Raw genomic sequence first — 55834 nt, forward strand, 5'->3', positions numbered from 1 at the left:
GCCACCCGCTACGACAAAACAGCCCAGTCCTTCGAAGCGGCCGTCACCCTCGCATCACTCCTGATGTGGGCGTGATATTTGACGACAGAACCTAGGGGGACGGCGACGGCGAGCGTGGGTCGGCGCGCAGCGCTGAGTCCACCAGGCGGAGGGCCGCCCGCGCCTGCGCCTCGTGCGTCTCGGCGCTGTCGAGGCGCAGGGTGAAGGCCGCGCTGGTCACGGCCGTGGCGCCGTCCGGGGTCACGCCGCACTCGCTGACGCAGTCGAGGCTGGTCCCACCGTGGAACCAGACGCCGTCCGTGCGGCCGGCGACGGGTCGCCAGGCGATGCCGAGGCCGTAGCGGACCCCGTCGGCCGAGATCCAGTCCTGCACGGGCACGGTCCTCTTCATCGCGGCGAGCTGCGCCGGGCGCAGCAGCCGCCCGCCGAGCAGGGCGCGCAGGAAGACGCCGTGGTCGTGGGTCGTGGAGATGAGGCAGCCGTCCGCTCCTCCGCCGAAGCCGAGGGTCGTTTCGGTGGGGCGGGTCTCGTCGGGGAAGTACGTGTAGCCGGTGGCCGTCGGCCGGGGAACGTACGACGAGGTGCCGGGCGTGAAGGTGGCGCGCAGGCCGAGCGGTTCGATGATCCGCTCGTGGACCTCCTGGGCCCAGGGGTGTCCGGTGACCGCCTCGACGAGCATCCCGGCGACGACGTAGTTGGTGTTGGAGTACGACCAGCGCCGCTCCCCGGCCGGGTCGTCGGCGTCGGGCAGCCACTGCGGGGGCTTGGACAGGGCCACCGCCAGCTGTTCCTCCGGCGACTGCGAGCGGAAGCGGTTGCGCCGGTACGCGTCGGGGGTGAAGTCGCCGCTGTCCGCGGTGATGTATTCGTTGAGGCCGCTGGTCTGCCGCAGCAGGTTGGCGACGGTGATGCGGCGGCCGTCGTTGCCGTGGCCGCGGATCGCGCCGGGCAGCCGCCTCTCGACGGTGTCGGTGAGCTTCAGCCGCCCCTCGCCGACGAGTTGGAGGACGACGGTCGCCGTGTACGTCTTGGTGTCGCTGCCGAGGCGGTAATACGCGTCCCAGGGCACCGGGCCCTTCGCGGGGGCGTCGAGGTCGGCGACTCCGGCGCGTGCGGTGGTGCGGCCGCGCGCGTCCTGCACCTCGGCGAGGACGCCGCTCGTGCCGGTGGCACGGATGGCGTCGACCCCGCGCTGGAGGGCCCGCCCACGCGGGCCGTGCGGGGTACGCGGAGCGGCCGAGGCCGAGGCCGGGACCGCGGCCGTCCCCACGAGCAGTGCCGATGCGGCCGCTGTGAGGCCAGTGCGCCTGCTGATCTCTTTCACTGGGTCTTCTCCGTCTTCAGGTCCGGCTTCGCACAGGTGACGTCCGCCGCGGGCAGCTCGCCGTCGCGCAGGTAGGTGTTCACGGCGTCGTCGGCGCACGGCACCGGGGTGAGGCCGTCGTTGCCGCGCCCGTAGACGCCGTGCGAGCGGATGTCGGCCGTGACGAGGCGGGAGGCGGTGAGCTTCTCGTGCAGGGCGAGGGCGCCTTCGTACGGGACGTTGTTGTCGTACTTGGCCTGGAGCAGCAGGACGGGCACGTCGTTGCGGATCTTCGTGCCGGGTTCGCGGGGCTCGCTCCCCCAGAACGCGCACGGGGCGATCATTCCGTTGACGTACGGCCCGAAGACCGGTTGCGTGGCGCGGCTGCGCTGCATGTTCTTCCAGTACGTCTCAGGGTTCTTCGGCCAGCCGCCCGCGGGCCAGCCCCCGTCGCCGCACATGAAGATCGCGCCGCCCACCATGCTGTCCGCCAGCTCGGGTGAGGAGAGGAGTTCCAGGAGTCCGCTGAGCGCGGGGCCCGGCTCGACCTCCTCACCCGCGGCTGCCTTCTTCAAGTCGGCTACGACTGAGGCGAGTTGGGGGTCGTTCTCCTCGTGCTGGACGAGCTGCTTGAAGATCATCCGCAGTAGTGGAGCGTTGAGGCGCAGCCCTTGGACGGGGATGGGGCGCCGTTCGGCCCGAGCGAGCAACTCCCGTACGTCAGCGCGCAGTTGCCCGGTCAGTGCGGCCTCCGCGGGCGCCCCCGACCGCTGGAACAGTTCGTACTGCGTCGCCGCCGGATCGGTCGACGAGTCCAGGACGATCCGGTCGGCCCGGCGCGGGAACAGCTGGGTGTAGACGGCGCCCAGGTCGGCGCCGTACGAGATGCCGTAGTACGACAGCTTGCGCTCGCCGAGCGCCGCCCGGACGGCGTCCATGTCGCGGGCGACGTTCCTGGTCGACGCGTGCGGCAGCAACTCGGCGTTGTCGCCGTGCTCCTGGCACCGGCGCGCCGTGTCGCGCGCGGACCGCACCGAGTCCTCGAAGTCGCGGCGCGGGGTGGTGGTCTCGGCGGGCGGGGTGGGCGGCGGGGCCTCGCCGCAGGTGGTGGGGGTGCTCTCGCCGAGGAAGCGGGGGTCGAAGCCGATGAGGTCGTAGCGGTCCGCCGCGTCCTTCAGTGCGGGCCGCAGCGCCAGGGTGTTGGCGAGCCCCGTGCCGCCCGGCCCGCCCGGGTTGGAGAGGAGGATGCCGCGTCGCTCGCCCGGCGACTTCGCCCTGATGCGGGATATCGCGATGTCGATCGTGCGACCGCCGGGGTCGGCGTAGTCGAGCGGCACGGTCACCTTCGCGCACTGCGCGCCCGCCTCGTTCAGCTCCTTCTGGTCCGCTGGGCAAGGGCGCCAACTGAGGGCGTGGCGCGGCCCCTTCGGGTTCTCGGGCGGGGCCGCGGCGGACACTCCGCTCGCGAGTATCCCGACGAGGCCCAGACTCGCGGTGACTGCTGACGCGACGCGCATCGTGCTCCTAGATCCGGTGGTGAGGGAACGGCGGGAAGACGATCACCACGCTAGGAACGCGCGTCGCCCCGGACCATCGGGCTACCGGGCCGAACCTCCCTGAGGACAACCCCCGTACGCGCACTCCGGCCCCCGGCGGCCTCGCCTTGACCTGGAGTCCGCTCCAGCTCCTAGGGTCGGAGCCGATCACCGGACACCACCCAGGAGGCACCACCATGACCAGCCTTCCCACGCGCCGGCTCGGCGCGCTGACCGTCTCCGCACAGGGCCTCGGCTGCATGGGGATGAGCCACGGCTACGGCACCTCGGACGACGCGCGGTCCATCGCGACGATCCACCGCGCCCTCGACCTCGGCGTCACCCTGTTCGACACCTCCGACTTCTACGGCGGCGGCCACAACGAACAGCTCATCGGCCGCGCCCTGGCGGGCCCGCGCCGCGAACAGGCCGTCGTCGCCACCAAGTTCGGCTTCGCCAACCGGCTCGGCGAGCCCACCCTCATCCGGGGCGACGCGGCGTACGTACGCGAAGCCTGCGACGCCTCGCTGCGCCGCCTCGGCGTCGACCACATCGACCTGTACTACCTGCACCGGGTGGACCCCGGCGTGCCGATCGAGGAGACCGTCGGCGCCATGGCCGAGCTGGTCGCGGCGGGCAAGGTGCGGCACCTCGGGCTCTCCGAAGCCAGTGCGCGCACCGTCCGGCGGGCGCACTCCGTGCACCCCATCGCCGCGCTGCAGAGCGAGTGGTCGCTGTGGACCAGGGATCTGGAGGCGGAGATCACGCCGGTCTGCCGCGAGCTCGGCATCGGCCTGGTGCCGTTCTCACCGCTCGGGCGCGGCTTCCTCACCGGCCGCTACACCTCGCTCGACGGGCTCCCGCAGGACGACCTGCGCCGCACCCAGCCCCGCTTCGCCGACGGCAACCTGGAGCGGAACCTGTCCATCGTGGAGACCCTGGACGCGCTCGCCGCGGAGAAGGGCGTCACCGCGGGGCAGCTCGCGCTCGCCTGGGTGCAGCACCGCGGCGACGACGTGGTGCCGATCCCGGGCACGCGCCGCGAGAAGTACCTGGCGGAGAACCTCGGAGCCGTCGCCGTCGAGCTGTCGGCCGACGAGCTCGCCGCGATCGACGCGGCGGCGCCCGCGGGCCGGGTCGCGGGCACGCGGTACGACGAGCGCAGCCTGGCGGCCGTGGACAAGTAAGGGCACGTAACCTGCGGGTATGCCCATTCCCGAGGAGAACGCACCCGCCATTCCGGAGGAGGGCGCGCCCGTACGGACCGCCCCCGTACCGGACGTCCTGACCCACCTCGCGGGCGCGTGGCGCGTCGAGCGTACGGTCCGCGACCTGGCGGACGGCTCCGAGGGCCGCTTCACCGGTACGACGCTCTTCTCGCCGCTGCCCGCCCCGGACACCGGTGGCCTCCTCCACCACGAGTCCGGCACCTTCACCTGGCACGGCGTCGCACGCCCCGCCGAGCGCACACTGCGCTTCCTGCCCGGCGAGGAGCCCGGCACGGCCCGCGTGGAGTTCGCCGACGGCCGCTTCTTCCACGGTCTCGACCTGCGCACGGGCCGCTGGACGACGGACCACCCCTGCGCGCGCGACCTCTACCGCGGCGAGTTCGAGGTGCTCGACGCGGACCGCTGGCGCGCCCGGTGGCGGGTCGGCGGCCCGGCGAAGGACCTGCTGCTCGTCACGGAGTACCGGCGGACGCGGTGACTCACTGGGTGCCGCGCGCCATCCAGTTCTCCGGGGCATCGAGCGCCTTGAAGCCGAGCTTCTCGTAGACGCCGTGCGCGTCCGCCGTGGCGAGCAGGGTCCGGCGCACGCCGTACGGCTCCAGGTGCGTACAGACCGCGTCGACCAGCGCGACGCCGAGCCCGCGGCCGCGCACGTCCGGAGAGACGTACACGTCGCAGAGCCAGGCGAAGGTGGCCCGGTCGGTCACCACGCGGGCGTACGCGACCTGCTCCCCTGAGCCCGCCTCGTACACCCCGAAGTTGACGGACCCGGCGATCGCCGCGTCCTGCTTCTCGCGCGTGCGCCCGAGGGCCCAGTACGCGTCGGTGGAGAGCCAGTGGTGGACCCGGGCGGCGTCGATGCGGGCGGGGTCGGCGGAGATCTCGTAACCGTCTGGCACGGTGGCACTGTCGTTCATGGGCCGAGCCTCGCAGCCGTCACGGGGTGGAGTCGAGCGTATTCCGCCTCGTGGGACAGGTCGTCCGTGGTTATCCCAGCACCTCGTCGCACGCCACCCGCAGCCTGCGCACCCCCTCCGTGATCTCCCCCACCCCGGCGACCGCCGCGAAGCTCAACCGGACGTGACCGGCGGGCGGTTCGGCCGCGAAGTACGGGCGTCCGGGGGCCACGGCCACGCCCGCGCGAAGGGCCGCGGAGGCGAACGCCGACTCGTCCGCGCCGTCGGGCAGCCGCAGCCACAGGTTGTAGCCGCCCGCCGGGATGTGCGGCACCGTGAACTCGGGCAGGCGCAGCCGCAGCGCCGCCGCCATCGCGTCCCTGCGCTCCTTCAACTCCCCCGAAACTGCCCGCAGATGGCGTGGCCAGGCCGGGGAACCCACCAGTTCGAGGGCCGCCTCTTGAAGCGGTCGGGGCACGAAGAAGTGGTCGACGACCTGGATGGCGCGCAGCCGTTCCAGGACCGGGCCGCGGGCGGCGAGCGCGCTGACGCGGAAGCTCGGCGAGGTCGCCTTGGTGAGCGAGCAGACGTGAACGACGACACCGTCGTGGTCGTCGGACGAGAGCGGGGGCGGCAGCGGGCCGGCGTCCTCGTGGACGAGGCGGCGCACGAAGTCGTCCTCGATGACGAACGCCCCGGCCTCGCGGGCGATCCGCAGGACCTCGGGGCGGCGCTCTGCGGAGAGCACGGCCCCGGTCGGATTCTGGAACAGCGGCTGGCAGACGAACACCCGGGCGCCCGTCGCGCGGAACGCGGCTTCGAGGAGCTGGGGGCGCACCCCGTCGGTGTCGACCGGCACCGGCACGGGCCGCAGCCCCGCCGCCCGCGCGATCGCCAGCATGCCGGGATACGTCGGGGACTCGACGAGGACCGGCGCGCCGGGCGGGGCGAGCGCCCGCAGTGCCGTCGTCAGCGCGCTCTGGCCGCCCGCCGTGATCAGCACTTCGGCGGCCGTGATCGCGCCGCCGATGCCCCGGGCGAACCACTCGCGCAGCTCGGGCAGGCCGTCGACCGGTGGCCGCCCCCACGCACCGGGCCGCCTCCCCGCCCGCGCGAGGGCCGCCGCCATCGCGCGCTCGGGCTGCAGCGCGGGGTTGAGGTAGCCGCCGTTGAACTCGATGATGCCCGGCGCCGGCGCGGCGAGCGTGGCAAGGACCCCGGACGCGTCGACCGAGCGCGGCACGAGCTCCGCCGCGGCGTCGGCGCTCAGCGTCACCTCCTGCCACGAGGTGTCCCCGGCGGGTGCGGTGGGCGCCGACGGTTCGGCGCGGAAGACGCCCGCGCCGGGCCTGGTGACGACGAGCCCTTCGGCGGCGAGCTGTCCCAGGGCCCGCGACACGGTCACCGGGCTCACCCTGAACCGCTCGACCAGCGACCGGCTCGACGGCAGCTTTCCACCTGGGGAGTAGCGGTTCAGCTCACTCCGCAGACTTTTCGCCAGTTCAGCCACACTGCTACTGTCATGCATGACAGCACAGGATAGCGCTACTCGCCCGACCCGGATAGCGGTCCCGGCCCCGGTCCCTGCCCCCGCGGAGACCCCCCGGCCGCCCCGCCCCTCCGGCACCCGCCGCACCGGCACCGTCATGGCCGCACTCGGCGTCACCGCCTTCTCCCTCACCTTCCCCTCCACCGCCTGGGGTCTCGAAGGCATCGGACCCTGGAGCTTCGTCACCCTGCGCGGCGTGCTCAGCGCGCTCATCGCGGGCGGCTGTCTGCTCGCCCTGCGCGTCGCGGTCCCGCACCGGCGCCACTGGGCGGGGCTCGCGGTGGTCGGCGCGGGCGTCGTCGTCGGCTTCCCGCTGCTCACCACGCTCGCCCTGCAGACCTCCACCACCGCGCACGCCGCCGTGGTCGTCGGCCTGCTCCCCCTGACGACCGCCGTCTTCTCGGCGGTGCGCACCGGGGCGCGGCCGTCGCGCGCGTTCTGGACGGCGGCGCTCGCCGGGGCCGCCGCCGTCATCGCGTTCACCGTGCAGCAGAGCGGCGGCGCCCTGACCGCCGCCGACCTCTACCTCTTCGGCGCGCTGCTGATCTGCGCGGCCGGCTACACCGAGGGCGGCCGGCTGGCCCGCGAGATGCCCGGCTGGCATGTCATCGGCTGGGCGCTGATCCTGTGCCTGCCGCTGAACGTGGTGGGCGCGCTCGTGGCCCTGCCGCACGAGTCCTTCCAGCTCACCGGGCACAGCACGGCGGGGCTGCTGTACGCCGCGATCGGCTCGCAGTTCCTCGGCCTGGTCGTCTGGTACCGGGGCATGGCGGCGATCGGCGTCCCCAAGGCCAGCCAGCTGCAGCTCGCCCAGCCGCTGCTCACCCTGGTCTGGTCCGTGTTCCTGCTCGGCGAGCACCTCACCGTCGCCGCACCGCTCACGGCGGCCGCCGTCCTCGTCTGCATCGCGGTCACCCAACGGGCCCGCGGCTGACCGGGCGGGTGGCCGGTTGCCCGTCCGACGGGGCCCCAACTCCCGCCACTCGTCGTACACTTGCGGCCACAGATCGCTACCGCAGAGCGGGACGAGGGGGCACTCCAGATGCGTGCAACCGTAGACGACGAGCTGGTGGTGCACGGCAGGGTCGTCGGGCAGCGCGACCGGATCGCGCGGATCGTCGAGGTGCTGGGCGCGAACGGCGGCCCGCCGTACCGCGTGCGCTTCGAGGACGGCCACGAGACCGTGGTGTCACCGGGCCCCGACACCGTCGTACGGCACCGGGACCCGGCCTCCTAGGTCACGCGGCCCGGCAGGTCACGCGGTCAGGCGCGGCGGTTTCGCCGGCTCCTGATAGTGGTCGGCGACCACCCGCGCCATCGCGCCGATCTTGTCGACCCCGACCTCCTTCGCCGAGAAGTAGATGTGCCCGCGCACCTCGTCGTACCCCTTGGCGTACGTGAGGTGCCGGGACAGCTCGGCCGGGTCCTGCCAGGCGGCGGGCTGCGCCGGGTCGCCGGCCTTGTAGAGGGCCTCGCCGATGTAGAGGTTCACACCGGTGCCGCGCACGACCTCGTTCCACCACGGGATGAGCTTGGCGTAGTCCGCCGCGGGGAAGCCGATGTTCCAGTACACCTGCGGGACGATGTAGTCGATCCAGCCCTTCTTCACCCAGCCGCGCGTGTCCGCGTACAGGTCGTCGTAGGTCTGCACCCCGGCCCGGGTGTCCGATCCCGTCGGGTCGGTCGCGATGTTGCGCCAGACCGCGAAGGGGCTGATCCCGAACTGGGTCTGGCGCCGCGCCTTCTTCACCCGGCCCGACATCTCGCGCACCAGCCGGTCGATGTTGTCCCGCCGCCAGGAGGCCCGGTCCGGGAAGCCGCCGCCGTACTCCTCGAAGGCCGCGTCGTCGTCGAAGACCTGGCCCGCGACGGGGTACGGGTAGAAGTAGTCGTCCCAGTGCACCGCGTCGATCGGATACTTCCGGACCGCGTCGAGCATCGCGTCCTGGACGAAGCGCCGCACCGCGGGCAGGCCCGGGTTGTAGTAGAGCTTCCCGCCGTACGGCACGACCCAGTCGGGGTGCACCCGCGCGGGGTGCGTGGCCACCAGGCGCGACGGGTCCGTGTGGTTGGCGATCCTGAACGGGTTGAACCACGCGTGCAGCTCAAGGCCCCTGCGGTGCGCCTCCTGCACGGCGGTGCCCAGCGGGTCCCAGCCCGGGTCCTTGCCCTGCGTCCCTGTGAGGTACTCCGACCACGGCTCGTACGGCGACGGCCACAGCGCGTCGGCGGTGGGCCGCACCTGGAAGACCACCGCGTTGAGTCTGCGGCTCACGGCCGAGTCCAGGAAGGCAAGCAGCTCGCTGCGCTGCTGGGCCGCCGGGAGGCCCGGCTTGGAGGGCCAGTCGCGGTTGACGACGCTCGCCAGCCACATGCCCCGCAGTTCGCGCTTCTTCTTCCGCCGCCGGTCGGGAGCGGCGGCCGCGTCACCCGCCGTCGCCAGACCGGCCACCGCCGCGGCGGCCACCACCGAGAAACCCCGACGTGACATACGCCTCATCTGCATGCCCCCTGAGCTCGCTGTGCACCGACACCCCTTGCCGGTTGCGCACAGCATGCCCGACCCGGCCCGTCATGGACCCCTCATTGCGGAGTAACGTTCACGGCCGAGGCAGGCACCATCCATACGGGGGACCTGCCGGCCCCGTTGATCAGCGAAAGGCACGAGGTGACCGACTCCATGACCGATATCGCACGCGTCGGAGTGGTGGGCTGTGGCCAGATGGGCGCCGGAATCGCAGAGGTCTGCGCCCGCTCCGGACTGGACGTGAAGGTCGCGGAGACCACCGGCGAGGCCCTGGAAATCGGGCGTACGCGGCTCTACAACTCGCTCTCCAAGGCGGCCGAGCGCGGCAAGATCTCCGACGAGGAGCGCGACGCGACGCTCGACCGCCTCAGCTTCACCACCGACCTCGGCGAGTTCGCCGACCGTGACCTGGTCATCGAGGCCGTGGTGGAGAACGAGCAGGTGAAGACGGAGATCTTCCAGGTCCTCGACCAGGTGGTGACCCGGCAGGACGCGATCCTCGCCTCCAACACCTCCTCCATCCCGCTGGTGAAGCTGGCCGTCGCGACCTCGCGCCCCGACCAGGTCATCGGCATCCACTTCTTCAACCCGGCGCCGGTGCAGCAGCTCGTCGAGCTGATCCCCGCGCTGACCACGTCCGAGGGCACCATCAGCCGGGCCCAGGCCGTGGTCGAGAAGATCCTCGGCAAGCACGCGATCCGCGCCCAGGACCGCTCGGGCTTCGTGGTCAACGCGCTGCTCATCCCGTACCTCCTCTCCGCGATCCGGATGTTCGAGTCGGGCATCGCGAGCCGCGAGGACATCGACAACGGCATGGAGATGGGCTGCGCCCACCCGATGGGCCCGCTCAAGCTCTCCGACCTGATCGGCCTGGACACGGTCGCCTCGGTCGCCGACTCCATGTACGCCGAGTACAAGGAGCCGCTGTACGCCGCTCCCCCGCTGCTGCAGCGGATGGTGGACGCCGGACGCCTCGGCCGGAAGACCGGCTCGGGCTTCTACACGTACGCCTGAGGGACCGCACTTCCCGTACGAACACTCCCCGTACGAACACTCTCCGTACCGACGGGCCCGGCACTCCTGCGAGTGCCGGGCCCGCGGCGTTCACACACCGTGTGCGCGATGGGCTCGCATATGCCCATCGCACACGCTCCCGCCCTGCCCGCCGCGCTAGTTGACTCTCTGTGCGGATGGAGGGGGGATGCGCCATTACAGAGAGGAGTGGTCTCGTGACCACCGACGGCGAGAGTGCCGTGGTCCCGGAAGAACTCGCTGAGTTGCGACGCAGCCTGGACGTGGGTCTTGCCCGCGTCGACGGACGGCTGGCGTTGCTCACTCAGCACGACGAACAGACCGCCAAGAACGTGGAGACCATGGAGGCCAGGGTCGCCGCACTGGAGAACACCCGCTGGCCACTGCCGACGATCGTCGCGCTCGCGGCGGTCCTGTCGATCGCCGTGGCGGTCTGGCAGGCCATCGGTCGCTGACTAACGCGCGTCCTGACCGAGGCGCAGATGGTGGAGGAGGAGAAGGGCCGCGGCCATGTTGGCAGCTGGCACCTCCCCGCGGGACACCATGTCGGGGACCAGCTTGAGCGGGATCCACTCGCGTCGGTCCGACTCGAAGTCGTCTTCGGGATGGCCGATGTACGTCCCTTCGTCGGACCAGTAGATGTGGTGCCGGGCGTCGGTGAGTCCGTTGGACGGTTCGACGCTCATGAGGTGCTTCAGCGGGCCCGGCCGCCAGCCGGTCTCCTCCTCCATCTCGCGTGCCGCCGCGTACGCGATGTCCTCACCGTCCTCGACGACGCCTGCCGCGAGTTCCCAGCCCCAGCTGTCGGTGATGAAGCGGTGCCGCCACAGCAGGAGCACTTCGTTGGCGGCGTTGACGACGGTGGCCACGGCGACGGGCCGCAGCCGTATCAGGAAGTGGTCCAGATGCCGGCCGTCGGGCAGTTCGACATCGGCGAGATTGACCGTGAACCACCGGTTTCCATACACAGTTTGTTCGCTCTGTTTCGTCCACTGCACGGTTCTGCCACCTTCCGACTGGTAGATGGCAATATCGCAGCAGACGAATCTTTGCAGCAGCGTGTGTGCGCCTCGGGACTGTGCGTCACAGGGGTACGCGCAGCGCCCCCGCGATCAGTTCGGCCGCCTCCGCCGTGCCCGCGCAGTCGCTGCGGACCAGGTGTTCACGGACCGCGCGCAGCCGGTCGCGCAGCCGCTGGGACTCCATTCCCCGGGCCTGTTCCGCCATTTCCACCGCCGTGGCCACCGCCTCGTCGGTGTTGCCCTGGCGCAGTTCGATCTGGCTCAGCATGGCGAGCCGGTGCACCCGCCCGCGGTCGTGCGCGGGCGTGTCCACGGCCGCCGCGGCGTGCTCCCGCGCGCTGACCAGATCGCCGAGGCTGAGCAGCGCCTCCGCCACTTGCACGTTCACCAGACCGGGCTGGACATAGCCCGTCTCGTCCGGCTCGCGGCCGCGCAGGATCCGGTCGGCCGCGGCCTCCGCACGCCGGATGCAGGACAGCGCGCTCCTGCCGTCGCCCAGGTGCGCGTACGCCTTGGCCTGCATCGCGTACAGGTCGGAGGCGAGCGCGGGAGTGAGGTCACGGCCCGCCGCCCGCAGCGCCGCCTCGGCGAACGCGACGGCCTGCCGGTACTCGCGCATGAACAGCGACTGGTTGACGAGGAGCGCGATCACATACGCGCCGAGCCCCGTGTCGCCGCTGGCCTTGGCCAGGCGCAGCGCCTGGTGGAAGTAGCGCTGGGCGAGGCCGTGCGCGTCGGAGTCGTAGGCGCAGATCCCCGCGATGGCCACCAACCCGCCCGTGGAGCGGTGCAGTTGGCGGCCCATCTCGTCGGTGTAGCTGCCGCGCAGCAGGGGCGCGGCCTCGGCGTTGAGGAAGCCGACGATGCGGGTGCGGGTCGCGATGCCACCGGTCTTGCGGTACATCTGCTCGTAGTGGGCGCGGGCGGCGCGCATCATCTCGATGTCGGCCGTGCTGACGGGGTGCCGTCCGCCGCGGGACACGTCGACGTCGTCGGGCGGGTTCTCCCACTCCCAGACGGGCATCACGGCGGGCGTTCCGGTGACGGCGGGCGCGCCGAGCAGGTGCGGGCGCTGCTGTTCGTCCGAGCGCCACAGCGCGGTGGCCCGTTCCACGAAGCCGGAGAGCGTGGAGGCGGCCGAGCCGACGCGGGCGGCGGGGACACCGGGCAGGCCGAGGCCGATGTCGTCCAGGGTGACGGGCCGCTGCAGCCGGGCGGCGAGCACCTCGCAGATCAGGTCGGGGACCTGGCCGCGCGGGCGCTGGCCCTTCAACCAGCGGGAGACGGCGGTGTGTTCGTACCGCAGCGCGAGACCTCTGGCTCTGCCGGCCTGGTTCACATGCGCGGCGAGTCCCGCGTGGGAGACGCCCGCTTCGTCGAGGATCGCGTCGAGCAGGGTGTTGGGCTGCATGGATGCCCTCCGGTGGCTCGGTGCCCCTCAGATTAGTGGAGGTGCCTTCACACGGGGTGTGAACTGAGTGCCCGGATCCGGGGGGTGTGCGCTCTGCCGCACGGTGTGTGGGATCGCTTGACTGAGATGCCTCATCAGTTAAGGAGGCCGGCCGGGCCGCCGGCTCCCCCCTCGAACAGTGCGGCGGCCCTCATTCGCGTCGTCCGTCCCGCCGTCTGCCCGACAACTCCATGGCGGGGCGGATGGCGCATGCCGGTCAGGGAGCGGGCTGCCGCTCCGGCTCGTGTTCCGGCTCCGCCCCGCACTGCTGCACCGGGGCCCTCCTGCGGTCGTTGCGCAGCACGAGCAGCGCCGCGTCGTCGGGGGGCAACCCGCCCGAATGGCGCAGGAGTTCGGCGTAGACCACGCGGATGAGGCGTTGTGGGGAGACCGGTGGGACGCGGGCCGCCTCGGCGAGGACGGTCCGCAGCGGGAAGAACGTGCCCGCGGCGTCGCGCGCGTCCTCCATGCCGTCCGTGTGCAGGACGAGCACCTCACCGGGCAGCAGCCGTCCGCAGCCGAGCACCGGCAGGTCGGCGGGGAGCGGGAAGGGGCCGAGCGGCGGCAGCGGCTCACTGTCCGTCAGGTGCCGCGCGGTGCCGCTGAGCAGATGCGGCCAGGGGTGACCGCAGTTGAGCGCGGAGACCTCGCCGTCCTTGCCGATCTCCAGGAGCAGTACGGTGACGAACTCCTCGACCAGTGGGCTTTCCGGCGCGGCGGCGCCGCTCGCGGGGTGCTCGGCCCGTGAGCGCTCGCGCAGGTGCCGGGCGAGCGCCCGCTCCAGCCGGCGCAGCACCAGGGGCAGTTCGGGTTCGTCGTGCGCGGCCTCCCGGAAGCTGCCGAGGACGGCGGCGACGGTACCGATGGCGGCGAGCCCGTGGCCCCGCACGTCGCCCATCACGACGCGGACGCCGTGGTCGGTGGCGACCACCTCGTACAGGTCGCCACCGACGGAGGCGCCGCGGGACGCGGAGAGCCGCCCGGCGGCGAGCGTGAGCCCTTCGACGCGGGGCGGCAGGGGCCGCAGGAGCACGTTCTGCGCGGCGCCCGCGACCTCGCGCATCTGCCGCAACTCCCGCAGCAGCGCCCGCCGGACGTGGAGTATGAGCCCGGTCCCGACGGCGAAGAAGACGACGCTGCTGACGATCCGCGCGCCCATGCTGTCCTGGGTGGCGAGCGGACAGGCCAGTTTGTACGTGATGGCGACGGCGCCCCACACCGTCGGAAGCCCCAGCGTGAGCACGCGGCGGGCGCCCTGCCGCTCCATGCGGGCGCCCTGCTGCTCCACGCGGGCGAGCGGCCGCCGGGAAGCGGCCGACCGGGGCCATCTGCGACGGACGTGGGAGCACCCGCCGCGCACCCTCGTTCGAAGCGCCGACCCGCAGGGGGCCCTGGTCTTGATACGGATCATGCCGATGGCCCCCCTTGGCCCTGTCCAGTGGACCGGCCCTTACGACCGGATCGATTCTGTCTACCGGGTGAACCGATCGAGCCAAGTGACGCCACTTATCACCCAAATGAGTGAGGGGCTTACCCGGTGATCCGGGTAAGCCCCTCTGTGCGCCTGTGGTGCGCCTCTGGTGCGCCTGGTGTCGGGCTACGGGCGGTGACTACGCCCCGCGCAGCACCGCGCCCGTCCGCTCGGCCGCCAGCGCGACGGCCGCGTCGCGGGCCGCGGAGGCCTCGTCGACGGTCAGCGTGCGGTCGGCGGCCCGGAAGCGCAGCGCGTACGCCAGCGACTTCTTGCCCGCGCCGATCTGCTCGCCCTCGAAGACGTCGAACAGCCGGATGGACTCCAGGAGTTCACCCGCCCCGCCGCGCAGGAAGTACTCGACCACGGCGGCCGGCACCTCCTGGTCGACGACGAGCGCGACGTCCTGCGTGGCCACCGGGAAGGTGGAGATCCGCGGCGCCCGCAGCACCCCTTCACGGGCCTGCTCCAGGCGGTCCAGGTCGAGCTCCATCGCACAGGTGCGCGCGGGCACGCCCAGCGCCTTGACGACGCGCGGGTGCAGCTCACCGGCGTGTCCGACGGTGACGATGTCACCGTCGACGACGACCTTCAGCTCGGCGCAGCGGCCCGGGTGCCACGGCCCGTACTGCCCCTGGTCGACGATCAGCTCGACGCCGGCCTCACGGGCGACGGTCCGCGCCGCCTCGACGGCGTCGGCCCAGTCGGCCGGGCGGCCCTTGCCCCACCAGCCGGCCTGCTCGCGGGCGCCCGCGAGGACGACGGCGGCGTGCCGGGGCTGGACGGGCAGCGCCTCGGTGAGGGAGGCGATCTCCTCGTCGGTGGGCCGCCGGTCGACGGGCAGCCGCACCGCGACCTTGAGCTCGGCTCGGGGGTGGAAGACCAGCCCGGTCTCGAAGAGCGCCAGGTCGTGGCTGCCGCGGCCGTCGTTGCGGCGCAGCGCCGAGAGCAGGCCCGGCAGCAGCGTCGTACGGAGCGCGGGCTCCTCGTCGGAGAGCGGGTTGACGAGCTTGACCACACGGCGGTTCGGGTCGTCCGCGTCCAGGCTCAGCTGGTCGAAGACGCCCTCCCCGATGAAGGGGTAGCTCAGCGACTCGACGTAGCCGGCGCCGGCCAACGCGCGGCCGACGCGGCGGTGCAGCCGCTGCCGCTCGGTCAGGCCGCGGCCCGCGGGAGGCTTCGGCAGGGTCGAGGGCAGGTTCTCGTACCCCTCGAGGCGGATGACCTCTTCGGCGAGGTCGTTCGGCTCGGCGAGGTCGGGGCGCCACGACGGGACGGTGACGGTCAGGTCGTCCTGGCCGTAGACGTCGCAGCCGACCTCCTGGAGGCGGCGTACGACGGTCTCGCGGCCGTAGGTGACGCCGGCGACCTTGTCCGGGTGGTCGGCGGGCATGGCGATCGTGCGCGGCCCGGTGGGCGCGATGACCTCCGTGACGCCGGCCTCGGCGCTGCCGCCCGCGAGGAGCACCAGCAGGTCGACGGCGCGCTGCGCGGCGGCGGCCGTGGCCTGCGGGTCGACGCCGCGCTCGAAGCGCTTGGACGCCTCGGATGCCAGCTTGTGGCGGCGCGCGGTGCGGGCGATGGAGATCGCGTCGAAGTGCGCGGCCTCGATGACGACGTCGGTGGTCCCGGCGGCTTCGTCGGAGTCGGCGATCTCGGTGTTGGCGCCGCCCATGACGCCCGCGAGGCCGATGGGGCCGCGGTCGTCGGTGATGACCAGGTCCCCGGCGTCGAGGACGCGCTTGGCGCCGTCGAGCGTGGTGATCTTCTCGCCCTGCTCGGCCCGGCGCACGCCGATCGTGCCCTGGACGCGGGAGCGGTCGTACGTGTGCAGGGGCTGGCCGAGCTCCATCATCACGTAGTTGGCGATGTCGACGGCGAGCGAGATCGGGCGCATGCCGACCTTCTGCAGACGGCGCTGCAGCCAGATCGGGGAGCGCGCCTCGGGCTGCAGGCCCGTGACGGTGCGCGCGGTGAAGCGGTCGCAGCCGAGCGGGTCGCTGATCTTGACCGGGTAGCCGAAGGAGTTCGGCGCGGGCACGTCGAGGAGCGCCGGGTCGCGCAGCGGCAGGCCGTACGCGATGGCGGTCTCGCGGGCGACGCCGCGCATCGAGAGCGCGTAGCCGCGGTCGGGCGTGACGGCGATGTCCAGAACCTCGTCGACCAGCTCGAGGAGCTCGATCGCGTCGGTGCCGGCCTCGTGCTCGGGCGGCAGGACGATGATGCCGCCGCTGCCGTCGTCGCCCATGCCCAGCTCGTCGCCGGAGCAGATCATGCCGTGCGAGGTCTTGCCGTACGTCTTGCGGGCGGCGATGGCGAAGTCGCCGGGCAGGACGGCGCCGGGCAGGACCACGACGACCTTGTCGCCGACGGCGAAGTTGCGCGCGCCGCAGACGATCTCCTGCGGCTCACCCGTGCCGTTGGCGGAGCCGACGTCGACGGTGCAGAAGCGGATGGGCTTCTTGAAGCCCTCCAGCTCCTCGATGGTGAGGACCTTGCCCACGACGAGCGGGCCCTTGAGCCCTGCGCCGAGCTGTTCGACGGTCTCGACCTCGAGGCCGACCTCGATCAGCTTGGCCTGCACGTCGCGGCCGGTCTCGGTGGCGGGGAGGTCGACGTACTCCCGCAGCCAGGAAAGCGGGACCCGCATCAGATCTCCATCCCGAACGGCCGGGTGAACCGGATGTCACCCTCGACCATGTCTCGCATGTCTTCGACGTTGTGGCGGAACATCAGCATCCGTTCGATGCCGAACCCGAAGGCGAATCCGCTGTACTTCTTGGGGTCGACGCCGCAGGCCGTGAGCACCTTCGGGTTGACCATGCCGCAGCCGCCGAGCTCGATCCAGCCCTCGCTGCCGCAGGTGCGGCAGGGGCGGTCGGGGTTGCCGACGGACTCGCCGCGGCACACGTAGCAGACCATGTCCATCTCGGCGGACGGCTCGGTGAACGGGAAGTAGTTCGGCCGCAGGCGGGTCTTCATGTCCGGACCGAAGAGCGACTGGACCATGTGGTCCAGAGTGCCCTTGAGGTCGGCCATGGTGAGGCCCTCGTCGACGGCGAGCAGCTCGATCTGGTGGAAGACCGGGGTGTGCGTCGCGTCGAGCTCGTCCGTGCGGTACACGCGGCCGGGGCAGACGATGTAGACCGGCGGCTCACGGCGCTCGAGCAGCGCACGGGCCTGCACGGGCGAGGTGTGCGTCCGCAGCACGACACCGGACTCGTCCCCGTCCGTCCCATTGGGGCCCTGCACGAAGAACGTGTCCTGCATCTGCCGGGCCGGGTGGTCGGGCGTGAAGTTGAGCGCGTCGAAGTTGAACCACTCCGCCTCGACCTCGGGACCCTCCGCGACCTCGTACCCCATCGAGACGAAGACGTCGGCGACGCGCTCCATCATGGTGGTCAGCGGGTGCCGGGCGCCGGCGGGCGTGCGGTCGTACGGCAGCGTGACGTCCACCGCCTCCTCGACCAGGACGCGGGCGTCGCGCTCGGCCTCGAGCTCGGCCTGGCGGGCGGCCAGCGCCTTGCTCACGGCGCCGCGCGCCATGCCGACCCGCTTGCCCGCCTCGGCCTTCGCCTGCGGCGGCAGCGCGCCGATCTCGCGGTTGGCGAGCGCCAGCGGCGAGGTGCCGCCGGTGTGCGCGACCTTGGCCTCCTGGAGCGCGTCGAGCGAGTCCGCGGCCGCGAAGGCGGCGAGCGCCTCGTCCCGCATGCGCTCGATCTCTTCAGGTTTCAGTGCCTCGACCTCAACAGGGTCGTACGACTTGTTCGGTGCCGACATCTCTTCCCGTGCTTCCGGTTGGCTGGCGGATGGGTCCCCGTCAACGACTCGGAGACAAGCTGTCCCAGGTGTGGGGACACAAAGTGCCAACGACCGAGTCTAACGGGGGTGCGGTGAACGAGTGCGCCCGCGGGCTGCTCAGGGCGTCCTCAGTGACTCACGTGAGTCACTGGAGATACGCCGGGGCCCCCACGGGCAACGTAAATCGGAACTGGGCGCCGCCGCCGGCCGCGCGGCCGACGGTGATCGTCCCGCCGTGCGCCTCCACGATGCCCTTCACGATGTACAGCCCCAGTCCCGTCCCGCCGCGTTTGCTGCCCCGCCAGAAGCGGGTGAAGACGCGGCCCATCGACTCCTCCGGAATGCCGGGACCTTCGTCGCTCACGGTCACGGCCGTCTCGGCGCCGCCCCGCTCGCGCGGCGAGGAGGAGGGCGCCACCTCGATGGTGACAGTTCCCTCGCCGTGCCGCACCGCGTTTTCCAGCAGGTTGCTGAGCACCTGGTCGACCTTGTCGGGGTCCGCCCAGCAGTCGGGCAGCGGCTGCTGGACCCGGACGAGGAAGCGGTCCGCGTCCTGGCCCGCGGCGACGTGCGCCTGGATGTGCCGGCCGACGGCGACCCCGATGTCGACGGGCTGGCGGCGCAGCTCGAGCCGTCCGGAGTCGATGCGGGAGATGTCGAGGAGTTCGGCGATGAGCCGGGTGACGCGGTTCGCGTCGGCGTCGACGGTCTCCAGCATCAGTTTCTTCTGGTCGTCCGTGAACCGCTCCCACTTGGCGAGCAGCGTCGCCGTGAAGCCCTTGACGGAGGTGAGCGGCGAGCGGAGCTCGTGGGCGACCGTGGCGATCAGCTCGGCGTGGCTGCGCTCGGTGCGGCGGCGGGCCTCGGTGTCGCGGATCGAGACGACGACACGGCGTACGGGCCCTGTGCGGGTGGTGCGGACGTAGCGGGCGGAGACGAGGACCTCGCGGCCGCCGGGCAGGAGCAGGTTGCGCTCGGGCTGGCCGACGCGGATCGCGAGGCCGCCGTAGGGATCGGTCAGCTGCCACCAGCGGCGGCCTTCGAGGTCCTCTAAGGGAAGCGCGTGGTCGAGTGGCGCGCCCAGGGCGTCGGCCGCGGAGACCGCGGTGATCCGCGCCGCCGCCGCGTTGAAGCAGATGACGTGGCCCGTCTCGTCCGCGACGACGAGCCCGTCGGGCAGCTCGTCGGGGTCGAGTCCGAGGCCGCCGAGGTCAACGGGACCGCCGTGGTCCGCGCGAGCACGGACGAGGTCCTGTGCCCCCGGTGCTCTGCTCGTGCCCACACTCATTCCCCGTACCCCACCTCTCGGACCTGTCGGGGCCCCCGAGCCCGTCACACTACTAGCTCGATGTGACGGAGCGGCACCCTCCAGCGGCGCGCTGTGCACGGGCGGAGGCATAGAGGCACACGGCCGCTGCCGTCGCGAGGTTGAGGCTTTCGGCTCTGCCGTGGATCGGAACACGCACCACCGCGTCGGCGAGTGCGCGGGTCGCCTCCGGCAGCCCCCAGGCCTCGTTGCCGAAGATCCAGGCGGTGGGGGTGCCCATGGTGCCCTTGTCGAGCTCCGTGTCGAGGTCGTCCTCGCCGGCCCCGTCGGCGGCGAGGATGCGCACGCCCGCTCCCTTGAGCCCTCGCACGGCCTGTTCGACGGGTACGCCCACGGCGACGGGCAGATGGAAGTGCGAACCGACCGACGCGCGCACCGACTTGGGGTTGTAGAGGTCCACGGAGCCGTCCGTGAGGATCACGGCGTCGGCGCCCGCGGCATCCGCGCAGCGCAGCACGGTCCCGGCGTTCCCGGGGTCCCGGACGTGCGCGAGGACGGCGACGAGGCGGGGCCGGGCGGCGAGGATCTCCTCGAAGGACACGTCAAGGAACCGGCAGACCCCGACGAGGCCCTGCGGGGTGACCGTCGTCGAGATGTCGGCGATGACGTCGTCGTCGGCGAGGTGCACCCGGGCCCCCGCGGCGCGCGCCTCCCCCACGATGTCGGCGTACCGCTCGGCGGCGTCGACGGTGGCGAACAGCTCGACGAGCGTCCGCCCGTGCCCGGCGGCCTCCCGCACGGCCTGCGGCCCCTCGGCGAGGAACAGCCGCTCCTTCCCCCGAAAATTCCGCTTGGCCAACCGCCGCGCGGCACTGACGCGGGGCGACTTGGGGGAGATCAATTCGGGGGCGGCGGTCATGACTCACCTTCGGGAAAGATGCGGGCGCCCCGTAGGGGCGTCCCGTCAGGGGCGCGGGGAACTGCGCGACCAGCCACAGCAGACCCGCGAACGGCAGAGAACAGAGAGGGGCAGACGGGGACCCGAACGACAGCGGACCCGCAAGCCAACGGGCTGCGGGTCCGATATCAAGCTCGGCAATGCGCGGGCGTCAGGCCGCCTTGGGCGCGTTGACGTCCGACGGCAGCGCCTTCTGCGCAACCTCGACGAGCGCGGCGAACGCGTTCCCGTCGTTGACGGCCAGCTCCGCGAGGATCTTGCGGTCCACCTCGATGTTGGCGGCCTTCAGACCCTGGATGAAGCGGTTGTAGGTGATGCCGTTGGCGCGGGCAGCGGCGTTGATGCGCTGGATCCACAGCTGACGGAAGTCGCCCTTGCGCTTCTTGCGGTCGTTGTAGTTGTAGACCAGGGAGTGGGTGACCTGCTCCTTGGCCTTGCGGTACAGGCGCGACCGCTGGCCGCGGTAACCGCTGGCCTGCTCGAGGATCGCCCGACGCTTCTTGTGGGCGTTGACTGCCCGCTTGACGCGTGCCACTTGTTAACTCCTTGTAGCTGGGTCACGTGCGTGACCCGAGAACGGCTTGGTCCCGATGGTCGGTCGGCTGCGCCCCGTGAGTGCGGGGCGCGCCGTCACATACCGAGGAGCTTCTTGACCTTGGCGGTGTCCGCCGACGACAGCTCGACGGTGCCGGCGAGGCGGCGGGTCAGGGTCGAGGACTTGTGCTCGAGGTAGTGGCGGCGGTTGGCACGCTGCCGGAGCACCTTGCCCGAGCCGGTGACCCGGAAACGCTTCTTGGCACCGCTGTGAGTCTTGTTCTTCGGCATAGCGCCGTTCTCTCCTCGTCAGTGGCACTCCGATGCCCGGTCGTGAAACCGGGCATCCGGGAGCCATATGTGTCAGTTGGCATCCTCTGGACTCGCGTCCTGAGGATCAGGCCTCGGCGTTGGCCTCGGCAGGGGCCTCGGCGGGAGCCTCGTCGAGCTCCTCCCCCTCGGCGGAGTTCTGCGAGCGGCCCGGGTTGGCCTTCGCGTCCGCCTTGCGGGCCGCCTGGGCCTCACGGGCCTCGGCCATCGCCTCGGTCTTCTTCTTGTGCGGACCGAGAACCATGATCATGTTTCGGCCGTCCTGCTTCGGGTTCGACTCGATGAACCCAAGGTCCTCGACGTCCGAAGCGAGGCGCTGCAGCAGTCGGAAACCCAGCTCGGGGCGGGACTGCTCGCGACCACGGAACATAATCGTGATCTTGACCTTGTCGCCCTGCTTGAGGAACCGGACGACATGACCCTTCTTGGTGTCATAGTCGTGCGGGTCGATCTTCGGCCGGAGCTTCATCTCCTTGATGACCGTGTGCGCCTGGTTCTTGCGCGCCTCACGGGCCTTCATGGCCGACTCGTACTTGAACTTCCCGTAGTCCATGAGCTTGCACACGGGCGGACGGGCGTTCGCCGCGACCTCGACCAGGTCAAGGTCGTACTCCTGCGCAAGCTCCAGGGCCTTGGCAAGCGGAACAATCCCGACCTGCTCGCCGCTGGGACCGACAAGTCGCACCTCGGGAACGCGAATCCGGTCGTTGATGCGGGGCTCGGCGCTGATGGATCCTCCTCGGTAGCACCACGTGACCGTCTGGCGGACTGCCACGTAACGTCTGTTTTCGTTGGACCTAACCGATTCGGCGCACGAAAAATGCCCCGGCCGGAACACAGGCGGGGCTCCTCACATACCGGAGCACCACCACGGTGTGCCGCGGGGCGCGTCTGACAATTCCATCGTCCGTACGGAACGATGGAAACCGTCTGACCGGTGACCCGCCGCCCTCAGGGCGGCCAGGTGGGAGATTCGGAGCCTCCACTTGCGGGTTGACTCACTACGAAGCCAACCGGTCGCTGTCCAGAATACCAGCACTTCGGAGGAGTGCACGCCTCGGCGACCGGCTTCGTCGCCGGGCCGGTACCTGCGGTTTCGAGGACCGTGGCGCGCGGAGCCCGGATTCCGCCATTTCGGCCATCAACTAGGCTGACACCGTTTCGGCCATCAGGAAGATGTGAGCATGAGCGACGCGATCCCCGCCCCCGAGTCCCCCGCCGGTGACTCCCCCGACTTCGACACCCTGACCCGTGACATCGCGGATGTCCCCGCGGTCGAGGTGATCACCACCGTGGCGGTCCACCTGATGAGCGCCGCCGCCGTGAACCTCGGCCTCGCCGAGGGCGGCGAGGGCCACAAGGACCTGGACGAGGCCCGCAAGCTGATCCACTCCCTGGCCGGCCTGCTCGACGCGAGCGCCACGGAGATCAGCTCGTTCCACGCGGCGCCGCTGCGCGACGGGCTGAAGTCGCTGCAGCTGGCGTTCCGCGAGGCGTCGCTGGTGAAGGACGAGCCGGGCCAGGGCCCCGGCGAGAAGTACACGGGCCCGGTCTACGGCTGACCAGGCACCCCGTACGACCTGGCTTTCACCCCGTACATACGTCTTTCACACCGTACGTACGTAAAAGGGCTCGCCCGGAGGCGTCGCCTCGGCCGGCAGCAGTGCCAGGTCGAGGCCGCGCACCAGGCGGGCCCTCAGTGTTTCGTCGGCGGCGATCCGGCGGGCCACGCGCTGGGCGGCGTCGGCCGGGTCCGCGGCCGGGTCCAGGACGAGGGCGAGGGTGCCGTCCGCGCGGCCGGGGCCGAGGTGGGCGCGGAGCACGACGGGCTCGGCTGCGACGGCGGCGCGGACCGCCTCGGTGACGGCCGGGTCGGCGAGCGGGTCGGCGCTGGCGCGTCCCTCGGCGAGGGCGAGCAGCGCGGAGCGGCCCAGTTCGTAGGGGACGGGGCCCGCGAGGTCGAGGACGATGGTGTCGGCCTGCTCGTGGGCGGCGGCCTGCAGCGCCTGGTGCAGCGGTACGGCGACGGGGCGGGCCGCCGGGTCCCACAGGGCGAGGGCCTCGATGGAGGTGAAGGCGGGGAGCGCCTTGCGGTCGCCCGCCTTGAGGGTGGGCACGGCCATGTCGCTGGTCTTCTCGCGGCGCAGCCCGTTCTCGTCCACCTCGACCTCGCCGAGCACGGCCACGACGGGGACGAGTAGACGGGCTCCCGCCAGGGCTTCCAGGACGGGGCCGTGGGCGGTGCGGTCCGCGGACCAGGCGGCGAGCGCCGCGGCCAGCCGGGGGTCGGCCGTCCCGTCGTCGTCGGAGAAGCCGGGGTCGGGAATGTTCTTGTTCGCCATGTTCGCCACGGTGTCGACCCTACAGAGTGGTGTCAGTCGCGCCGCGGCGCCCCTGACCTGGTCCTCCACAGGTGGACCGCCATCGCGAGCAGGAGTACGCCGAGGCCTCCGGCGACCGGCCCGACCCACCCGGCGGGCCCGTCGTCGCCCTGTGTCGCGTCCGGGCCCCGGCCGAAGTACTTCGTGCCGTACGTCGCCGTGCGCGGCTCCTCGGGCTTGATTCTGCCGGCGCGGGCGAGCGCCGCCGCGGGGTCGATCAGGCCGAAGCCGCGGGAGTCGTCACGGCCGCCGGACGGGGCGTCGCGGGCCGTGTCCTCCAGGAGCTGTTTGATCTGGGCGGGCTTCAGGCCGGGGTGGGCGGCGCGGATCAGGGCGACGGCGCCCGAGACGAAGGCCGAGGCGGCGCTGGTGCCCCAGCCCTCGTAGTACTTGCGGTCGGGGTCGGCGATGACGATGTCGTCGCCGGGTGCGGCGACGGTGGCGTACCAGCGGCGGGTGGAGAACGAGGCGCGGTCGCCGTTCTCGTCGACGGCCGTCGCGGCGATCACGCCGGGGTAGGCGGCCGGGTAGGAGATGTGGTCGCCGCGCTCGCCGCCGTTGCCGGCGGAGGCGACGACGGCGACGCCCTTCTTCAGGGCGTACTGCACGGCGGCGTCCTCGGCCGGTTCGGGGTGGGCGGACTTGGAGTCGTCGCCGAGGGAGAGGTTGATGACGTCCGCGCCGTGGTCGGCGGCCCAGCGGATGCCTTCGGCGAGGGCGTTGCCGCGGGTGTTGCGGGCCTTCTTGCGGGCGGGGTCGCCGTCTTCGAGGATCACCCGGACCGGCAGGATCTTCGCCTCGGGCGCGATGCCGAGTACGCCGTCGCGGCCGGCCGTGCCGTGTCCGTGGCCCGCGATGATCCCGGCCATGGCGGTGCCGTGCCTGGCCCAGGGCCGGTCGCCCCGGCCGGCGCCGAACCCGACCATGTCCTTTCCTTCGAGGACGCTGCCCGCGAGGTCCGGGTGCTCGGCGTCTATGCCGGTGTCCAGGACGGCGACGGTGATGCCGTCGCCCTTCGTGGTCTGCCAGGCCTGGCTGGTGCGCATGGCGTCGAGGGCCCACTGCTGGGCGCGGATGCCGTCGTCGGCGTACGCGGTGGCGGTCGGAGCGAGGGCCACCGCGATGCCGGCGAGGGCCGCGACGAGCCGTTTCCGCTTCCTCATGACTTCTTCTCCGCAGCCGCGATGATCTTGCGCAGGCCGCGCTCGACGCGGTCGGCGATGCCCTTCGCCTCGTGGCCGAGGCCCGCCTGGGCGGGCGCGGACGTGGTGTTGCTGCCCATGGCCTCGGTGGCGGGTTCGGGGTCCGTGACGGCGCGGCCGTCGGCGAATCCGGAGACGGAGTACGCGACGACGGGCGCGTCCGGCAGCACGGACACGGTCCAGGCCGCCCGCTGGGCGTCCCTGAAGCCCTCGGCGGCGGTGCCCTTGGCGGCGTACGGCCGCGGCATGAGGTCGGTGCGCCGGTCGAGCCCCTCCTCCGTGAAACGGTTCCGCAGCGTCTGCATCGCGTCGGCGTCCGCCTTGGTGAAGAGCAGGCCCACGGTGGTGACGTGGCTGCGGGTGGCGTCCGTGTACGTGGCCCGCAGCAGCCGCAGACATCCGACCGGGTCGAGCGCCTGCTTCAGCAACGGGTCGAACGCGCCCCGACAGCCGCTGTCCGGCGCGACGGCTATCCGGGTCCAGGCCCTGTCGGCACCGCCCGGTCCCGCGCCCTCCCCCTTCAGCACCGGCGGAAAGAGCCGGTCGACGGGGACGCTGTGCCAGAGGGCCCCGGTGACGGTGTACGCGCTCCGCGTGGCCCCACCGGCCGCGGACTCCCCCGTCAGCCAGCTCCCGGTCACCGCCCCTCCGATGAGCCCGAGCCCCAGCACGACACAGGCCGCGGCGGCGGCCGCACGCGGGCGCGCCCAGGCGCCGACGGGGCGCAGCCGAGTGGTGGTGTCGTCATACAGAGCAGGCCGCGCAAAAAACACGAACGGCCGCCCCGCACCGGGCCCCGGCGCCAAATCAACGGCCCCCACAGCCCGCCGCGCCCTCCCACCGGCGACGCCGCCGGTACGGACGTCCCCCGTGAGGGAGGCCGGCGACGGCACTGTCCCGCTGGGGGCCTCACGCTGCGCGCTGAGCGCGACGTCGCCGCCGGCCGCCGGGGCGGAGGGCTCGGCGGCGACGTCCGTGCGGGCCTTGCCCGGGACGGTCGGCGGGGCGTCGGGGAGGCGGGCGGAGGACGGCGGCGGTGGCACGGCGGCGCCGGGGGCCTCGCGGTGCGTGCCGGGCGCGACGGTGCTGGCCGCCGGGGTGGGGGGCTCGTCGGTGACGTCCGTGCGGGCCTCGCCCGGGACGGTCGGCGGGGCGTCGGGGAGGCGGGCGGAGGACGATGGCGGTGGCACGGCGGCGCCGTCGGCCGCCGGGGTGGAGGGCTCGGCGGGGGCGTCCGTGCGGGCCTTGCCCGGGACGGTCGGCGGGGAGTCGGGCAGCCGGGCGGAGGACGGCGGCGGCGCCATGCCGGGAGCCTCGCGTTGCGCGCGGGGCTCGGCGGCGAGGTCGGTACGGGCCTTGCCCGCGACCGTCGGCGGGGCGTCGGGCAGCCGGGCCGAAGACACCGGCGGCGACACCTCAAGGGAGGCTTCCCGGTGTGTGGGTGGTGTGGCCTTGCCGGTCGCCGGGGTGGACGGCTCGCCGGGGGCGTCGATGCGAGCCTCGCCCGCGATGCTCGGCGGCACGTCGGGCAGACGAGCGGAGGACGGCGGCGGTGGCACGGCCACGCCGGAGACCTCGCGGTGCGCGCCGGGCTCGACGGTGGCGACCGTGCAGGCCTCACCCGCGACCGTCGGCGGCACGGCGGGCGCAGAGGACGGCGGCGGTGGCACAGCCATGCCGGAGGCCTCGCGGTGCGTGTCGGGTGCGGCGGTTCCGGTCGCCGGGGTGGGCGGCTCGGCGGTGAGGTTCGGGCGGGCCTTGCCCGCGATCGTCGGCGGGGAGTCGGGCAGGCGGGCCGAAGACGCCGGTGGCGGCGATGTCTCGCCGGACTGGCGGCGCGCCCGAGGCGCGGTCGCCGGGGTGGGCGGCTCATCGGGGGCGCCGGGGCGGGACGGGGACAGCGGCGGTTCGCCGGAAGGTGTGGGGGACGCGTCGTCTGTGGTCGGCGGCGTGTGCGGTTCGTCCGCGACGATCTTCGGTGGGGCGTCGGGCAGCCGGGACGAGGGCAGCGGTGGCGTCTCGTCGGAAAGCTGGTGGGGGGTGGCAGCGGGCGCCGGGGGGTGGGGGGTGCGGGGCTCGTCGAAGGGGGCCAGCAGGCTTTGTATGCGGGTGGCCCTGTCCGGGTCCTCGGGGGTGGGGCGGGGGGTGGTGAGGAGCCAGTCCTTGTCCACCGGGGGACGGACGTCGGGGAAGCGGGCCGAGGGGGGTGGCGGCGGCTCGGCGGGCGGGGCCGCGGGGGGCGGCGGGGACGCGGGGCGGGGCGGCGCGGTGGGGCGCGGGGGGATGGGGCTGCGAGGCGCCTCCGTGCTCATGCTCCCCCGTTTCCTCGCGCTCGGCCGGCCGGAGCGCGAGGTCGGCGAGGCTCCGTACGCACCGCTCGGCCAGGCTCCGTGCGCGTCACTCTACGGGCAGACCCACGGCGTACGGGAACCCAGTCCGGACCCCCGGGCGATCTGCCCGGATCATCCCCCTACCCTCTGGTAATCGCGTCTGGCAGGCTTCCGCCATGACTGCCCGTGCCGCAGACCGAGCCGCCGACCGAGCCCGCTACGACCGCGCCACCGCACACCTCGACGCCCCCCTCGCCCTCGTGGACCTGGGCGCTTTCGACGCCAACGCCGACGATCTCGTGCGCCGGGCCGCGGGCAAGCCGATCCGCGTCGCCAGCAAGTCCGTACGCTGCCGTGCCCTGCTCGAACGGGTCCTTGCCCGCGACGGTTTCGCCGGGATCATGTCGTACACGCTCGCGGAGTCGCTCTGGCTGGCCCGCTCCGGTTTCGATGATGTGCTGCTCGCGTACCCCTCGGCGGACCGGGCCGGTTTCGCCGAGCTGACCGCCGATCCGAAGCTCGCCGCGTCGGTGACCGTGATGGTCGACGACCCGGCCCAGCTGCGGTTGATCGACGAGGCGAGGGGGGACGGGCGCGAAGAGGTGCGGGTGTCTCTGGAGTTGGACACCTCCTTCAAGGTGCTCGGCGGGCGGGTGCGGATCGGCGCGCTCCGGTCGCCGTTGCACTCGCCCGCGCAGATCGCCGCCCTGGCCCGCGCCATCGTCCGGCGGCCAGGTTTCCGGCTCGTGGGCGTCATGGCGTACGAGGGGCATGTGGCGGGTGTGGGTGACGCGGTGGAGGGTCACCCGGCGCGTTCCCGCGCGATCCGGACGATGCAGGCCGCGGCCCGCAGGGAACTGTCCGCGCGCCGGGGAGAGGCCATCGCCGCCGTCCGGGCGGTCGCGCCGGACCTGGAGTTCGTGAACGGCGGCGGCACCGGCAGCGTGCAGCACACCGCGGCCGAGCGTGCGGTGACCGAGATCGCCGCCGGGTCGGGGCTCTTCGTGCCGCGGCTCTTCGACAACTACACGTCGTTCAGCGGGCGTCCCGCCGCGCTGTTCGCGCAGCCCGTGGTGCGGCGGCCCGGCGTGGGGACGGTGACAGTGCTCGGCGGCGGATACCCGGCGTCGGGGGTCGCGGGCCCGGACCGCTCGCCGGTGCCGTACCTGCCCGAGGGGCTGCGGTACGACCCGCAGGAGGGCGCGGGTGAAGTGCAGACGCCGCTGCACGGGCCCCCGGCCGACGATCTGCTGATCGGCGACAAGGTGTGGTTCCGGCACGCCAAGGCCGGGGAACTGTGCGAGCGGTTCGAGACCCTGCACCTGGTCGAGGGCGACAAGGTGACGGCGAGTGTTCCGACGTATCGGGGCGAGGGTCACACGTTTCTGTGAGCCGCCTCGCTCACGGTGTCGGTCCGACGTCGTCGCCCACGCCGCCGCCCGTCGCGCTGTCGTCCACCGAGCGGATCCCGTCCGTGATCTCGTCAAGGACGGAGACGGGCGGGGCGTCGTCGCCCGCGCCGACGTTGAACCGGACGATGACCATCGACTCCGAGCCGACGCTCGACGCGAAGGCGAGCGACTGGACGTACCCGCCGTCGCCCTTCGCCGTGTGGACGCGCCAGCGCACGAAGTAGCCGCTGCGGCCCGCGACGGCCACCTGGCCTTCCTTGACCTTCTCGTGGCCGGTGATGCCGCCGTAGGGCTGGTTGTCCAGCTTGTCCTTGTCGTAGGCGGCGTCCGCCGCGTCCTTGATGTCGCCGCGGGCGACGACCTTGGGGTCCGTCTCGTCCGTGCCCGTCACGGCGCTCGACGTGACGGTGCCCTCGCGGCAGAGGCCGGAGTCGCCCGGACAGTCGACGATGTCGGGGGTCTGGATGGTCGCGCCGCCGCCGAAGGAGTCGTCGTCCTTCTCCCAGCCCTCGGGCACGGGGAGCGTGATGCCGTTGAGGTCGTCGACGAGGGTGTCCGGGTCGGGATCGGTGGTCGGGGACGCCGACTTCGTCTCCGACCGGGTCGGCGTCGGGCTGCTCTCGGCGGGGGTGCTCGGCGCCGGCGGGCCGCCCCGCGGGTCGCCGCCGTCCTTGGTGAGGGCGACGGCGCCCGTGACGATCGCCGCGGCGAGGACGACCCCGGCGACGCCCAGCGCGACGAGCTTCGCCCGGCCGCCGCCCCGGGAGGAGGTCACCGGCATGACCGATGTGGTGTCCTGCGGCGGCCCGAATCCCTGGTGCACCGGGGCGACTTGGGCGGGCTCGGGCGTCCGCCGGTGCTCGGTCCAGGCAGCGCCGTCCCACCAGCGCTCGGCGGAGGGCTGGTGCGGGTCCGGGTACCAGCCGGGCGGCGTCGGCATGCTCATCCCGGCACTCTAAGACGTGCCGGGAAGATCGGTACACCGAGGATCAGCGCACCGAGGATCAGCCGAGGATGGATCAGTACACCGAGTCCCGCTGGTCGGCGACCACGGTGCCGTCCGCGCGCCTGACGGGGCCCTTGTCACCGTCGTGCTCGTTGTACGCACTCGTCGAGCACGGGTAGAGGTCCGGCTTCTGCTTCATCGGCTCGATGAACATGGGGTTCACGACCCAGCGGCCGTCCGCGTCGTCGTACGCACGGCACATGAACTCGCTCTTGTTGCGGTTCAGGACGAGGTGCGCGCCGGTCGCGTCGCCGACGAAGGTCACGTCCGTGTCGGCGTCGCCGCCGCCGAGCGCGATGCGGTGCCGGAAGTCCTGCTTGTGCCAGGCCTTCTTGCCGTGGATGCCGAAGATCTCCTGGTTGACCCAGCAGCGCTTGCCGTCGATGTAGGGGATGGCCTCGCCCTTGTTGACGGGGACGCCGCCGCAGCCCTGGTTCCAGGTGGTGATGCGGCCCTCGCGGTCCAGGACGGACCGGATCGCGATGGTGTGCTTGCGGTCGATGCCGACGCTCTTCGACCACACCTCGGTGACCGGCTCCGAGCCCGCCGAGACGATGTAGACGTCGAACCCGGCCTTCTTCAGCGTGCGGATCAGATCGCGCTGCTGGTCGTAGTAGCGGACGTAGCCGGGGATCTCGTGCGTGCCGACGGTCTGCGTGGCGCCGACGGGGGCGGCGAGCGCCTCCTTGCGGGCCTTCGCGGCGTACGACTCCAGTTCGCGGACGGTGTGCCCGGCGAAGAGCTGCGGCACCCAGGCGTACTGCGGGACGGTGTGGCGGTGGTCCCACTTCCCCGCGAACGCGGCGGCGCCGCTCATCGTCTTCCCGTCCTCGCGGACCTCGAAGATCTCGTCGGCGCAGTCCTTGTCCGTGGACGTGGGCAGCGGCTTGCCGACCGGCACCTTCGTACCGCACGCCGCGGTGAGCGCGCGGTCCGCGTCGTCGGTCAGCCACTTGCTGGTGGACTTCCAGCTCTTGGGCCGCAGGATCTTGTCGTGCCGCAGAGACCAGGCGATGGTCGCGTCGGTGACGTCGTTCTTCGTGATGGTGTTGTCCCAGTCGAACGCGGCGACCGGGCGCTCGCTCCTGCCGTGACCCAGGTCCGGGTTGGCACAGGTGCCGCGCTCGTCGATGGTGCGCTGCAGCTTGGCGCGGTTGTTGCCGTACCAGGTCAGCTTCTTCGACAGCTGGGGGCAATCCCCTTGCGCGGCACGGGAGTTCGCGGTCGTGGCGGCGGCCGCGGGGAGAGCTGCCGCCGGTACGGCCGCCAGGGTGGCGGCCGCGGCCAGGGTCAGCGCCAAAATGTTTCTGTTACGCATGTGAGTGGACCGTACATCAGCCTTACGAAGTTGACGACGGCGTCGCCGTCCCGTGCACCGTGTCCCGCTGATCGGGGATCACGGAGCCGTCCGTGCGGCGTACCGGACCCTCGCCGCCGTCCCGTTCGGTGTAGCCGGTGGAGGCGCAGGGGTAGGGGTCGGCCTTCTTGCCCTTGGGCTCGATGAACATGGGGTTGACCAGCCAGCGGCCGTCGCCGTTGTCGTAGGCGCGGCACATCACTTCGTTCTTGTTGCGGTTCAGGACGAGGCGCAGGCCGGTGGCGTCGCGCAGGAAGGACACGTCCGTGTCGGAGTCGCCCGCAGCGAACACCTGACGCTTCGCGGCCGGTTGCACCTTCTCGGCGGCGGCGCCGCGCACGCCGAGGATCTCCTTGTTGATCCAGCAGCGCTTGCCGTCGATGTACGTGATCATCGAGTCGTCGCCGTCCTTGACGGTGCCGCAGCCCTTGAGGTGCGCGGTGTGCTTGCCGTGGGCGGTGACGTTGCGGATGCCGAGGGTGTGCCCGGCGTCGACGCCCACGCTCCTGCCCCACACCTCGGCGACCGGCTCGGGCGACGCGGAGACGACGTACACGTCGAACCCGGCCTTCTTCAGCGTGCGGATCAGGTCGCGCTGCTGGTCGTAATAGCGGACCCAGCCGGTGACCTTGCCGGTGCCGACCCGCTGTTCGGTGCCGATGGGCGCGGCGAGGTTCTCCTTGCGCGCGGCGGCCGCGAACTGCTTGACCTGGCGGGTGGACCAGCCGCGGGTGAGCTGGGCGAGCCAGGCGTACTGCGGCTCCATGCGGCGGTGGTCGAAGCCGGCGAAGGCCGCCTTGCCCGAGGTGGTGGTGCCCTCGCTGTAGACGGCGAGGATCTCGTCGGCGCAGGCGGTGTTCCGGTGGGTGGGCAGGGTGGTGCCGGTGGCGGGGCAGGCCTTCGCGAGGGCCTTGGCGGCCGGGTGGGTCAGATAGCGGCTGGTGGTGTGCCAGTCGCCGCTCTCGGGCGTGCGGATCTTGCCGTTGCGCAGCAGCCAGAACATGGTGGCGTCGCCGATGTCGTTCTTGATGACGGTGTTGTCCCAGTCGAAGACGGCGACGGGCCCGGCGCCGTGTCCGTGGCCGTCGCCGCAGCTGCCGTACCGGTCCACCATGCGCTGGAGTCTTGCCCGGTTGTCGCCGTACCAGCCCTTGGAGACCGTCAGCGTGGGGCACTTCCCGGTCTTCGGGCGGGAGGAGTCCTGTGTCGCTTCGGCGGTGGCCTGGACGCCGATGAGGCCGGTCCCGGCCACGGCGAGGACGGCGGCCGCGGCGGTGCAGCGGCGCTTGAGGTTCATGTACACACTCCCGTGTTTACGCAGGTCAGCCGGGCGTCGCGCGACGCCCGGCTGACGGGTGGGTGGCTGCTGGGTGAACTGCGAGGGTGCGGCTACAGGGGCGTGACGTAGGCCCCGGTGAGCCCGCCGTCCACGAGGAAGTCCGTGGCGTTCACGAACGATGAGTCGTCGCTGGCGAGGAACGCCACCGCGGCCGCCATCTCCTCGGCCTCGGCGAAGCGGCCCACCGGGATGTGCACGAGGCGGCGCGCGGCGCGCTCGGGGTCCTTGGCGAAGAGTTCCTGCAGGAGCGGAGTGTTCACCGGGCCCGGGCAGAGCGCGTTGACGCGGATGCCCTCGCGGGCGAACTGCACGCCGAGCTCGCGCGACATCGCGAGGACGCCGCCCTTGGACGCGGTGTACGAGATCTGTGAGGTCGCCGCGCCCATCCGGGCCACGAACGACGCGGTGTTGATGATCGAGCCCTTGCCCTGGCGCCGCATGTAGGGGATGGCGGCCTTGCAGCACAGGTACACGGAGGTGAGGTTGACGTCCTGGACGCGCTTCCAGGCTTCGAGGCCCGTGTCCAGGATGGAGTCGTCGTCGGGCGGCGAGATGCCCGCGTTGTTGAAGGCGATGTCGACGGAGCCGTAGGTGTCGAAGGCCGTCTTGAAGAGCGCCTCGACCTGCTCGGCGTCGGTGACGTCGACCTGCACGAAGATTCCGCCGGTTTCCTCGGCGGCGGCCTTGCCCGCGGTCTCGTCGATGTCGCCGCAGACGACGTGGGCGCCCTCGGAGGCGAGGCGGCGCGCGGTGGCGAGGCCGATGCCGCTGCCGGCGCCGGTGATGACGGCGGTGCGGCCGACGAGGCGGCGGCAGATGTTCTCTGACATAGGGCTTCAGGCCTCCGTGCTTTCCGTGCTGATGAAGACGTTCTTGGTTTCCGTGAAGGCGGCGAGGGCGTCGGGGCCGAGCTCGCGGCCGAGCCCGGACTGCTTGTAGCCGCCGAAGGGGGTCCAATAGCGCACGCTGGAGTGCGAGTTGACGGACAGGTTGCCCGCCCGGACTGCCGAGGAGACGCGCAGGGCGCGGCCGACGTCGCGGGTCCAGATGGAGCCGGACAGGCCGTAGTCGGTGGCGTTGGCGAGCCGGATCGCGTCGGCCTCGTCCTCGAAGGGGATGACGACGGCGACGGGCCCGAAGACCTCCTCCGTGGCGACCGGCGCGTCCGGGCCGACGTCGGTGAGCAGCGTCGGCGGGAACCAGAAGCCGGGTCCTTCGGGGGCCGTCCCGTGGATGCCGTCGCCGGGGGTGACGTAGGAGCGGACCCGGTCCAGCTGGGTCCTGGAGATCAGCGGGCCCATCTGCGTCTTCTCGTCGGCCGGGTCGCCCACGACGACGGACTCGATCGCGGGGGCCACGACCTCCAGGAACCGGTCGTACACCGAGCGCTGGACGAGGACGCGGGTGCGGGCGCAGCAGTCCTGTCCCGAGTTGTCGAGATACGACATGGGGGTGGCCAGGGCCGCCGCTTCCACGTCGGCGTCGGCGAAGACGATGTTCGGGCTCTTGCCGCCGAGTTCGAGGGTCAGCCGCTTCACCCGGTCGGCGCAGGTGGCCATGATCCGCTTGCCGACTTGGGTGGAGCCGGTGAACACGATCTTGGCGACGCCGGGGTGCTCGACGAGGGCGTTGCCCGCGACGGCGCCCTCGCCGGGCAGGACCTGGAAGAGGCCTTCGGGGAGCCCCGCCGCCAGGGCGAGTTCGGCGAGGCGGAGCGCGGTGAGCGGGGTCGTCTCGGCGGGCTTGAGGATCACCGCGTTGCCCGCCGCGAGGGCGGGGGCCGTGCCCCAGGCGGCGATGGGCATGGGGAAGTTCCAGGGGGCGATGACGCCGACTACCCCGAGGGGCTCGAGGATGGTCACGTTCAGGCCGCCGGGCACGGGGATCTGCCGGCCGCTCAGCCGCTCCACTCCCCCGGCCGAGAAGTCGAGGAGGTCGCGGACGTTGCCCGCTTCCCAACGGGCGTTGCCGATGACGTGTCCGGCCTCGCGCACCTCCAGCCGGGCCAGCTCTTCGAGGTGTTCGTCGACCTGGGCGGCGAAGCGGCGCAGGAGTCTGGCCCGGTCGGCGGGGGCGGTCGCGGCCCACTGTTCCTGGGCGCGCGCGGCACGGGCGACGGCGGCGTCGACGTCCTGCGGGGTGGCGGCGGGGACGGTCGCGACGACCTCTTCGGTCGCCGGGTTGAGTACCTGCAGCAAGTCGTTCCTCACATGCGTTCGAAGGAGCGGCGGAGCTCCCAGTCGGTCACCGCGGAGTCGAAGGCCTGGAGCTCGACCCGCGCCATGTTGCGGTAGTGGGCGACCACCTCGTCGCCGAAGGCGGCCTTGGCGATGGGGCTGTTCTCCCAGAGGTCGGCGGCCTCGCGCAGGGTGGTGGGGACGTGTTCGTACTCCCCGGTGTAGGCGTTCCCGGTGCACTCGTCGGGCAGTTCGAGCTTGTGCTCCATGCCGTGGAGTCCGGCGGCGATCAGTCCGGCGACGGCGAGGTGCGGGTTCACGTCACCCCCCGGCAGCCGGTTCTCGAAGCGCATCGAGCGGCCGTGGCCGACCACACGCAGCGCGCAGGTGCGGTTGTCGTGCCCCCAGGCCGCGGCGGTCGGCGCGAACGTGCCGGGCTGGAACCGCTTGTAGGAGTTGATGTTGGGCGCGTAGAGCAGCGAGAAGTCGCGGAGGGCGGCGAGCTGACCGGCGAGGAAGTGCCGCATGACGGGTGACATGCCTCCCGGGTCGTCCGCCGAGCCCGCCATGACGTTGGTGCCGTCGGCGTCCTGGAGCGAGAGGTGGATGTGACAGGAGTTGCCCTCGCGCTCGTTGAACTTGGCCATGAAGGTGAGCGAGACACCTTCCTGGGCCGCGATCTCCTTCGCGCCGGTCTTGTAGATGGCGTGCTGGTCGCAGGTGACGAGGGCCTCGTCGTACTTGAACACGATCTCGTGCTGGCCGGGGTTGCACTCGCCCTTGGCCGACTCGACGACGAGTCCGGCGGCCGCCATGTCGTTGCGGATGCGGCGCAGCAGCGGCTCGATGCGGCCGGTGCCGAGGACGGAGTAGTCGATGTTGTACTGGTTGGCCGGGGTGAGGTCCTTGTATCCGGCGTCCCACGCCTGCTCGTAGGTGTCCTTGAAGACGATGAATTCGAGCTCGGTGCCGACGTGCGCGGTGTAGCCCAGCTCCGCGAGCCGCTCCAGCTGACGGCGGAGGATCTGGCGGGGCGCGGCGACGACGGGCGAGGAGTCGTTCCAGGCGAGGTCCGCGATGAGCATCGCGGTGCCCTCGTTCCAGGGGACGCGGCGCAGGGTGGAGAGGTCGGGGTGCATGGCGAAGTCGCCGTAGCCGCGGTCCCAGGAGGACATCGCGTAGCCGTCGACGGTGTTCATGTCCGCGTCGACGGCGAGGAGGTAGTTGCAGCCCTCCGTGCCGTGCTCGAGGACCTCGTCGAGGAAGAAGCGGGCGGCGAACCGCTTGCCCTGGAGCCGCCCCTGCATGTCGGGGAAGGCCAGGACGACAGTGTCGATCTCGCCGCTCGCGACGAGGGCGCGGAGCTCCTCGACGGCGAGCGGTGGTGTGCGGTCTGCCACGGGAAATGCCTCCTTGGGTCAGCCGGGAGCCATAAGGTATTGCGGAGAACCATTGCTTGGGAAGGGGGTACGGGCATGTCGCACACGGAAGAGGGCACGTCACCCGCGACACCGGACGACGACCGGCTGACACCGGTACTGCGCCCGGTGCGGGCGGGCAACGGCTTCGAGGAGGCCCTGGAGCAGATCCTCCAGGTCGTCCGCCTCGGCCTGGTGCCCGGCGGCGAACGGCTGCCGTCGGAGCGGGAGCTGGCCGACCGCCTCGGCATCAGCCGGGTGACGCTGCGCGAGGTCCTGAAGGTGCTGCAGGACCAGGGGCTGGTCGAGTCGCGGCGCGGACGGTACGGCGGGACGTTCGTGCGGCCGCGCCCCGAGGCGCCGGGCGAGGACGAGCTGCGCCGCCGCATCAAGGACGTCGACGTCGAGGACGCGCTGCGCTTCCGCGAGGTCCTGGAGGTCGGCGCGGCCGGGCTCTGCGCGGCGCACGGCCTCACCGACGAGCAGGCGGACCGGCTGCGCACGGCGCTCGCGCAGACCCACGACGCACCCCTTGCGGAGTACCGCAGGCTCGATACGCTGCTCCACCTCACGCTCGCCGAACTGTGCGGGTCGCCGACGCTCACCGCGCAGTACGCAGCGGTCCGCGCGACCGTCAACGACCTCTTGGACTGCATCCCGCTCCTCGTACGGAATTTGGAGCATTCGCAGCGCCAGCACACCGCGCTCGTCGAGGCGGTGCTCGACGGGGACGCGGACGGCGCGCGGGAGATGATGCGGGAGCACTGCGCGGGGACGGCGGCGCTGTTGCGGGGCTTTCTGACGTGAGGGGCACGGGACGTGAGGATCACGGGTTAACCATCACGTAACGCACGGGTCTTGCTTTCCGGTGCGCGACACGGCAAAGGTATGCATCCGTTCCATTGAGCCACCCCCGGAGTCACCCCGCCGCAGTGCCGCCGCCGCATAGGAGCCGTGCCATGACCGTGGAGTCCAGCAAACCGAACCCGGCCGAACCGGCGGACGACTATCTGGAACGCAGAACGCTCCGCCGGGGCAGCGCAGGCTGGCTGCTGCTCACCGGACTCGGCGTCGCCTACGTCGTGTCCGGCGACTTCTCCGGCTGGAACTTCGGCCTCGCGGAGGGCGGCTTCGGCGGCCTCGGGATCGCGATGGCGCTCATGGGCGTGATGTACGCGTGCATGGTCTTCTCGCTGGCGGAGCTGTCGTCCGTGCTGCCCACCGCGGGCGGCGGCTACGGCTTCGCGCGCCGGGCGCTCGGCCCCTGGGGCGGCTTCCTGACCGGCACCGCGATCCTGATCGAGTACATCCTCGCGCCGGCCGCGATCTCCATCTTCATCGGCGACTACGTCGAGTCGCTCGGCCTCTTCGGCCTGACCTCGGGCTGGCCGGTCTATCTCGCCTGCTTCGTGATCTTCATCGGCATCCACCTGTGGGGCGTCGGCGAGGCGCTGCGCTTCAGCTTCGTCGTCACCGGTGTCGCGGTGGCGGCGCTGCTCGTCTTCGCGGTCGGCGCGTTCATGGAGTTCGACGCGTCGAAGCTGAACGACATCCCCGTGGAGCCGGACGCCTTCGGCGCCAACTCCTGGCTGCCGATGGGGCTGTTGGGGATCTGGGCGGCCTTCCCCTTCGGCATGTGGTTCTTCCTCGGCGTCGAGGGCGTACCGCTGGCCGCCGAGGAGACCAAGGACCCGGCGCGCACGCTGCCACGCGCGATCCGCTGGTCGATGGCCATCCTCGTCGCCCTCGCGCTGCTCACCTTCTTCGCGTCGGCGGGCGCACGCGGTGCGAACGCGATCCAGGACGCGGGCAACCCCCTGGTCGAGGCGTTGCAGCCGGACGGCAAGGCGACCGGCCTGAGCCGCGTCATCAACTACGCGGGCCTCGCGGGCCTGGTCGCCTCCTTCTTCTCCCTCATCTACGCGGGCTCGCGCCAGCTCTTCGCGCTCTCCCGGGCCGGCTACCTCCCCCGCTTCCTCTCCCTCACCAGCAGCCGAAAGGCCCCCTACCTGGGCCTGCTCGTGCCGGGCGCGATCGGCTTCGGGCTCGCCGCGGCGACCGGGGACGGCGCCCGCATGCTGAACGTCGCGGTGTTCGGCGCGACCATCTCGTACGCCCTGATGTCGCTCTCGCACATCGTGCTGCGCCGCCGCGAGCCCGGTCTGGAGCGGCCCTACCGCACGCCGGGCGGCATCCTGACGTCGTCCGTGGCGCTGGTCCTCGCCTGCGCGGCGCTCGTCGCGACGTTCCTGGTGGACGTGACGGCGGCGGTCATCGCGCTCGCCGTGTACGTGGTCGCCCTCGCCTACTTCGGGATCTACAGCCGCAAGCACCTGGTGGCGCGCGCACCGGAGGAGGAGTTCGCGGCGCTCGCGGCGGCCGAGGCAGAGTTGGAACGCGACTGAGCACGATCATGAGGAGAACGGTGAGCGAGAGTGTGAGCGAGAGCGAGAGCCCGGTGCGCGGGAGCAGGCCGCTGATCGGGATCAGCACCTACCTGGACCCCAAGGTGAGCTGGGGCGTGTGGCAGCTGCCCGCGGCCCTGCTGCCCGCCGGGTACCCGCGCCTCGTGCAGGCGGCGGGCGGCATCGCGGCGATGCTGCCGCCGGACGATCCGTCGTACGCGGAGTCCGTCGTCGCCCGGCTCGACGGCGTGGTCGTCGCGGGCGGTCCCGACGTGGAACCGGAGCGGTACGGGGCGGTGCGCGAGGAGCGCACCGGGCCGCCGGCGCCGGAGCGGGACGCCTGGGAACTCGCCCTGATCGAGGCCGCGTTGGCGTCGGGGACACCCCTCCTCGGCATCTGCCGGGGCATGCAGCTCATGAACGTGGCGCTCGGCGGGACGCTGATCCAGCACATGGACGGACACGCGGAGGCGGTCGGCGTGTTCGGCACGCACTCCGTGAAGCCGGTCCCTGACACGCTCTACGCCTCGATCGTCCCGGACGCGTCGACGGACGTGCCGACCTACCACCATCAGGCGGTGGACCGCCTCGGCAGGGACCTGATCGTGTCGGCGTACGCGGCGGACGGCACCGTCGAAGCCGTCGAACTCCCCCGGCCCGCCTGGGCGCTCGGCGTGCAGTGGCATCCGGAGATAGGCGAGGACACCCGCGTCATGGCAGCGCTGGTCCGAGCCGCTTCCTGAGCCACTCCACGGCGGCCGCGCCCTGGGCGGCCTGGAAGGCGCGCAGGGTCGGCAGGCCGGGTGGCGCCGGCTGCAACGATCCCCGTACGAAGAATCCGGCGACGCCCGCGAGCGTCGCGGTCACGCCCCGCGGATCCGCCGTCCGGCCCACCCGCTGGGCGGTGAACACGTCCTCGGGGTCGGGGCCGCCCTGCGCCCGCACGCACGGCAGCATGAGGAGCAGGTCCAGCCAGGGCGCGGCGCGCACGGCGTGCGGCCAGTCGACGAAGACGACCCGGTCGCCGTCGGCCGTGAACAGGATGTTGTCGGCGCGCAGGTCGCCGTGGACGAGGGTGTCTCCTCCCACGAAATCCGCCCAGGGCGCGGCGAGTTCGGCGAGCGCGGGCAGATTCCGGCGGACCCAGGGGTCCAGCCTGTCGTCGTCCTCCGCGCCCTGCTCGATCAGCCGCTCCCAGCCCCGGAAGATGCCTGCCAGCGCCTCCACGGCGGTGGGGGCGGTCAGGGGCGCGGGCGTCAGGGCCCGCGAGAGGGCGTCCACCGCGTCCAGTACGCGCCCGAGCTCCGCCGCCTGCCAGGGCACTTCGGGCTGGCGGCCGTCGATGTCCTCGAAGGCGAGCGCGACCCAGGTGCCGTCGTCGTAGGAGGCGAGGAGCCGGGGCGCGGGCACGGAGTCCGGCAGGGCGGCGGCGTTACGGGCCTCGGCGCGGTGCAGCCGCGGACTGCCGGGGTTGACGTCGGCGCTGACGGCCTTGACGAACGCCCGCCGCCCGTCGCCGAGCAGCACCCGGGCCGCGACACCCGGCGAGAATCCGCCGTGCTGCGTCACCGCTTCGGCCACGGGCGCGCCGAGCGCGGCCTCCAGCTCTCCGCGTACGTGCGCGGGGAGTTGACGCCAAGGAGCGCGGACGCCGGTGGCCGGGGGCGCGGTGGGGTTCATGCCCCCATGGTGGGCGGGGCCCGGGTGCGTCCGCCACAGAATTACGCGCGTACGTCGGCGCCCCGCTCCCCCACCTGCCCCCCTGCCTGCCCCTCCACCTACTCCGCTTGCTCCGCCTCGACCGCCGTCCGCGACGCCAGCCGCTCGTACCGCTGCCGGGCCGCCTGCGGGGTGCCGAGGCCGAGCCCGAAGGCGATGTCCGGCCAGGTCATGCCGCGACCGCGGGCCATCTGGAGCAGGCCGGTCTCCAGCTCGTCCAGCTCACCGCGCACCAGCGGCAGGAGCGTGAGGGCCGCGGTGATGTCGGCGTGGTCCACCTCCGGCTCGCCGTCTGCGGGCCTCGCGGCGCCGCTGAGCAGGAACGACACGAGCCGGACGGCTTCGTGCGGGCCCAGCACGGCGGGGTGGACCTGGCGCATGCGCTGCTCGTCGTCGGCCGCGTGCCGCTCGGCGATGCGCATCAGCGACGCGTACACGCGCTGGGCGCGGGCCTGTTCGGGGTGGGGCGGGGTGAAGGGGTCGGCGGGCTGGGGCTGTTCGGGGTGCGACGACATGCGTCCAGCATGACCGGACACGCACCACGTGGTCAACCGTTCGTTGTAAACACTTTGTTTGCACCCCGCGGAGGGTGCGCGCGGCGCATGCAGCGCACGCGATACGCGCGGGACGCAGGCCCGCTCAGGACCGCCGCCCCCCACTCCCCGCCCCACCCCGCGTCAGCGCCAGCAGATCCCGGCCCGGACCCGCGGGGCGATGTCCCGTCGGCCAGACCGCCCGCAGCTCCCTGCGCAGGCGGACCTCCGCCAGTGGGATCTCGACCAGGCGCCGCGCCGCCAGTTCCTCGCCCACCGCGAGCTCGCTCAGGACGGAGGGGCCCGCGCCGCTGACCGCCGAGGCCTTCACCGCCGTCGTGGACGACAGCTCGATCAGGGGGCGGGCGAGGCCGCCGAGCGCCGCGTCGAGCACTTGGCGCGTGCCTGAGCCCTCCTCGCGCAGGATCAGCGGCGTCGCCGCCAGCTCCTCGGCGGCGAGAGGCTTCCGGCGCCGCGCCCACGGGTGTCCCGGCGCCGTCACGACGACCAGCCGGTCGTGCGCGACGACGACGCCGTCGAGCCCGCCCGGCACGGTGAGCCCCTCGACGAAGCCGAGGTCCGCCTCGCCGGCCAGCAGCCGGGAGGCGACGGCCGCGGAGTTCCCGGCGAGCAGGGACACCGCCGTATCCGGCCGCTGGGTCCGCAGGGCGATCAGCCAGCCCGGCAGCAGGTACTCGGCGATCGTCATGCTGGCCGCCACCCGCAGCCGCGAGTCCCGCCGTACGCGCAGCGCCTGCGCCCCCGCGTCGAAGGCCTCCGCCGCCTCCACGATGCGGCCCGCCCAGTCGGTGACCAGGGCGCCCGCGTCCGTGAGGCGCGAGCCGCGGGGCGACCGGTCGACGAGGGCGACGCCGAGCTGCCGCTCCATGGCGCGCACCCGGCTGCTCGCCGCGGGCTGGGTGATGCCCAGCTCCCGCGCGGCCCTCCCGAGGCTGCCGAGCCGCGCCACGGCGAGCAGCAGCTGGAGCGCGCCGAGGTCGGGGACGCGGTGCGCGAGGGACGCCTCGGGGGTATGGGAAGGGGCGGAGGCGGCGGGCTCGGGAGACGCAGGGGACGTACTCATAAAGCCAGCTTATGCCCCCATAGAAGAGTGCTCCCTGGTCGCACCGCCTCCCGCGTACGACGGTGGACACATGGTCACCACCGCTCACCCCCTTGTCGCCTCCCCCGCAGCCCTCGGCACCCGCGTCCCGGCGGTCCGTCACCTCGGCCCGAACTGGTACGCCTGCGTCATGGGCACCGCCATCATCGCCAACGCGGGGGCGACGCTGCCGTACCGGCCGGCGGGACTGCGGACGGGCTGCACGATCGTGTGGGCGCTGTCGGCCGTGCTGCTCGCCGTCCTGCTCACCGCCCGCGCCGCACACTGGATCCACCACCGCGACCAGGCCAGGACCCACCTCCTCGACCCGGCCGTGGCACCGTTCTACGGCTGTCTGCCGATGGCGCTGCTCGCGGTCGGGGCCGGCACGCTGACCGTCGGCAAGGACTGGATCGGCACGGGCGCGGCCGTCGCGCTCGACACCGTGCTGTTCACCGCCGGCACCGCCATCGGGCTCGCGGCGGCCGTCGCCATCCCCTACCTGATGGTGACCCGGCACCGCATCACCGCCGACCAGGCCTCGCCCGTGTGGCTGTTGCCCGTGGTGGCGCCCATGGTGTCGGCGGCCGTAGGCCCGCTGCTCATACCCCACCTGCCCGCGGGCCCGGCCCAGCAGACCATGCTGTACGCCTGCTTCGCGATGTTCGGCCTGAGCCTGCTCGCCACGCTGGTGATGCTGCCCCTGCTCTTCGCCCGCCTGGTGACCGCGGGCCCCCTGCCCCTGGCGCTCACCCCCACCCTGTTCCTGGTGCTCGGCCCGCTGGGCCAGTCGACGACCGCCACCAACAAGTTCGCCGACTTCGCCCCCGGCGTCGTCCCCGCCCCGCTCGCCCGCGGCTTCCTCGCCTTCGCCGTCCTCTACGGGGTCCCCGTGATGGGCTTCGCCCTGCTGTGGCTGGCACTCGCCGCCGCCATGGTGGTACGCGCCCGCCGCCGCGGCATGGGCTTCGCGATGACCTGGTGGGCGTTCACCTTCCCCATCGGCACGTGCGTGACGGGCGCGGAGGGCCTCGCCGCCCACACCGGCCTCGCGGTCTTCGCCTGGCTAGCGGCCGCTCTCTTCGTCTTCCTCGTCACCGCGTGGGCCGTGGCGCTGACGCACACCCTGCGCGGCACCATCAGCGGCCGTCTCCTCGCCGCACCCCGCTGACCTCAGCGCAGAGCTGCCCGCAACGCCCCGCCGAGCACCGTCGGCGCCTCCGCCAGCGACGGCCCGTACCAGGTGAGATGGCGGCCGCTGACCAGCGCGACCGGTGTGCCCGCCGGGAACGCCTCCGGGCCGTCTTCCCGTGTGAAGCGGTACGGCTCGTCCGGGAGGACCACCAGGTCGAGGGCGGCCGCGGACAGCTCCTCGATCGGGACGCGCGGGTAGCGGTCGGCGTGACCTGCGTACGCGTTGTCGACGCCCAGGCGCGCGAGGAGGTCGCCCGCGAACGTGTCGCGGCCCAGGACCATCCACGGACGCCGCCAGATGGGGACCGCCGCGCGGAGACGGGCCGAGGGGGACTCCCATCCCTGCCACGCCGACTCCGCCTCCTCCAGCCACTCCGGCCGCCGCCCCGCCCCGCACGCCGCGAGGACGCGCGCCAGTTCACGGAAGGCCTGGTCCAGCGTCCGTACCTCCGTCACCAGGACCTCGAGGCCGGCCGCCCGCAGCGCCGCCAGGTCGGGCGCGCGGTTCTCCTCCTCGTTGGCGACGACGAGGTCGGGGGCGAGAGCGACGATGCGGGGCACGTCGGGGTTCTTCGTGCCGCCCACCCGCACCACGCCGAGGCCGTCGAGGTCCGCCGGATGGCTGCACCAGTCGGTCGCACCGACCAGCGCCCCCGGCACGGTGACGGCGACCGCCTCGGTCAGTGAGGGCACCAGTGAGACGACCCGTCGCGGGCCGCGCGCGAGCGGCATGTCAGCGCCCCTTGTCGTCCACCGCTTCGATGTGGTCCCCCACGGCGACCACCAGGACCCGAGTGTCCGGCACGGTGGCCCGCCAGCGGTGCCGCACCCCGCCCGTGAGGAACAGCGTGTCGCCGCGTCCCAGGCGGTAGGCCCGGCCCTCGGCCTCCATCTCGACGGCGCCCTCGACGACGTACATCAGCTCGTCGTTGCGGTGCTGGAACTCGCGTCCCTCGTCGTGGTCCCCGATGAACTCCAGGGCGTGCAGCTGGTGGTGGCCGCGCGCCAGTTCCCGTACGCGCGCGTCGGGGGTGGAGCCGTCCAGGTCCGTGTCGTCGGCGGCGCGCACCACCTCGACGGTGCGGGCGGGGTCGGCGGCGGCGAGGAGCTCCACGTCGGTGGTGCACAGCGCGTCGGCGACCCGCTGCAGGGACCGCGAGCTGGGCCGCGCCCGCTCGTTCTCGATCTGGCTGAGGAACGGCACGGAGAGTCCGCTGCGCTCGGCGACGACGGCAAGGGTGAGCTCCAGCTGGCGGCGGCGGCGCCGCACGGCAGAGCCCACCCGGAGGGTCTCCTTGTGCTCGTCCATCGCCTCGGCTCCCTTCAGCGCATCGGCCCGCTCTCAACCCTGAGGGGTTTTCTGCACCCTACGCATGTTCGCCAAACGGTTTTGCCCCGTTGCCCGGACCGACCCCCACAGCTTGTGCCGGTGGAGCTACAGGTTGTGCCAGTAGAGCAGCTGTCCGGCCTCCCCGGGCGCGGCTCCCTCAGCCGGTACGAAGAGGCTGACGAGCAGGGCGGGACGGCCCCGCGGGCCGGTGAGGAGGGTCGCCGACGGGTTGGCGAAGGCGTGGCTGCCGCCGTGCGTGCGGATGTGGAGGCGGTCCGCGCGGCCACTCGGGGGGTCGTACGCGTACGTCCCCCAGCTGCCGAAGTCGCCCCGCCGCCCCTGTCCCTCGACGAGCACCACGCGCTGCCCGCCGAGCTCCACGGGCGCCCGGTCGCCGATGTTGCCGCCGTTGCCCCAGGTGCGCACGGCGCGGTCCAGGCGCCGGTCGGGCTCGGCGTGCCAGTGCCGGAAGCCGGTGAGGGTGGCGCGCAGCTGACGGTCGGTCTCGCAGCCCGCCCGGTAGTGCCCGGTGAGGTGGATCGTGGCGCCGCGCACGGCGGTGACGCTCGGGGTGCCTTCGGCGCAGCGCGAGAGAGTGAGCGGCGCGTCGAAGGCCCGGCGGGCGCGCCCGTCGAGCAGCGCCGCAAGGCTGTCGTACGAGCGGACGGCGATGTGGTTGCGGGGGTCCTTCTCGTACGCGAGGACGTAGCCCCCGCGGCCGTCGTGCGCGAGCGAGGCCTGGTGCGTGCCGGGCCCGAAGTCGTGGCGGCGCTGCCAGTGGCGCAGGTCGGTGGAGGTGGCGACGGCGGCGTGGAAGCGGCCGTTGGTGAGGAGGGTGTGGTAGACGGCGAGGTAGCGGCCGTCCGGAGCCTGCTCGATCTGCGCGGCGTCCATGGTGCGGCCGGTGTGGTCCCGCGAGTCGTAGCGGTGGCCGTCGGCGGCGGTCACGTCCTCGGCGAGCGCGGCGAGGCGTGCGGTGCCGGCGGAGGCGGGGGCGGCGTCGGCCCGGGCGAGCTGCGCGACGAGCAGGGCGGCGGTCAGGGCGAGCGCGGCGGCGACTACGAAGAGCGCCGTCCTGGGCTGCCTTGCGGTCACGGGCGGGGTCTCACGTTCAGGTATGCGGTCAAGTAGGGCCCAGTCGAGGTTAAGGAGCCGGCGGCCCTGCGGGAACACCGGAAGGGGTGGGCTTCGCCACAAGGCGAGGCCCACCCCTTCAGGTGCGGGAGAGGGTTCCGGCTACTTGACGGCCGTCATCTTCTCCTCGAAGCCCGGGTTCTTCTTCAGCCAGGCGTCGACGGCCTCGGGCTCGTTGTTCTTGCCCGCCTTGTTGATCTCGTTCTCCAGAGAGGCCAGTTCCTTCTCGCTCATCTTGAAGTTCTTGAGCCACTTCGTGAGCTGCGGGTACTGGTTCGGGAAGTCCTTGCCGGAGAGCGTGCGGATCGTATTGCCCTTGCCGAAGCCGCCCTTGGGGTCCTTCAGCTTGGTCAGGTCGTACTCGCTGTACGCCCAGTGCGGCGACCAGAGCAGAACCGCGACCGGCTCCTTCTTCGCGTACGCGGTCTTCAGCTCGGAGAGCATCGCGGGGGTGGAGCCCGCGGCGATCTCGTACTCGTCCTCCAGGCCGTAGCCCGGCAGGACCTTGTCCTTGAGGGCCTGCATCACGCCGGTGCCCGGCTCGATGCCGATGATCTTGCCCTTGAACTTGTCGCCCTTGCCCTTGAGGTCCTCGAGCGACTTCACGTCCTTGACGTAGGACGGGACGGCCACCTCGAGGGAGGTCGGGCTGTACCAGGAACCGAGGTCCTTGAGGTTGGCCTTGTTCTTCTCCCAGTACGTCTTCTGCGCGGTGGGCAGCCAGGCGTCCAGGTTGAGGTCGATGTCACCCTGCGCGAGACCGGTGTAGGCCGGGCCGACGTCGGCCGGCGTCAGCTCCATCTTGTAGCCGCGCTTCTCCAGGACGCGCTTCCACAGGTTGGTGACGGCGATGTTCTCGTCCCAGGCGAAGTAGGCGGCCTTCAGCGGGCGCTTCTTCTCCTCGCCGCCGGTGTTCTTCGGCAGCGGTGCGAGCGTGTCGACGACCTTCGGGTTCTTCTTCAGCCAGGCGCGCACGGCGTCCTGCTGCTTGCCCTTGCCGGCCTTGTTGACCTCCGCTTCAAGGCTGGTGAGCTGCTTCTCGTCCATCTTGAAGTTCTTGAGCCACTTGGCGACCTGCGGGTTCTCCTTCGAGAAGCCCTGACGCGCCAGCGAGTGCACGCCGTCGCCCTTGCCCCAGGCGCCCTTCGGGTCCTTGAGCTTCTTCAGGTCGAAGTCGTTGTACGCCCAGTGCGGCGACCAGAGCGGGACGACGATCGGCTCCTTCTTGCCGTACGCCGCCTTCAGCTCGGACAGCATCGCGGTGGTGGAACCGTCGACGACCTTGTACTCCTTGTCGAGGCCGTACTCCTTGAGGACCTTGCTCTTCAGGAGCTGCATCTCACCGGCGCTCGGCTCGATGCCGGTGATCTTGCCGTCGAACGTGCCGCCCTTGCCCTTGAGGTCGGCGAGCGAGTTCACGTCCTTCATGTATGAGGGGACGGTCAGCTCCAGCGACGTCCGGTCGTACCAGGCGCCGAGGTCCTCCAGCTTGTCGCCGTACTTCTTCATGTACGTGGCGTGCGTCGTCGGCAGCCACGCGTCGGTCTGGAAGTCGACGTCGCCCTGGGCGAGCGAGGTGTAGAGCGGCCCCGCGTCGAGGAGGCTGGCGTTCACCTTGAAGCCGCGCTGCTCCAGGATCTCCTTCCAGAGGAAGGTGGAGGCGATGCCCTCGTCCCAGTTGATGTAGCCGATGTTGATTTCCTTGCCCTGGCCGACGTTGTCGGAGTCGGCCACCGGCTCGGACTTGGTGCCGCCGAAGATGCTCATGCCGCCCGCGACGAGCGCGAGGACGACGACGCCGACCATCGCGACGACGGGCCGGGGGCGGTAGTTCCAGATGTTCAGGCCCTGCGCGGCCCGCAGCTTGGCGAGCGCGCGGCGGCCGAGCGGCGAGACCTGGCTGCCCAGGCCGCTGGTGACGCGGTCCAGGTAGATGGCGAGGATGACGATGGAGACGCCCGCCTCCGCGCCGAGACCGACGTCGAGCTGGCCGATGGCCGCGTTGACGTCCGCGCCGAGGCCCGGCGTGCCGACCATGCCGGTCAGGGCCGCCATGGAGAGGCCGAGCATGATGACCTGGTTGACACCGGCCATGATCGTCGGCAGCGCCAGCGGAAGCTGGACCCGGAAGAGGGTGTTGCGGGGCGTGGTGCCGAACGCGTCGGCGGCCTCGACCAGCTCCTTGTCGACCTGGCGGATGCCGAGCTCCGTCATGCGCACACCGGGGGCGAGCGCGAAGACGATCGTGGCGACGATGCCCGCGGGGGCGCCCATCCGGAAGAAGAGCAGCGCCGGGATGAGGTAGATCATCGCGGGCAGCGTCTGCATGAAGTCCAGGACGGGCCTGACGACACCGCTGACCGTCTTGGAGCGGGCCGCCCAGATGCCCACGGGCACGGCTATGACCAGCGCCACGAAGGTCGACACGAGCACGAGGGCCAGCGTCATCATCGCGTTGTCCCACAGCTCCAGGGACACGATGAACGCGAAGCCGACGAAGGACAGGACGCCGCCGAGCAGTCCGCGCAGCCAGAACGCGATGACGGCGAGGATGCCCGCCATCAGGAGCGGCTCGGGGCCGGAGAGGACGTCGAAGACGCCGTCCCACATGTTCTGGAAGACCGTCTTGACGAACGAGAACAGCCAGTCCATGTGGGTTCTGAGCCACTCGACCGAGTCATTGACCCAGTCGCCGAAGGGAATCCTAGGCACCGCTGCTCACCTTGCCCACGTTCTTGTCGCCCTTGTCCTGGGCGGGTACGGCCGCGTCCGCTGCGGAGTCCGCGTCGGTCTCGGACTCCATCGGCTCGCCGAGCACGGCGAGCAGCCTGGCCCGCGGCACGACGCCGACGAGCTTGCCGTCGCCGTCGGTCACGGCGACCGGCACCTCGCTCGTGGAGCAGGGCGTGAACAGCTCGATGATCGGGGTGTCCTCGGTGACCGTCGCGGGGGCGTCGGCCATCACGAAGTCCTCGTCGGGGTCGGCCATGATCGCGCCCGCGGTGAGCACCCGGGAGCGGTCGACGTCCTGCGTGAACGCGGCCACGTAGTCGTTGGCCGGCGTGACGAGGATGTCCTCGGCGTTGCCTATCTGGACGATGCGGCCGTCGCGCATGACGGCGATCTGGTCGCCCAGGCGCATGGCCTCGTTGAGGTCGTGGGTGATGAAGACGATGGTCTTCTTCAGCCGCTTCTGGAGGACCAGGAGCTGGTCCTGCATGTCGCGGCGGATCAGCGGGTCGAGCGCGCTGAACGACTCGTCCATGAGGAGCAGGTCGGCGTCGGTGGCGAGCGCGCGGGCCAGGCCGACGCGCTGCTGCATGCCGCCGGACAGCTCGTCGGGCCAGGACTTCTCCCAGCCCTTGAGGCCCGCCAGCTCCAGCGCCTCGGTGGCGCGCTTCTCGCGCTCGGCGCGCGGCACGCCCTGCACCTCGAGGCCGTAGCCGGCGTTCTCCAGAACGCTGCGGTGCGGGAAGAGCGCGAAGTGCTGGAAGACCATGCTGATCTTCTTGGAGCGCACCTCCCGCATCTCCTTGGCGCTCAGCTCGGTCAGGTCCTGACCGTCGAAGCGCACGTGGCCGGCGGTCGGCTCCGACAGTCCGTTGAGCATGCGCAGCAACGTGGACTTGCCGGATCCCGAGAGACCCATGACGACGAAGATCTGGCCCGGCTCGACCTCGAAGGAGGCGTCGATCACGGCAGCGGTGGTGCCGTCGGCGCGCAGCTCCTCTCGGTCGGCTCCGTGGCGGATTTTCTCCACCGCGTCATCGGGTCGTCTGCCGAACACTTTGTACAAGTGCTCGGCCTGCAGCCTGGACACATACACCTCTCGGGTTGAACCAAGACGGCCCGCCTCCCCCGCCGGCGGGCCGTGGAGCGACGCGGCGTCTGCCCGCTTACCGATCGAAAAGTTGAATACGCGACCGGGTTCGCTCCGGGTGCGCCCCTGCCCCCACTTATCCGGACCAAACCAAGGAGTGGCCCAGCTCACATCCGTTGCGTACTCGGCACGGTGTGCCGCGATGCGCAACGCGGTGACGTCGCCGGGCGCGGCGGGACGGCGGCGCTGTGCGCTGCGCGGTCGCGCTGTCAGTGCGGTGCGGCATGATGCGCGATGTGACTCAGCGAACACGACGGCTCATGCTCCTCGACACGGCCTCCCTCTACTTCCGGGCCTATTTCGGCGTCCCGGAATCCGTGAAGGCGCCGGACGGCACCCCGGTCAACGCCGTGCGGGGGCTGCTCGACTTCATCACCCGCCTCGTCCAGGACCACCGTCCGGACGACCTGGTCGCGTGCATGGACGCGGACTGGCGCCCGCACTGGCGGGTCGAGCTCATCCCCTCCTACAAGGCGCACCGCGTCGCCGAGGAGGTGGCCGCGGGCCCGGACGCCGAGGAGACCCCCGACACGCTCGCCCCGCAGGTGCCCGTCATCGAGGCCGTCCTCGACGCGCTCGGCATCGCCCGCGTCGGCGTCGAGGCGTACGAGGCGGACGACGTGATCGGCACCTTCGCGGCCCGCGCCACCGGCCCCGTCGACATCGTCACCGGCGACCGCGACCTCTACCAACTGGTCGACGACAAGCGCGGCATCCGCGTCCTCTATCCCCTGAAGGGCGTCGGCACCCTCCAGACGACGGACGAGGCGTGGCTGCGCGAGAAGTACGGCGTGGACGGGCCCGGCTACGTGAACCTGGCGCTGCTGCGCGGCGACCCGAGCGACGGCCTGCCCGGCGTACCCGGCATCGGCGAGAAGACGGCAGCCAAGCTCCTGGACGCGTTCGGCGATCTGGACGGGATCATGGCCGCCGTCGACGACCCGAAGTCGAAGCTCACCCCGTCCCAGCGCAAGCGGCTCGACGAGTCCCGCGCGTACGTGGCGGTCGCGCCGAAGGTCGTGCGGGTGGCGGACGACGTACCCCTGCCGGAGGTCGACCTCGCGCTGCCGCACGAGCCGCGCGATCCGGCGACCCTGGACGAGCTGGCGGCCCGCTGGGGCCTGGGCGGCTCGCTGACACGGCTTGTCTCCACCCTCCACACCTGAGGGTGTTAGCTTAGGTAAACCTAAGTAATTGTGGATCAGGGGAGGCCGTCGCCATGGCAGAACGTCCGGCACGCAAAGCACCGAAGGCCCATGTCGCGCAGGTCGTGCGCACGGAACGGCTGACCCCGCACATGCAGCGCGTGGTCCTCGGCGGTGAAGGTCTCGCCGAGTTCACGGCGGGCGAGTGCACCGACCACTACGTGAAGCTGCTCTTCGACGCCGAGGGCGTCACCTATCCGGAACCCTTCGACATGCAGCGGATCCGCGAGGAGTTCCCGCGCGAGCAGTGGCCCGTGACGCGCACGTACACGGTGCGGTGGTGGGACGCGGAGACACGCGAGCTGGCCCTCGACTTCGTGATCCACGGCGACGAGGGCCTCGCGGGGCCGTGGGCGCGGGACGTCCAGCCGGGCTCCGTCGTCCGCTTCCTCGGCCCCGGCGGCGGCTACGCCCCGAGCGCGGACGCCGACTGGCACCTGCTCGCCGGCGACGAGAGCGCCCTTCCCGCCATCGCCGCGGCGGCCGAGGCGCTGCCCCGCGGCGCCGTCGCCCACGTCTTCATCGAGGTCGAGGGCCCCGAGGAGGAGCAGAAGATCGCGACGGACGCGGAGATCGTCTGGCTCCACCGCGGCGACCGCCCGGTCGGGCAGCTCCTCGTCGAGGCCGTACGCACCCTGGAGTTCCCCGAAGGCGACCTCCACGCCTTCGTCCACGGCGAGGCAGGCTTCGTGAAGGAGCTCCGCCGCTACCTGCGCATGGAACGCGAGATCCCCCGCGACCGCCTCTCCATCTCCGGCTACTGGCGCCTCGGCCACAACGAGGACGGCTGGCAGGCCTCCAAGCGGGAGTGGAACGCGCAGGTGGAGGCGGAGCAGGAGCGGACGGCGTAACCCGGGGCGGGAATCGGCTCACCCGGGGGCGCGGGGAACTGCGCGCTCGGCCCGTCCGCCCGCGGCACGTGTGGGCCTTCGGGGGACTCCGCATCACGGTGACGCGGTCGGTGCGTCTCCCCTGATGCGGGCATGCAGGTGCATGTCGTGCCAGCCGTCCTCGTGCAGCAGCGCGCTCCGCTTCGTACCCTCCGGCGTGAAGCCCGTTTTCAGAGCCACGCGGCAGGACGCCTCGTTGGCCGTCGAGTGGGTCAGCTCCAGGCGGTGCAGGCCGACTTCCTCGAAGGCCCATTCCGTGAGGGACGTGACGGCGCGGGGGGCGATGCCCCGGCCGCGGGCGGACGGCATGGTCCAGTAGGCGATCTCGGCCTGGCCGTCGGCGAGGACGATGCACCGCAGGGCGACCCGGCCGACGACCTGGCCGGAGTCGGCATCGGCGACCGCCCAGTACGCGTCGCGCTCGTCCGCCCACGCCTTGCGCCAGCCCTCTATCCAGCCCCGCACCTCGTCCTCGGAGTCGGCCACCCGCGCGTGCCAGCGCTGTATCACGGGGTCCTGGAACGCCTCGTACACGGCAGGCGCGTCCTCCGCCACCCAGGGACGCAGGACCAGGTCCCCGCCGGTGACGGGAAGCGTCGGCTGGGCACGGCGGGCGAGCGTGCCGGCCGCGACGATGTCGGAGATCTTGAAAGGCATGGCCGCATCGTGCCAGCGGGGCCCAGGTGACGGCAGTGGTTTTCCGGGGCGCACATGAGCCTGCGGGCCCCCCGCCCGCGCGCCCCGCACACCCTCCGCCCCCAAAGCCCCCGAAACACACCCGCCACCACCACCCGCCCCCCGTGACCTGCGCCGTCCCGTACGCCCACCCCCGTGCCCCGCACCGCCCCGCACACTGCCCTTTCTGACCCGCACCGCCCCGTACGCCCGACCCCGTGACCCGCACACCCGCCCCCCGTGACCCGCACCGCCCCACACACCCACCCCCAGCCCTGCGCCGCCCCGCACACCCACCCCCACGCCCCACGCCGCCCCACACGCCGCCCCCTCCGACCCGCGCCACCCCGCACACCCACCCCCACGCCCCACGCCGCCCCGTACGCTGACCCCCTGATGACACGTAAGCCCCGTATCCCGCCCGCCCCGCTCCCCCAGCGCGACGGCGTCGACCCCGCTCGGGTCAGGCTGCCGGTCGACGGGGTGTGGCCCACCGTGCGCGACCACTTGGTGGAGCGGCTCGCGGCCGAGCCCGGTGTCATCGACGCGATGCTGCGGGACGGCCGGATCGTCGGCGCGGACGGTGCCCCGGTGACCCCGGAGGCGCCCTACGCGCCCGGCGCGTTCGTCTGGTTCCACCGGGACCTGCGGCCGGAGGTCCCCGTGCCGTTCACCCTCGACGTCGTCCACCGCGACGAGCACATCGTCGTCGTGGACAAGCCGCACTTCCTCGCGACGATGCCGCGCGGCAGCCACGTCACCCAGACCGCCCTCGCCCGGCTCCGCAAGGAGCTCGGCATCCCGACGCTCGGCGCCGCGCACCGCCTGGACCGGCTGACCGCCGGACTGCTCCTGTTCACCGTGCGGCCCGAGGAACGCGGCGCGTACCAGACGCTGTTCAGCGAGCGCCTCGTGCGGAAGGAGTACGAGGCGGTGGCACCGTACGACCCCGACGTGCCGCTACCGCAGACCGTGCGCAGTCACATCGTGAAGGAGCGCGGGGTCATCGCGGCGTACGAGGTGGCGGGCGCGGCGCCGAACAGCGAGAGCCGGATCGAGCTCGTCGAGCACCGCGCCGGCCTCGGCCGCTACCGCCTCACCCCGCACACCGGCCGCACCCACCAACTCCGCGTCCACATGAACGCGTTGGGCCTGCCGATCCTCGGCGACCCGGTCTACCCCGTGGTCGCCGGACCCGTGGCGCCGGACGACTTCCGGCGGCCGCTGCAACTCCTCGCGCGCGTCCTGGAGTTCACGGATCCGGTCACGGGCGCCGCGCACCGCTTCGTCAGTGGGCGGACGCTGAGCGCCTGGTCGGCGTACGACGCCTGGGCTCGGTAGCCGGCAGTGGCGCGGTAGTCAGCAGTAGCACGGCAGCCGTCGGTGACGCGTCGGCTCAGTAGCCGCGCCACCAGGTGAGGAAGCGCTGCCATGCTCCCTTGGGCCGAGTGGCCGCGGGGGGCGCGGCGGGGGCTGCGGCCGCCGGTCGTGCGGTCGGAGCGGCGGGGGTCTCCGGCCGGCGCGGCGGCGGGGACGACACCTGCCAGTCCCTGCGCGGCGTCGGCACCTGCGCCGAAGGGCGGGCCGTCACGTCCTGCGGGGGCCGCGGCGCGAACTTAACCGGCAGCTCGACCAGGTGCCGGGACATGATCGTCGCCGTCCACCGCAACTCGCTCTCGTCGATGTCCAGTTCGACGTCCGGCAGCCGCATCAGGAGCGCGTCCACGCCGGTGTCCGCGATGGCGCGGCCGATGTCCTGGCCGGGACATTCGTGCGGCCCGCCGCCGAACGCGAGGTGCGAGCGGTTGCCCTGCATGTTGGCGGCGAGATCGGGGCGTACGACCGGATCGACGTTGCCCGGCGCGATGCCCATGATCAGGCCGTCGCCCGCCCGGATCCGCTGCCCGCCGAGCTGGGTGTCCTGCTTGGCGAAGTAGCCGATCATCGCGCTGAACGGCGGCTCGTCCCACAGGGACTGCTCGACCGCCTCGGGCACGGTCATCTGGCCGCCGCTGAGCTGGGCGCGGAAGCGCGGGTCGGTGAGGACCATCCGCAGGACGTTGGCGATGAGGTTGGCGGTGGCCTCGTACGCGGCGATGAGCACGAGGCGCAGGTGCGCGGCGACCTCGTCGTCGGTGAGGCGCGCCGGGTGCGCGATGAGGCTGCTGGTGAAGTCCTCCTCGGGGTTGGCGCGGCGCCGCGTCACCAGCCCCATCAGGACCTCCATCACGTACGCGTTGCTGGCGATGGCGGTCTCGGTGCCCTTGATCATGTCGCGGGCGGACTGCACCATGCGTTCGTTGTACTCCTCGGGCATGCCGAGGACGTGGCACATCACCATCATCGGCAGGTGCTCGGCGAACTGGCTGACGAGGTCGGCGCGGCCGTCCTGGCAGATGTCGTTGAGGAGGTGGTTCGTGTACCGGTTGATGTAGCGGCGGATGCCGCGGTGGTCGATGCCCGACATGGCGCCGGTGACCGCGCCGCGCAGCCGCTGGTGCTCGTCACCCTCGACGAAGCTGCACATCGGCTGCCAGGTGAAGACGGGCGCGAGCGGATGGTCGAGACCGGCCGTGCCGTCCCGCACCGCCCGCCAGCTGCGCGAGTCGCGCGTGTACTGCGAGGGGGTGCGGACCATGTGCAGGTTCTCGCTGTGGCCGAGGACCGCCCACATCGGCACGTCGTTGTGGATCAGCACGGGCGCCACCGCGCCGTGCTCGGCGCGCAGCTTCTCGTACAGGCCGGCGAGGTCGGCGTCCGCCTCGGGGCCGTAGAGACGGCGCAGACCGCCGGGGCCGAGGCCGTGGGCCGGGCAGCCGGGCGGCGGTGCGGTGCGGTCGTCGGTGCCGGGCCAGGAGGGGGAGGGAGGAGTCGTCACGGTCGTCGCTCCGGGTTTCGCTGTGGGGTTCCGGGTTGCTGGGTACGGGGTGCGGGCGCGGTCGGACGCGCGTCACCGTCAGGGGGTTCAGACGCGCATCACCGTCAGGGAGTGGAGATAGCGCATCAGGGTCATCAGGACGTCCCGGCTGGACTCCCTGCGGCGGGCGTCGCACGCCATGATCGGCACGGCCGGTTCCAGGTCGAGCGCCCTGCGGAGCGTCTCGACCGGGTGGACGGGCGCGTCCGGGAAGTCGTTGACGGCGACGACGAACGGCACGCCGCGCTCCTCCAGGCGGCCGATCACGTCGAAGCTGACTTCGAGGCGGCGGGTGTCGATGAGCACGACCGCCCCGAGCGCGCCTTCGAAGAGGCCGTTCCACAGGAACCAGAAGCGTTCCTGGCCGGGGGTGCCGAAGAGGTAGAGGACGAGCTCCTCGGAGATGCTGATGCGTCCGAAGTCCATCGCCACGGTGGTGGCGGTCTTGGTCTCGGAGCCGTAGTTGTCGTCGACCCCGATGCCCGCCTGGGTCATGGTCTCCTCGGTGGTCAGCGGGCGGATCTCGCTGACCGAGCCGACCATCGTCGTCTTGCCGACCCCGAACCCGCCCACGATCACGACCTTCACGGCGGCCGTGGCGGTGTGCGGCAGGACGTCCTCACTGCGCGGGCCGGAGATCGTGTCGGTGGTCTCAGAGTTTCTGAAGTCCATGCATCACCGCTTCGAGGAGGGATCGGTCGGGGAGCGCGGAGCGGACGATGGGGGCGCGCGCCTGGACGAGCTCGGTCGCCAGTAACTCCGTCAGGACGACGGTCACGACACTGAACGGCAGCGCCATGTACGCCGAGAGTTCGGCGACGGACAGCGGAGTCGTGCACAGCCGCAGGATCGCGGAGTGCTCCGGCTGGGCCATGGGGGACGCCTCGCCCTGCGCGACGATCAGGGTGACGAGGTCGAGCGGTGCCCGCTCGGAGTCGTCGCCGGTGAGGATGTACAGCCGCTCCGGGTTCTCGGGGCTGCGGCGCTCCCGCTGCGGGGGCGTGCCGGGGTCCGGCGGACCCGCGCCCTGCTCCGAGCCGTGGGAGGAGTCTTGCGGAGGAGTCATACGGCCTGCCCGTCACGCCTGGGCGGACTCGTCAGGTGCGCCCCGATGCGGACGACGAGGTCGCGCATGCGGGTGCCGATGAGGCCCGCGTCGACGGTTTCGTCGGCGAGCACGGCGAGGTAGGCGCCGGCGCCCGCGGCCATCAGGTAGAAGTAGCCGCCGTTGATCTCGATGATGACCATCTTCATGCCGCCGTCGCTGTGCGGGATCTCGGTGGCGACGGCGGCGGCGAGGGACTGCAGTCCCGCGCAGGCCGCG

At 72.1% G+C, this 55834-nt stretch carries 52 protein-coding genes (1 of these 52 cut by a window edge); 15 read left to right on the forward strand and 37 right to left on the reverse strand.

Features of this window, described 5'->3' with window-relative positions; all coding sequences use genetic code 11:
• Positions 1–91: 91 nt before the first annotated feature.
• Together ACI2L3_RS23770 and ACI2L3_RS23775 are read right to left on the reverse strand one after the other, a co-directional pair.
• The gene (locus tag ACI2L3_RS23770; protein ID WP_404754654.1) at positions 92–1315 is read right to left on the reverse strand and encodes a serine hydrolase domain-containing protein; all 1224 of its coding nucleotides are present in this window, start codon (positions 1313–1315) and stop codon (positions 92–94) included.
• Between the two features lie 5 nt (positions 1316–1320).
• Positions 1321–2820 carry an alpha/beta hydrolase gene (locus tag ACI2L3_RS23775; RefSeq protein WP_404754397.1) on the reverse strand — a complete coding sequence of 500 codons (1500 nt, stop codon included), beginning with the start codon at positions 2818–2820 and terminating at the stop codon, positions 1321–1323.
• Positions 2821–3035: 215 nt separating this feature from the next.
• On the opposite strand from ACI2L3_RS23775, the gene ACI2L3_RS23780 reads away from it, so the two are divergent.
• Together ACI2L3_RS23780 and ACI2L3_RS23785 are read left to right on the forward strand one after the other, a co-directional pair.
• Positions 3036–4025, forward strand: coding sequence for an aldo/keto reductase (locus tag ACI2L3_RS23780; RefSeq protein WP_404754398.1), 990 nt, complete (start codon positions 3036–3038; stop codon positions 4023–4025).
• 19 nt (positions 4026–4044) lie between these two features.
• Positions 4045–4545 carry a DUF6314 family protein gene (locus tag ACI2L3_RS23785; RefSeq protein WP_404754399.1) on the forward strand — a complete coding sequence of 167 codons (501 nt, stop codon included), beginning with the start codon at positions 4045–4047 and terminating at the stop codon, positions 4543–4545.
• 1 nt (position 4546) lies between these two features.
• Here ACI2L3_RS23785 and ACI2L3_RS23790 read toward each other — a convergent pair whose 3' ends face one another.
• Positions 4547–4984: a GNAT family N-acetyltransferase gene (locus ACI2L3_RS23790; protein WP_404754400.1), complete on the reverse strand. Its 438-nt coding sequence runs from the start codon at positions 4982–4984 to the stop codon at positions 4547–4549.
• A 70-nt stretch (positions 4985–5054) separates the two neighbouring features.
• Entirely contained in the window at positions 5055–6491 is a 1437-nt protein-coding gene (locus ACI2L3_RS23795; protein WP_404754401.1) for a PLP-dependent aminotransferase family protein, read from the reverse strand.
• Between ACI2L3_RS23795 and ACI2L3_RS23800 the strand changes: the two genes are divergently transcribed.
• Positions 6490–7446, forward strand: a complete 957-nt coding sequence (locus tag ACI2L3_RS23800; protein WP_404754402.1) for a DMT family transporter — start codon at positions 6490–6492, stop codon at positions 7444–7446. The genes ACI2L3_RS23795 and ACI2L3_RS23800 overlap by 2 nt on opposite strands.
• 108 nt (positions 7447–7554) lie before the next feature.
• Positions 7555–7749: a DUF1918 domain-containing protein gene (locus tag ACI2L3_RS23805; protein WP_404754403.1), complete on the forward strand. Its 195-nt coding sequence runs from the start codon at positions 7555–7557 to the stop codon at positions 7747–7749.
• An 18-nt stretch (positions 7750–7767) separates the two neighbouring features.
• Here ACI2L3_RS23805 and ACI2L3_RS23810 read toward each other — a convergent pair whose 3' ends face one another.
• A complete protein-coding gene (locus ACI2L3_RS23810) occupies positions 7768–9012 on the reverse strand; it encodes a glycoside hydrolase family 10 protein (protein ID WP_404754404.1) in 1245 nt (414 codons plus the stop codon).
• Positions 9013–9192: 180 nt separating this feature from the next.
• On the opposite strand from ACI2L3_RS23810, the gene ACI2L3_RS23815 reads away from it, so the two are divergent.
• Together ACI2L3_RS23815 and ACI2L3_RS23820 are read left to right on the forward strand one after the other, a co-directional pair.
• Positions 9193–10053 (forward strand): 3-hydroxybutyryl-CoA dehydrogenase, encoded by an 861-nt coding sequence (locus ACI2L3_RS23815; protein WP_362993551.1) that lies wholly within the window; start codon positions 9193–9195, stop codon positions 10051–10053.
• Positions 10054–10268: 215 nt separating this feature from the next.
• Positions 10269–10526, forward strand: a complete 258-nt coding sequence (locus ACI2L3_RS23820; RefSeq protein WP_404754405.1) for a hypothetical protein — start codon at positions 10269–10271, stop codon at positions 10524–10526.
• Here ACI2L3_RS23820 and ACI2L3_RS23825 read toward each other — a convergent pair whose 3' ends face one another.
• From ACI2L3_RS23825 to infC, 10 genes are all read right to left on the reverse strand, one after another.
• Positions 10527–11069, reverse strand: a complete 543-nt coding sequence (locus ACI2L3_RS23825) for an NUDIX hydrolase (RefSeq protein ID WP_404754406.1) — start codon at positions 11067–11069, stop codon at positions 10527–10529.
• An 85-nt stretch (positions 11070–11154) separates the two neighbouring features.
• Complete coding sequence (locus tag ACI2L3_RS23830; RefSeq protein ID WP_404754407.1) at positions 11155–12504, reverse strand: transcriptional regulator; 1350 nt, start codon at positions 12502–12504, stop codon at positions 11155–11157.
• Between the two features lie 256 nt (positions 12505–12760).
• On the reverse strand, positions 12761–13810 hold the full coding sequence (locus ACI2L3_RS23835) for a PP2C family protein-serine/threonine phosphatase (RefSeq protein ID WP_404754655.1): 1050 nt from the start codon (positions 13808–13810) through the stop codon (positions 12761–12763).
• A 343-nt stretch (positions 13811–14153) separates the two neighbouring features.
• Positions 14154–16664 carry a phenylalanine--tRNA ligase subunit beta gene (gene pheT, locus ACI2L3_RS23840; protein ID WP_404754408.1) on the reverse strand — a complete coding sequence of 837 codons (2511 nt, stop codon included), beginning with the start codon at positions 16662–16664 and terminating at the stop codon, positions 14154–14156.
• Complete coding sequence (pheS, locus tag ACI2L3_RS23845) at positions 16664–17794, reverse strand: phenylalanine--tRNA ligase subunit alpha (protein WP_404754409.1); 1131 nt, start codon at positions 17792–17794, stop codon at positions 16664–16666. The genes pheT and pheS overlap by 1 nt, the downstream gene beginning before the upstream one ends.
• A 166-nt stretch (positions 17795–17960) precedes the next feature.
• A complete protein-coding gene (locus tag ACI2L3_RS23850) occupies positions 17961–19103 on the reverse strand; it encodes an ATP-binding protein (RefSeq protein ID WP_404754410.1) in 1143 nt (380 codons plus the stop codon).
• A gap of 52 nt (positions 19104–19155) precedes the next feature.
• Positions 19156–20001, reverse strand: coding sequence for a TrmH family RNA methyltransferase (locus ACI2L3_RS23855; RefSeq protein WP_404754411.1), 846 nt, complete (start codon positions 19999–20001; stop codon positions 19156–19158).
• A gap of 190 nt (positions 20002–20191) precedes the next feature.
• Positions 20192–20575, reverse strand: coding sequence for a 50S ribosomal protein L20 (gene rplT, locus ACI2L3_RS23860; protein ID WP_404754412.1), 384 nt, complete (start codon positions 20573–20575; stop codon positions 20192–20194).
• Between the two features lie 95 nt (positions 20576–20670).
• Positions 20671–20865 carry a 50S ribosomal protein L35 gene (gene rpmI, locus ACI2L3_RS23865; protein ID WP_365358163.1) on the reverse strand — a complete coding sequence of 65 codons (195 nt, stop codon included), beginning with the start codon at positions 20863–20865 and terminating at the stop codon, positions 20671–20673.
• Positions 20866–20971: 106 nt separating this feature from the next.
• Positions 20972–21679 (reverse strand): translation initiation factor IF-3, encoded by a 708-nt coding sequence (infC, locus tag ACI2L3_RS23870; RefSeq protein WP_404754413.1) that lies wholly within the window; start codon positions 21677–21679, stop codon positions 20972–20974.
• A gap of 409 nt (positions 21680–22088) precedes the next feature.
• Between infC and ACI2L3_RS23875 the strand changes: the two genes are divergently transcribed.
• Positions 22089–22466 carry a DUF1844 domain-containing protein gene (locus tag ACI2L3_RS23875; RefSeq protein WP_404754414.1) on the forward strand — a complete coding sequence of 126 codons (378 nt, stop codon included), beginning with the start codon at positions 22089–22091 and terminating at the stop codon, positions 22464–22466.
• Positions 22467–22511: 45 nt separating this feature from the next.
• Here ACI2L3_RS23875 and ACI2L3_RS23880 read toward each other — a convergent pair whose 3' ends face one another.
• From ACI2L3_RS23880 to ACI2L3_RS23890, 3 genes are read right to left on the reverse strand one after another with little or no spacing between them, the layout of a single operon-like run.
• Positions 22512–23246 carry an SseB family protein gene (locus ACI2L3_RS23880; protein WP_404754415.1) on the reverse strand — a complete coding sequence of 245 codons (735 nt, stop codon included), beginning with the start codon at positions 23244–23246 and terminating at the stop codon, positions 22512–22514.
• A gap of 32 nt (positions 23247–23278) precedes the next feature.
• Positions 23279–24448: a type VII secretion-associated serine protease mycosin gene (gene mycP, locus ACI2L3_RS23885; protein ID WP_404754416.1), complete on the reverse strand. Its 1170-nt coding sequence runs from the start codon at positions 24446–24448 to the stop codon at positions 23279–23281.
• Positions 24445–26799: a hypothetical protein gene (locus ACI2L3_RS23890; protein WP_404754417.1), complete on the reverse strand. Its 2355-nt coding sequence runs from the start codon at positions 26797–26799 to the stop codon at positions 24445–24447. Before ACI2L3_RS23890 ends, mycP begins: the two co-directional genes overlap by 4 nt.
• Before the next feature lie 194 nt (positions 26800–26993).
• Here ACI2L3_RS23890 and ACI2L3_RS23895 point away from each other — a divergent pair, with 194 nt between their 5' ends.
• Positions 26994–28208: an amino acid deaminase/aldolase gene (locus ACI2L3_RS23895; RefSeq protein ID WP_404754418.1), complete on the forward strand. Its 1215-nt coding sequence runs from the start codon at positions 26994–26996 to the stop codon at positions 28206–28208.
• A gap of 10 nt (positions 28209–28218) precedes the next feature.
• On the opposite strand, the gene ACI2L3_RS23900 is transcribed toward ACI2L3_RS23895, so the two are convergent.
• The 6 genes from ACI2L3_RS23900 to ACI2L3_RS23925 form a co-directional block, all read right to left on the reverse strand.
• Positions 28219–29175, reverse strand: a complete 957-nt coding sequence (locus ACI2L3_RS23900; protein ID WP_404754419.1) for a DUF2510 domain-containing protein — start codon at positions 29173–29175, stop codon at positions 28219–28221.
• A 73-nt stretch (positions 29176–29248) separates the two neighbouring features.
• Positions 29249–30553, reverse strand: coding sequence for a haloacid dehalogenase-like hydrolase (locus ACI2L3_RS23905; RefSeq protein ID WP_404754420.1), 1305 nt, complete (start codon positions 30551–30553; stop codon positions 29249–29251).
• 22 nt (positions 30554–30575) lie between these two features.
• Positions 30576–31889, reverse strand: coding sequence for a haloacid dehalogenase-like hydrolase (locus ACI2L3_RS23910; RefSeq protein ID WP_404754421.1), 1314 nt, complete (start codon positions 31887–31889; stop codon positions 30576–30578).
• A gap of 92 nt (positions 31890–31981) precedes the next feature.
• Positions 31982–32761, reverse strand: a complete 780-nt coding sequence (locus ACI2L3_RS23915) for a 3-oxoacyl-ACP reductase (RefSeq protein ID WP_404754422.1) — start codon at positions 32759–32761, stop codon at positions 31982–31984.
• Positions 32762–32767: 6 nt separating this feature from the next.
• Positions 32768–34129 carry an aldehyde dehydrogenase family protein gene (locus ACI2L3_RS23920; protein ID WP_404754423.1) on the reverse strand — a complete coding sequence of 454 codons (1362 nt, stop codon included), beginning with the start codon at positions 34127–34129 and terminating at the stop codon, positions 32768–32770.
• A gap of 8 nt (positions 34130–34137) precedes the next feature.
• Positions 34138–35508, reverse strand: a complete 1371-nt coding sequence (locus tag ACI2L3_RS23925; RefSeq protein ID WP_404754424.1) for a glutamine synthetase family protein — start codon at positions 35506–35508, stop codon at positions 34138–34140.
• 75 nt (positions 35509–35583) lie between these two features.
• On the opposite strand from ACI2L3_RS23925, the gene ACI2L3_RS23930 reads away from it, so the two are divergent.
• The 3 genes from ACI2L3_RS23930 to ACI2L3_RS23940 all read left to right on the forward strand — a co-directional run bounded on the left by ACI2L3_RS23930 (position 35584) and on the right by ACI2L3_RS23940 (position 38674).
• A complete protein-coding gene (locus ACI2L3_RS23930) occupies positions 35584–36333 on the forward strand; it encodes a FadR/GntR family transcriptional regulator (RefSeq protein ID WP_404754425.1) in 750 nt (249 codons plus the stop codon).
• A 152-nt stretch (positions 36334–36485) separates the two neighbouring features.
• Entirely contained in the window at positions 36486–37931 is a 1446-nt protein-coding gene (gene eat, locus ACI2L3_RS23935; protein WP_404754426.1) for an ethanolamine permease, read from the forward strand.
• Positions 37932–37951: 20 nt separating this feature from the next.
• On the forward strand, positions 37952–38674 hold the full coding sequence (locus ACI2L3_RS23940; protein ID WP_404754427.1) for a gamma-glutamyl-gamma-aminobutyrate hydrolase family protein: 723 nt from the start codon (positions 37952–37954) through the stop codon (positions 38672–38674).
• Here the strand turns inward: ACI2L3_RS23940 and ACI2L3_RS23945 are convergent.
• From ACI2L3_RS23945 to ACI2L3_RS23955, 3 genes are all read right to left on the reverse strand, one after another.
• Complete coding sequence (locus tag ACI2L3_RS23945) at positions 38643–39611, reverse strand: phosphotransferase family protein (RefSeq protein WP_404754428.1); 969 nt, start codon at positions 39609–39611, stop codon at positions 38643–38645. The genes ACI2L3_RS23940 and ACI2L3_RS23945 overlap by 32 nt on opposite strands.
• Before the next feature lie 98 nt (positions 39612–39709).
• Positions 39710–40165 (reverse strand): DNA-binding protein, encoded by a 456-nt coding sequence (locus ACI2L3_RS23950; protein WP_404754429.1) that lies wholly within the window; start codon positions 40163–40165, stop codon positions 39710–39712.
• 124 nt (positions 40166–40289) lie between these two features.
• Positions 40290–41267, reverse strand: coding sequence for a LysR family transcriptional regulator (locus ACI2L3_RS23955; RefSeq protein WP_404754430.1), 978 nt, complete (start codon positions 41265–41267; stop codon positions 40290–40292).
• A 70-nt stretch (positions 41268–41337) separates the two neighbouring features.
• On the opposite strand from ACI2L3_RS23955, the gene ACI2L3_RS23960 reads away from it, so the two are divergent.
• Positions 41338–42456, forward strand: a complete 1119-nt coding sequence (locus tag ACI2L3_RS23960; protein WP_404754431.1) for a TDT family transporter — start codon at positions 41338–41340, stop codon at positions 42454–42456.
• A gap of 2 nt (positions 42457–42458) precedes the next feature.
• Here the strand turns inward: ACI2L3_RS23960 and ACI2L3_RS23965 are convergent, their stop codons facing one another.
• The 5 genes from ACI2L3_RS23965 to ACI2L3_RS23985 form a co-directional block, all read right to left on the reverse strand.
• Complete coding sequence (locus tag ACI2L3_RS23965; RefSeq protein WP_404754432.1) at positions 42459–43211, reverse strand: helical backbone metal receptor; 753 nt, start codon at positions 43209–43211, stop codon at positions 42459–42461.
• 1 nt (position 43212) lies between these two features.
• Positions 43213–43788, reverse strand: a complete 576-nt coding sequence (locus ACI2L3_RS23970) for a helix-turn-helix domain-containing protein (protein ID WP_404754433.1) — start codon at positions 43786–43788, stop codon at positions 43213–43215.
• Positions 43789–43914: 126 nt separating this feature from the next.
• Positions 43915–44904 (reverse strand): hypothetical protein, encoded by a 990-nt coding sequence (locus tag ACI2L3_RS23975; RefSeq protein WP_404754434.1) that lies wholly within the window; start codon positions 44902–44904, stop codon positions 43915–43917.
• 141 nt (positions 44905–45045) lie between these two features.
• Positions 45046–47655, reverse strand: a complete 2610-nt coding sequence (locus ACI2L3_RS23980; protein WP_404754435.1) for an ABC transporter permease/substrate binding protein — start codon at positions 47653–47655, stop codon at positions 45046–45048.
• Positions 47648–48763: a glycine betaine/L-proline ABC transporter ATP-binding protein gene (locus ACI2L3_RS23985; RefSeq protein ID WP_404754436.1), complete on the reverse strand. Its 1116-nt coding sequence runs from the start codon at positions 48761–48763 to the stop codon at positions 47648–47650. Before ACI2L3_RS23985 ends, ACI2L3_RS23980 begins: the two co-directional genes overlap by 8 nt.
• A 287-nt stretch (positions 48764–49050) precedes the next feature.
• Between ACI2L3_RS23985 and ACI2L3_RS23990 the strand changes: the two genes are divergently transcribed.
• Together ACI2L3_RS23990 and ACI2L3_RS23995 are read left to right on the forward strand one after the other, a co-directional pair.
• Positions 49051–49989 (forward strand): 5'-3' exonuclease H3TH domain-containing protein, encoded by a 939-nt coding sequence (locus ACI2L3_RS23990; protein ID WP_404754656.1) that lies wholly within the window; start codon positions 49051–49053, stop codon positions 49987–49989.
• A gap of 53 nt (positions 49990–50042) precedes the next feature.
• Complete coding sequence (locus ACI2L3_RS23995) at positions 50043–50879, forward strand: siderophore-interacting protein (RefSeq protein ID WP_404754437.1); 837 nt, start codon at positions 50043–50045, stop codon at positions 50877–50879.
• 93 nt (positions 50880–50972) lie between these two features.
• On the opposite strand, the gene ACI2L3_RS24000 is transcribed toward ACI2L3_RS23995, so the two are convergent.
• Entirely contained in the window at positions 50973–51575 is a 603-nt protein-coding gene (locus tag ACI2L3_RS24000) for a GNAT family N-acetyltransferase (protein WP_404754438.1), read from the reverse strand.
• A gap of 414 nt (positions 51576–51989) precedes the next feature.
• Here ACI2L3_RS24000 and ACI2L3_RS24005 point away from each other — a divergent pair, with 414 nt between their 5' ends.
• Entirely contained in the window at positions 51990–52934 is a 945-nt protein-coding gene (locus tag ACI2L3_RS24005) for an RluA family pseudouridine synthase (protein WP_404754439.1), read from the forward strand.
• 55 nt (positions 52935–52989) lie between these two features.
• On the opposite strand, the gene ACI2L3_RS24010 is transcribed toward ACI2L3_RS24005, so the two are convergent.
• From ACI2L3_RS24010 to ACI2L3_RS24025, 4 genes are all read right to left on the reverse strand, one after another.
• Positions 52990–54471 carry a cytochrome P450 gene (locus ACI2L3_RS24010; RefSeq protein ID WP_404754440.1) on the reverse strand — a complete coding sequence of 494 codons (1482 nt, stop codon included), beginning with the start codon at positions 54469–54471 and terminating at the stop codon, positions 52990–52992.
• Between the two features lie 87 nt (positions 54472–54558).
• Positions 54559–55182, reverse strand: a complete 624-nt coding sequence (locus ACI2L3_RS24015) for a GTP-binding protein (protein WP_404754441.1) — start codon at positions 55180–55182, stop codon at positions 54559–54561.
• Positions 55163–55576: a DUF742 domain-containing protein gene (locus ACI2L3_RS24020; RefSeq protein ID WP_404754442.1), complete on the reverse strand. Its 414-nt coding sequence runs from the start codon at positions 55574–55576 to the stop codon at positions 55163–55165. The genes ACI2L3_RS24015 and ACI2L3_RS24020 overlap by 20 nt, the downstream gene beginning before the upstream one ends.
• Positions 55573–55834 carry the 3' portion of a roadblock/LC7 domain-containing protein gene (locus ACI2L3_RS24025; protein ID WP_055556816.1) on the reverse strand. Its footprint extends 146 nt past the window's final position, so only the last 262 of its 408 coding nucleotides appear in the window; its start codon lies beyond the right edge, outside the window; its stop codon occupies positions 55573–55575. The genes ACI2L3_RS24020 and ACI2L3_RS24025 overlap by 4 nt, the downstream gene beginning before the upstream one ends.

Origin of the sequence: Streptomyces sp. NPDC029674 (assembly GCF_044903205.1) — a bacterium.
Taxonomy (GTDB): domain Bacteria; phylum Actinomycetota; class Actinomycetes; order Streptomycetales; family Streptomycetaceae; genus Streptomyces.

Coding starts and splice junctions, on each gene's coding strand:
- ACI2L3_RS23775 (WP_404754397.1), bottom strand. CDS start 2,820: ATGCGCGTCGCGTCAGCAGTCACCGCGAGTCTGGGCCTCGTCGGGATA.
- ACI2L3_RS23780 (WP_404754398.1), top strand. CDS start 3,036: ATGACCAGCCTTCCCACGCGCCGGCTCGGCGCGCTGACCGTCTCCGCA.
- ACI2L3_RS23785 (WP_404754399.1), top strand. CDS start 4,045: ATGCCCATTCCCGAGGAGAACGCACCCGCCATTCCGGAGGAGGGCGCG.
- ACI2L3_RS23790 (WP_404754400.1), bottom strand. CDS start 4,984: ATGAACGACAGTGCCACCGTGCCAGACGGTTACGAGATCTCCGCCGAC.
- ACI2L3_RS23800 (WP_404754402.1), top strand. CDS start 6,490: ATGACAGCACAGGATAGCGCTACTCGCCCGACCCGGATAGCGGTCCCG.
- ACI2L3_RS23795 (WP_404754401.1), bottom strand. CDS start 6,491: ATGCATGACAGTAGCAGTGTGGCTGAACTGGCGAAAAGTCTGCGGAGT.
- ACI2L3_RS23805 (WP_404754403.1), top strand. CDS start 7,555: ATGCGTGCAACCGTAGACGACGAGCTGGTGGTGCACGGCAGGGTCGTC.
- ACI2L3_RS23810 (WP_404754404.1), bottom strand. CDS start 9,012: ATGAGGCGTATGTCACGTCGGGGTTTCTCGGTGGTGGCCGCCGCGGCG.
- ACI2L3_RS23815 (WP_362993551.1), top strand. CDS start 9,193: ATGACCGATATCGCACGCGTCGGAGTGGTGGGCTGTGGCCAGATGGGC.
- ACI2L3_RS23830 (WP_404754407.1), bottom strand. CDS start 12,504: ATGCAGCCCAACACCCTGCTCGACGCGATCCTCGACGAAGCGGGCGTC.
- ACI2L3_RS23835 (WP_404754655.1), bottom strand. CDS start 13,810: ATGGAGCGGCAGGGCGCCCGCCGCGTGCTCACGCTGGGGCTTCCGACG.
- pheT (WP_404754408.1), bottom strand. CDS start 16,664: ATGCGGGTCCCGCTTTCCTGGCTGCGGGAGTACGTCGACCTCCCCGCC.
- pheS (WP_404754409.1), bottom strand. CDS start 17,794: ATGTCGGCACCGAACAAGTCGTACGACCCTGTTGAGGTCGAGGCACTG.
- ACI2L3_RS23850 (WP_404754410.1), bottom strand. CDS start 19,103: ATGAGTGTGGGCACGAGCAGAGCACCGGGGGCACAGGACCTCGTCCGT.
- ACI2L3_RS23855 (WP_404754411.1), bottom strand. CDS start 20,001: ATGACCGCCGCCCCCGAATTGATCTCCCCCAAGTCGCCCCGCGTCAGT.
- rpmI (WP_365358163.1), bottom strand. CDS start 20,865: ATGCCGAAGAACAAGACTCACAGCGGTGCCAAGAAGCGTTTCCGGGTC.
- ACI2L3_RS23875 (WP_404754414.1), top strand. CDS start 22,089: ATGAGCGACGCGATCCCCGCCCCCGAGTCCCCCGCCGGTGACTCCCCC.
- ACI2L3_RS23880 (WP_404754415.1), bottom strand. CDS start 23,246: ATGGCGAACAAGAACATTCCCGACCCCGGCTTCTCCGACGACGACGGG.
- mycP (WP_404754416.1), bottom strand. CDS start 24,448: ATGAGGAAGCGGAAACGGCTCGTCGCGGCCCTCGCCGGCATCGCGGTG.
- ACI2L3_RS23890 (WP_404754417.1), bottom strand. CDS start 26,799: ATGAGCACGGAGGCGCCTCGCAGCCCCATCCCCCCGCGCCCCACCGCG.
- ACI2L3_RS23895 (WP_404754418.1), top strand. CDS start 26,994: ATGACTGCCCGTGCCGCAGACCGAGCCGCCGACCGAGCCCGCTACGAC.
- ACI2L3_RS23900 (WP_404754419.1), bottom strand. CDS start 29,175: ATGAGCATGCCGACGCCGCCCGGCTGGTACCCGGACCCGCACCAGCCC.
- ACI2L3_RS23905 (WP_404754420.1), bottom strand. CDS start 30,553: ATGCGTAACAGAAACATTTTGGCGCTGACCCTGGCCGCGGCCGCCACC.
- ACI2L3_RS23910 (WP_404754421.1), bottom strand. CDS start 31,889: ATGAACCTCAAGCGCCGCTGCACCGCCGCGGCCGCCGTCCTCGCCGTG.
- ACI2L3_RS23915 (WP_404754422.1), bottom strand. CDS start 32,761: ATGTCAGAGAACATCTGCCGCCGCCTCGTCGGCCGCACCGCCGTCATC.
- ACI2L3_RS23930 (WP_404754425.1), top strand. CDS start 35,584: ATGTCGCACACGGAAGAGGGCACGTCACCCGCGACACCGGACGACGAC.
- eat (WP_404754426.1), top strand. CDS start 36,486: ATGACCGTGGAGTCCAGCAAACCGAACCCGGCCGAACCGGCGGACGAC.
- ACI2L3_RS23945 (WP_404754428.1), bottom strand. CDS start 39,611: ATGAACCCCACCGCGCCCCCGGCCACCGGCGTCCGCGCTCCTTGGCGT.
- ACI2L3_RS23950 (WP_404754429.1), bottom strand. CDS start 40,165: ATGTCGTCGCACCCCGAACAGCCCCAGCCCGCCGACCCCTTCACCCCG.
- ACI2L3_RS23955 (WP_404754430.1), bottom strand. CDS start 41,267: ATGAGTACGTCCCCTGCGTCTCCCGAGCCCGCCGCCTCCGCCCCTTCC.
- ACI2L3_RS23960 (WP_404754431.1), top strand. CDS start 41,338: ATGGTCACCACCGCTCACCCCCTTGTCGCCTCCCCCGCAGCCCTCGGC.
- ACI2L3_RS23965 (WP_404754432.1), bottom strand. CDS start 43,211: ATGCCGCTCGCGCGCGGCCCGCGACGGGTCGTCTCACTGGTGCCCTCA.
- ACI2L3_RS23970 (WP_404754433.1), bottom strand. CDS start 43,788: ATGGACGAGCACAAGGAGACCCTCCGGGTGGGCTCTGCCGTGCGGCGC.
- ACI2L3_RS23990 (WP_404754656.1), top strand. CDS start 49,051: ATGCGCGATGTGACTCAGCGAACACGACGGCTCATGCTCCTCGACACG.
- ACI2L3_RS23995 (WP_404754437.1), top strand. CDS start 50,043: ATGGCAGAACGTCCGGCACGCAAAGCACCGAAGGCCCATGTCGCGCAG.
- ACI2L3_RS24000 (WP_404754438.1), bottom strand. CDS start 51,575: ATGCCTTTCAAGATCTCCGACATCGTCGCGGCCGGCACGCTCGCCCGC.
- ACI2L3_RS24005 (WP_404754439.1), top strand. CDS start 51,990: ATGACACGTAAGCCCCGTATCCCGCCCGCCCCGCTCCCCCAGCGCGAC.
- ACI2L3_RS24015 (WP_404754441.1), bottom strand. CDS start 55,182: ATGGACTTCAGAAACTCTGAGACCACCGACACGATCTCCGGCCCGCGC.
- ACI2L3_RS24020 (WP_404754442.1), bottom strand. CDS start 55,576: ATGACTCCTCCGCAAGACTCCTCCCACGGCTCGGAGCAGGGCGCGGGT.